A 41,293-nucleotide genomic window follows, 5' to 3' on the forward strand; every position below is an offset into this window, starting at 1 on the left:
AGGCCGTCTGAAATTTTTCAGACGGCCTTTTTTGTTGTCCCAATCTTTATCGTTTCAAAGCCAAAGTCAATACGCCTGCGGTTACCAAGCCTAAGCCTATCCACTCCTGAGTGCTTGGGCGTTCGTCTAAGAAAACGACGGCCATCAGGGCGACCAAGACCAAGCTGAATTTGTCGACGGGCGCGACTTGTGAGGCATTGCCCAGTTGCAGGGCTTTGAAGTAGGCGAGCCAGGATGCGCCGGTAGCGAGGCCGGATAGGATGAGGAATGTCCAGTTGTGGCCGGTAAAGCCGTTCACGCCCTGCCATTTGCCGGTGTAGGTTAAAAACAATACCAAAGCGGCGAGGATGACCAAGGTGCGGATAAAGGTGGCGAAATCTGAATCTATGCCCTGTAAACCCATTTTGGCGAAAATGGCGGTCAATGAGGCGAAGCCTGCCGATGCCAATGCCCAAAACAGCCATGCGTTGCTGCTCATGTTTTATTCCTTTGTTTCAAATTGTTGACAATATGAATCCGCTTGTTGATGAGATATCGAAATTTTCACTGCGGTTTGTCTTTGGAAAACGCTATAATAGAACTAATATTCTTTTTCTTCCAGCCGTCTCTTGAGATTGTTTCAGACGGCCTTCCCTCACTCAATAAAGGAAAATCATGAGCTTCAAAACCGATGCTGAAATTGCCCAGTCTTCCACCATGCTCCCGATTGGTGAAATTGCCGCCAAGCTGGGTTTGAACGTTGACAACATCGAGCCCTATGGCCATTACAAAGCCAAAATCAATCCTGCCGAAGCATTCAAGTTGCCGCAAAAACAAGGCCGTCTGATTTTGGTTACCGCCATTAATCCGACTCCTGCGGGTGAGGGTAAAACCACCGTAACCATCGGTTTGGCGGACGCGTTGCGCCATATCGGCAAAGATTCTGTTATCGCCCTGCGCGAGCCTTCTTTGGGTCCGGTGTTTGGTGTTAAAGGCGGTGCGGCAGGCGGCGGCTATGCCCAAGTTTTGCCGATGGAAGACATCAACCTGCACTTCACCGGTGACTTTCACGCCATCGGTGCGGCGAATAATCTGCTCGCTGCCATGCTCGACAACCACATCTACCAAGGCAATGAGTTGAACATCGATCCGAAACGCGTGCTGTGGCGTCGCGTGGTCGATATGAACGACCGTCAGTTGCGCAACATCATCGACGGCATGGGTAAACCTGTTGACGGCGTGATGCGTCCTGACGGTTTTGACATTACCGTTGCGTCCGAAGTGATGGCGGTATTCTGTCTTGCCAAAGACATCAGCGATTTGAAAGAGCGTTTGGGCAACATCCTTGTCGCCTATGCCAAAGACGGCAGCCCCGTTTACGCCAAAGATTTGAAAGCGAATGGCGCGATGGCGGCATTGCTCAAAGATGCGATTAAGCCTAACTTGGTGCAAACCATCGAAGGCACGCCGGCCTTTGTACACGGCGGCCCGTTCGCCAACATCGCCCACGGCTGCAACTCCGTTACCGCCACCCGACTGGCGAAACACCTTGCCGATTACGCCGTAACCGAAGCAGGCTTCGGCGCGGATTTGGGTGCGGAAAAATTCTGCGACATCAAATGCCGTCTGGCGGATTTGAAACCTGATGCGGCTGTTGTCGTAGCCACTGTCCGTGCTTTGAAATACAACGGCGGCGTGGAACGTGCCAACCTCGGCGAAGAAAACCTCGACGCTTTGGCAAAAGGTCTGCCTAATCTCTTGAAACACATTTCCAACCTGAAAAACGTATTCGGCCTGCCTGTGGTGGTTGCCATCAACCGTTTCGTGTCCGACTCCGATGCCGAGTTGGCCATGATTGAAAAAGCCTGTGCGGAACATGGCGTCGAAGTTTCCCTGACCGAAGTATGGGGCAAAGGCGGCGCGGGCGGCGCGGATTTGGCGCACAAAGTCGTTAACGCCATCGAAAATCAACCGAATAACTTCGGCTTCGCCTACGATGTTGAGTTGAGCATTAAAGACAAAATCCGTGCGATTGCCCAAAAAGTGTACGGCGCGGAAGACGTCGATTTCAGCGCGGAAGCGTCTGCCGAAATCGCTTCACTGGAAAAACTGGGCTTGGACAAAATGCCGATCTGCATGGCGAAAACCCAATACTCTTTGAGCGACAACGCCAAACTGTTGGGCTGCCCCGAAGGCTTCCGCATTACCGTGCGCGGTATTACTGTTTCCGCTGGCGCAGGTTTTATTGTTGCGTTGTGCGGCAATATGATGAAAATGCCGGGTCTGCCGAAAGTTCCGGCTGCCGAGAAAATCGATGTGGATGCAGACGGCGTGATTCACGGCTTGTTCTGATTTAGATTGATCTTGAAATAGACAAAGGCCGTCTGAAACGAGGTTTCAGACGACCTTTTATAATTTAAGTGAATTTCAACCGGCTTTTTAAGAAATTGAAGAAATTGTCTATCATGCCGAACATTGTATTGCGGTCTTCGCCAAACAATGAAATGCTGCGGTCTTTGCTGATTCTGTCATAGGCGGCAAAAATGGTTTTCAGCTCTTCGGTGGTCAAGCGCAGTTGCTTTTCGTACAAGATGCGGCTTAAGAGGGTGACTTCTACTGGGTTCAAATCAGGGAAGAGATGACTGATCCACAACTCCATGGTGTATTGGACGGATCTGCTGATTTTGTCTCTTTTTTTGCTTTCTTGAGTTTGATGTATCCTGTAAAACAACAAAGGTTCGGGCAGATTGGCAAAGGTTTTGCCATGTAGGGCGCATTGCACCCACATATGGAAATCGGGCGCAGTCTCTGTCGCGGTGTAGTTTATCCCGAGGTTTTTAATGCTGTCGTGCCGCCACATGGTGGTGGGGTTGAACATGTTTTGGGCGGCAAAGGAGAGAAAGGCTTTAATGTCTTTGTCGATCAGGGGGAGGTCGCTTAAAACGGGTTCTCTTCCGGTTTGGTCATCAAAAAAGATGGTGGCTTGGCTGCCGACAATATCGATTTCGGGATGGCTGTCTAAGAATTGAATTTGTTTTTCAAAACGATCCAAGGCGCAAATATCGTCCGCGTCCATTCGTGCCACATATTCGACCTCTACATCTTTGAGCATATCCATGGCAAATTGGCAGGCAAACGGCTCGCCCCTGTTTTCCGGAAGGTGGAAAACCTGCAAACGTGAATCTTTGGCTGTGTAAGCCTCGAGGATTTCACCGGTTTTGTCTGTTGAAGCATCGTTGATGGCGATGACGAAAAAGTCGCGGAATGTTTGATTCAATACCGAATCCAAGCATTCGGGCAAATAAGCTTCGGCGCAATAGGCCGGCAAAATAACGGCGAGTTTCATGTTTGCTTTCGATGTGTTTTGATGTGTAGTCGGTGGAAGATTTTACTATAAATTTCCCAAAAGCTAAGGCCGTCTGAAACCTTATTTTCAAGTTTTCAGACGGCCTTAGTGTGAATCCGAGATACGGATTATTTAACGATTTGGTTCAATTCGCCTTTGGCGTATTTGGTTGCCATTTTTTCCAAAGAAATCGGTTTGATTTTGTCGGCTTGGCCTTCGCAACCGAATGCGAGGTAGCGGTCAAGACAGATTTGTTTCATGGCTTCGACGGTTTTGCTCAAGTATTTGCGCGGGTCGAATTCGGATGGGTTTTCTGCCATGAAGCGGCGGATGGCACCGGTAGAGGCGAGGCGCAAGTCGGTGTCGATGTTGACTTTGCGCACGCCGTGTTTGATGCCTTCGACGATTTCTTCAACCGGTACGCCGTAGGTTTCACCGATTTTGCCGCCGTGTTCGTTGATGACTTTCAGCCATTCTTGCGGAACGGAGCTGGAGCCGTGCATCACGATGTGGGTGTTTGGCAGGGCTTGGTGGATTTCTTTGATGCGGTCGATACGCAATACGTCGCCTGTGGGCGGACGGGTGAATTTGTATGCGCCGTGGCTGGTGCCGACGGCAATCGCCAGTGCGTCAACGCCGGTATCTTTAACGAAACGTACGGCATCTTCAACGCTGGTCAGCATTTGGTCGTGGGAAAGTTTGCCCACTGCGCCTACGCCGTCTTCTTCGCCGGCTTCGCCGGTTTCGAGGTTGCCCAATACGCCGATTTCGCCTTCAACGGACACGCCGCAAGCGTGGGAGAAGTTGACCACGGTACGGGTGGCGTTGACGTTGTATTCGTAAGAAGAAGGGGTTTTGCCATCTTCCATCAGCGAGCCGTCCATCATCACGGAGGAGAAGCCCAGTTGAATGGAGCGTTGGCATACATCAGGAGATGCGCCGTGGTCTTGGTGCATTACCACAGGGATGTGCGGGAATTCTTCGACTGCGGCCAAAATCAGATGGCGCAGGAATGGGGCACCTGCGTATTTGCGTGCGCCTGCGGATGCTTGAACGATAACGGGGGCGTTGACTTGGTCGGCCGCCTCCATGATGGCGCGCATCTGTTCGAGGTTGTTAACGTTGAATGCGGGCAGACCGTAGCTGTTTTCGGCAGCATGGTCCAACAGTTGGCGCATGGATACGAGTGCCATGAGAAGCTCCTGAAGTAGTGAAGGGTAAATTTATCCTATAAATTATAATGTTTTTTGCTATGAAAAACTACAAGCTGCTACATTGTTTTTATATATTAACGAACAGGGTCTCGGTTTATAATGGCAGAGTATTGAAAACGGGTGTGCAAAATGGATAGGATTTCGGTGGCCGAGTGTGATAAGCCTTTATTTCAGACGGTCTTGACGGTGCAGGTGGGCGATGTGAACTATGGCGGCCATCTGGCAAACGATGCGGTGTTGCGTTTGTGCCATGAAGTGCGGATGCGTTGGCTGGCGAAGCTGGGTTGGAGCGAAATGGATGCCGGAGGGGCAGGCCTGATTATGGCGGATGCGGCGGTGCAGTATTTGGCGCAAGGTCATCATGGCGATGAGCTGTCGGTAGAAATGGGGGCGGCAGGCGTGGCCGGTGTGGGCTTTTCTTTGTTGTACCGTATCCGTAGGATTTCAGACGGCCTTGTGCTGGCGAAAGTGCAGACAGGCATGGTGTGTTTCGATTATGGCAAGCAGCGTGTCTGCCGTCTGCCTTCGGCATTGAAAACGGCATTGGAGGCCGTCTGAAATGGCGGAATCAAACCATTTTGCACTTCATCTTGAACGCTATCTGAAAACCTTGCTGCAACAAGGCAAGTCGGAGCATACCGTTTCCGCTTATCGGCGCGATTTGAGCGAGTTGATGCGCCTGTTGCCCGATAATCTTGAAAACGGCCTGCCGACGCGCCGTGATTTTGTGGCGGTATTGAAAAAGCTGTCGCAAAAGGGCTTAAGCGAAAGCAGCTTGGCGCGGAAATTGTCGGTATGGCGGCAGTATTGCAGTTGGCTGGTGCAGATAGAAGTCATGGAAAGCGACCCGACATTTAATATGAAAGCGCCGCGCCTGCCCGAACGCCTGCCCAAAGCACTACCGCAAGAACCTTTAAACCATATCCTTGACCATGCGCCGGTTGATGACGAGTTGGACGTGCGCGATAAGGCCATGTTTGAATTGATGTATGGCAGCGGTTTGCGCCTGAGCGAGATACAAGGTTTGAATCTGGACGGTATTGTCTTGGACGAAGGCTGGGTCAGTGTGAAGGGTAAAGGGGGCAAGCAGCGGCAAGTGCCTTTGGTGGGCAAAAGCATTGCGGCATTGCGCGATTATTTGGCAGTGCGTATTGCCAAAGAGGGCGAGCAGGCCTTGTTCACCAATAAGAACGGTGGCAGGCTGGGGCAACGTCAAATCCAAAAACGCCTGCAGGCGTGGGCAGTGCGCGTGGGCAGCGCCAGTCATATCTCGCCGCACATGATGCGCCACAGCTATGCAACCCATCTTTTGCAGGCATCGGGCGATATCCGCGCCGTACAGGAATTGTTGGGTCACAGCAACCTTTCCGCTACGCAAGTTTATACAAAGCTGGACTTTGACCATTTGGCGCGCGTTTATGATGAGGCTCACCCAAGGGCGAAACGGAAAAAATGATTTTGTTTGAATCAGGCCGTCTGAAAGAATGTTTTCAGACGGCCTGATGTTTTATGGATAAAAATACAGATGATTTGAAACTATTTGAATTTTTATCGGTCTGATGAGGTTTCGATATTGGTTTAATGTGCGGATAGCATAAACGCCGGAAGAATAGGCTGTTTTGTCTTACCGCTTATCTTTTAAAACGACCTTTTGTTTGATAATATTAGTAATGAGAGCTAATATCATATTATGATATGCAGCCTTTAAAACAGCAGGTCTATAAACTTTCTCTATAAGCATTAATGCTTATTTTGACTGTAAAACGACTTGCAAACGGGAATTGTTGCTATTAACATAACGGAATTATGGATAAAAAACGAATTTTAACTCCAGCCGTCGTGACTTCCGTTGCGTTGATTCACGTCGGCTTGGTTGCACTTTTATGGCACGCGCACAAACCGCCTCCTGTCGAAATGGCGAATATTGAATTTGTCGATTTAGGCGATTTCGGCGGTGGCGACGGTAGTCCTGAGGGCGAAGGCGCACCTGCCGCCCCCGAGCCTACCCCCGAACAACCTAAACCCAAGCCGAAACCCAAACCTAAGCCTGTCGAGCCGCCCAAACCTGTTATCAAACCTGTGGTAACGAAAAAAGAAAAAGCGGATATCGTACAGCAAAAGGAAAAACCGAAACCTATCGAGAAACCTAAGCCCGAGCCTAAGCCGGAACCCAAACCTGAGCCGAAGCCCGAGCCAAAACCTGAACCAAAACCAGAGCCGAAGGCAGAACCTAAACCGTCTCCCAAAGCATCTGAATACTCAGGCAGCAAAACCGGGCCGAATACTGCTGAAAACGGTAAAGGCAACGGAGAAGGTAAAGCCTTGGGCGGAGAAGGAAAAGGCAACGGCGGCGGTACGAAAGGTACAGGCAGCGGCCGTGGTGAAGGCAGCGGATCTGGCAGCGGCGGCTCGAAAGGTGAACATGGTTCCGGCACCGGCGGTAGCGGAGGTGGTGGCAGCGGTACAGGTGCCGGCAGCAGTAAAGGCAATCCGGCAAAAGGAACCTGCCATATTCCGAGACCTCCGTATCCTTCACTGTCCACTGAAAATGGCGAAGAGGGCTTGGTTGTTTTGAAAGTCTTGGTTGGTCCCGGCGGTAAAGTGGATTCAATTAGTGTGAATAAATCAAGTGGTTATAGTCGTCTGGATAATGCAGCGCGTAAAGCCGTTAAAGATGGTAGCTGTCATGCAAGCGTTTGGACTGAATTTAAAGTACCTGTCAAATTCACGCTCGAATAAGTATCTAGGCCTAAGCAGATTGATTAGAAAATATATGCTGTTGGGAAATGATTTATTTTAAATGACCCGATAGAAATTTTAATTTTATTTTTAACTTGGAAAAATTATGGATTTAAGTTTAGTTTTCAAATCAGGTGATGTGGTACTGATTGGTGTATTTGTCCTGATGTTGTTGATGAGCGTAGTGACTTGGAGCGTCATCGTGATTCGCTGCATCAAATACTGCAAAGCGAAAAAAGGCAATGCTCAGGTAAAAGAGTTGATGCTGAATGCGTTTACGCTGGCTGATGCCGTACAAAAAGCCAAAGCGGTAGAAGCACCAATGAGCAATGTTGCCGATGAGTCTCTGCGCGCATACCAAAACTACCGTCAAACGACAAGCAAATCGCTGATTGACGAATTGCCTTTGAACGAATACTTGGTCGTTCATATCCGTAACAGTTTGGCTCAAACCATGCGCCAGTTTGACTACGGTATGACTGCTTTGGCCTCTATCGGCGCAACTGCTCCTTTTATCGGTCTGTTGGGTACTGTTTGGGGTATTTACCATGCCCTGATCGGCATCAGCGAAAGCGGTCAAATGAGCATTGCTGCGGTAGCCGGTCCGATTGGCGAGGCTTTGGTATCGACTGCTGTCGGCCTGTTTGTGGCGATTCCGGCCGTATTGGCGTACAACTTCCTCAATCGCGGTACAAAAACCATCGCGCAAGATATGGACGCATTTGCACATGACCTGCATGTCCGCCTGCTGAACCAAAAGGATTAAACCATGGCTTTCGGATCAATGAATTCCGGCGATGATGCGCCGATGTCGGATATCAACGTTACACCTTTGGTGGACGTGATGCTGGTGTTGCTGATTGTATTTATGATTACCATGCCGGTGCTGACCCACTCAATTCCTTTGGAGTTGCCGACTGCTTCGGAAAAAGCGGCGAAAGAGGATAAGCAGCAGCCTAAAGATCCTTTGCGTTTGAGCATTGATGCCAGTGGTGCTTATGTCGTTGGCGGCGATTCCGATACCAAAGTGGATTTGGCAACAGTAACTGCCAAGCTGAAAGAAGCCAAAGCGAAAAACGAAGATGTGATTGTGGCGATTGCGGCGGATAAAGCGGTTGAATACGATTATGTTAACCAAGCCCTGCAAGCGGCGCGCGAAGCCGGTATCAGCAAAATCGGTTTTGTAACGGAAACCAAAGCGCAGTAATCTTTTGAACACAGTAAAGGCCGTCTGAAATTTGAGTAAAGTTTCAGACGGCCTTTTGTTGTATTTGGTAACTATATGTCCAGGCTGTATAATTAGCGGATTAAATTGAATAATGACAATACAGGAACCACTATGACAGAAACCATCGAGCGCGACAGTATGCAATACGATGTCGTGATTGTCGGTGCAGGCCCGTCGGGTTTGTCCGCCGCCATCAAACTCAAGCAGCTTGCCGAAAAGAATGGACGCGAAATCAGCGTTTGTGTGGTGGAGAAGGGTTCAGAGGCCGGTGCGCACTCGCTGGCCGGTGCCATCATCGATCCGATTTCTTTGAATGAGCTGATTCCTGATTGGAAAGAAAAAGGCGCGCCGCTGACGCGTACAGTGACGAAGGACAGGGTTTTGTTCCTGACCGAGAAAAAAGCCTTCAACTTGCCGGTTACCCCTAATTTCGACAACCATGCGAACTACATTGCCAGCTTGGGCGAAGTCGTGCGCTGGCTGGCGGAGCAGGCGGAAAATTTAGGCGTGGAAATTTATCCGGGCTTTGCCGCTGCCGAAGTGCTTTATCACGAAGACGGTTCGGCCAAAGGCATTGCGACCGGCAATATGGGCGTGGGCAAAGACGGAGAACCGACCGATTCATTCCAGCCCGGCATGGAGCTTTGGGCTCAGCAAACCATATTTGCCGAAGGCTGTCGCGGCTCGCTTTCCAAGCAAGTCATTGAACAATTCAAGCTCGACCAAAACAGCGAGCCGCAAACTTACGGCTTGGGCATTAAAGAAATTTGGGAAGTACCGTCTGAAAAACATCAGCCCGGTTTGGTCATGCACAGCGCAGGCTGGCCGTTGGACAGCAAAACCTACGGCGGCTCGTTTATTTATCACTTTGACGAAAACAAAGTTGCTGTCGGCTTTGTGGTTGGCTTGGATTATCAAAACCCTTATCTGTCGCCGTTTGAAGAGTTCCAACGTTTCAAAACCCATCCTGAAATCCGCAAAACCTTTGAAGGCGGACGCCGTATCGCTTATGGCGCGCGTTCGCTGATTGAAGGCGGTTTGCAAAGCCTGCCGAAACTCTCGTTCAAAGGCGGCGTTTTGGTCGGCGATGCGGCTGGCTTCCTGAATATGCCGCGCATCAAAGGCATCCATACGGCCATGAAATCCGCCATGCTTGCCGCAGAAGCCGTGTTCCCTTTGTTGGAAAACCTCGAAGAAGTGGAAAGCTTCGACAGCGGCAAAGAAGCGGCCGATTATCAGCAACGCTTTGAACAAAGCTGGCTGTATCAAGAGCTTTACGCCGCGCGCAATGTCCGTCCGTCATTCAAATGGGGCGTTTACCTCGGCTCCGTCTATACCGGTATCGACCAGATGATTTTCAGAGGCAAAGCCCCGTGGACTTTGAAACATCACGGCAAAGACAACGAGCAGCTCAAAAAAGCCGCCGCGTGCAAGCCGATTGACTATCCGAAGCCTGACGGCGTTTTGACCTTCGACCGTTTGAGCAGCGTTTTCCTTGCCAACCTTGCGCACGAAGAAAACCAGCCCGACCATTTGGTGCTGAAAAATCCGCAGGTCATGATAGATGTAAACTACAAAGAATACGCCTCGCCCGAAACCCGCTATTGTCCGGCCGGCGTATATGAAATCGTCGAAGAAAACGGCAATCCGCGCCTGCAAATCAACGCCGCCAACTGTGTTCACTGCAAAACGTGCGACATCAAAGACCCGACGCAAAACATCACTTGGATTTGTCCCGAAGGCGCGAGTGGACCGAATTACGGCGGAATGTAATTTACTGTTTTGAAGTCAAAACCTAAAGACCGTCTGAAAAGTTTCAGACGGCCTCTATCCTATTATTTCATCAATGGAAGCATTATGAACACGCACATTTGGCAGGCAGGCCGATTTGAAATCGCCTTAGACAAACCGAAAATCATGGGCATCGTCAATCTGACCCCCGATTCATTTTCCGATGGCGGCACCTATTCGCAAAATGTCCAAATAGCATTGGCACATGCCGAGCAACTGCTGAAAGACGGTGCGGATATTCTCGATATCGGCGGCGAATCTATGCGCCCGGGTTCGGATGATGTTTCTCTCGGAGAAGAAGAATGGGCCAGGGTACAGCCGGTTTTGGCGGAAGTCGCCAAGTGGAATGTTCCCGTCAGTTTGGACACGCGCCACACGGCAATCATGGAAAAAGCCTTGGCGCAAGGCGGCGTCGATATTATCAACGATGTTGCCGCATTGAGTGATGAAGGCGCAGTCGCATTATTGGCTCAACAGCCGACGACAGGCGTGTGTCTCATGCACATGCAGGGTTTGCCCAAAACCATGCAGCTTAATCCGCAATATCAAGATGTCGTCGAAGAAGTCGCGCGTTATTTAAAAGCACGCGCGGCAGAATGCGTTCAAGCAGGCATTGCCCCTGAACGCATCACGCTCGACCCCGGCTTCTGTTTCGGCAAAAACCTGCAACACAACATTACCCTGATACAACATTTGCCTGAGTTGATGGACGCAACCGGATTCCCCCTTCTGATCGGCATATCGCGCAAAAGTATGATTGGCGAGCTGACAGGCGAACAAGATGCCGCCAAACGCGTACACGGCAGCGTCGCAGCCGCTTTGGCCACTGTCGCCCGAGGCGCGCAAATCATCCGTGTTCACGATGTTAAAGCAACATCGGACGCTTTGAAAGTTTGGGAAGCATTGGGCATATCGGCATAATGCCCGAATAGAAAACCAACAGGCCGTCTGAAACATTTGCCCGGCATCTTGAACAAGCAACAAGTTATGCTATAATCCGCTTCTACTCTTGACGGGTCTGTAGCTCAGGGGTTAGAGCAGGGGACTCATAATCCCTTGGTCGTGGGTTCGAAACCCACCGGACCCACCAAATATTAAAAATGCCCGAGGCTTTTGGCTTCGGGCATTTTTGTATTTATTGGTTTGTGAAGGGTTGGAATATAATGTCGACAATAGCAATTTGGTTATGTCGTCCAATATGTTTTTTAGGGAAAATTCTTTTAAAAAAAGGAGGAGTAGTTTGGTGGAGTTATTTCCTTATTTTCAGTTTTTTTAGCATTTTTGTATTTTATTGCAGTTATCATTAATCTAGTAATGCTATATAAAATATTAAAATCAGAAGGGATGGATATAGGTTTTTTTGAATATCTATTTACTCATAGAAGTATGCAATTAAAATTTTTCAAGATACTGTTTGGAATGCAAAAAGTCTCCAATAAATTTTATCTGAAAATATTAAGAATAAATTTTACGGTTGCTATGATTATTCTTATTTTAGGTTTTTCTGTTGTCTTATATTCGACATATTTAGCATAAAAATTAACCTATCGAATGAAAGTCAGCTATTTAACTGTAGAGTGTTTTGTAAACCAATGCCGTCTGAAAATCTTCATTTCAGACGGCATTTTTAATTATTCAAGTAATACCATTTCAGTATGGCTGGATTGTTTTCAGACGGCCAGAAGATTTAGTCGGCCGTTCCGCGTATTTCGTTGATTGGGATGCGCGGTGTATAAAGTATGTCGTAAGTCGGCTTGTCCAGCAGATCTTGCAGTGAGTATTGATCTAAATGATTGAAGAAGGCTTTGATGGCGCCAGTAATGATACCGGTCAGTCGGCAGGAAGGGGTGATGAGGCACTCGTTGTTGTCGCCCATGCATTCGACGACCTGCATTGGCTCAAGATGGCGTACAACTGCACCGATATTGATGTTTTCAGGATTATCTGCCAAGCGTAAACCGCCGCCTTTGCCGCGCACGCTGACCAGAAAACCGCCTTTGACTAATGAGGTAACCACTTTCATCAAATGGCTTTTGGAAATATTGTAAGTCTCGGCAATGGTGCTGATATTGACGAGGGTGTCATCGTTGATGGCAGTATAAACCAATACGCGCAATCCGTAATCGGTATGTTGGGTCAGATACATGGCTGGCTCTTTAGATATTTTTATTATATGTCAAAAGCGTAGTGCTTGGTGAGGGGCTGTTTGACTTTATGTGGGATTGGGTTTCATAATATCTGAAACATTTGAATTAATCCAGTTTGACAGACTGTTGCCATTATAACGAACTTATGAAGCCCTTGAAACGCCATCCTGCCTTAATAGAACTTTCCCGCGAACATCATGGCTCGCTGTCGTTGTGCGTCCGTCTTCTGCGTACGCCCGATCAAAGCCATCAGGCGGAGCTGGAGCCTCATTTTGTTGAGCTTGAGCCACATTTTTGGGAAGAGGAAACCATGTTTGCGCCGTATTGGGATAAAATTGACCCTGCGTTGCGGCAGCGTTTTGAAGGCGATCATGCCAAATTACGCGCGATGATGGCGCATCCTGAATATATGAATGAATCATGGAATAAGGAGTTTGCTGTCACTTTGCGCGATCATGCGCGCTTTGAGGAGCGCGAGCTTTTCCCTGCGATTGAACCTTTTTTGCCTTTGCCTGAAAATGTGTGACAGGGAAAGGGGTCGATGGCCGTCTGAAAAGTTTCAGACGGCCTCTGTTGCTGTTTTATGATGATATAAAAATTGAAGGAACCACCATGACCGATTTGTTCAAACACCCGGTTTGGGCAATGGCCTTCCGCCCGTTTTATTCGTTGGCGGCTTTGTATGGCGCATTGTCTATACTGCTTTGGGGCTTCGGCTTTCAGGGTACGCCTGAGTTGCTGGGTTTTTATTGGCATGCTCATGAAATGATTTGGGGCTATGCCGGATTGGTTGTCATTGCATTCTTGTTGACGGCCGTGGCGACTTGGACAGGCCAGCCGCCGACACGCGGTAAGGCGTTGGCCGGTTTGACCGCATTTTGGCTGTTGGCCCGCATTTGTATGTTTATTCCTGGTTGGGGGGTAACGGCAAGCGGCATATTCGGTACGATCTTTTTCTGGTATGGCGCGGTATGCATGGCTTTGCCGGTAATCCGTTCTCAAAACAAGCGCAACTATGTTGCCGTGTTCGCCATTTTTGTTTTGGGCGGCACCCATTTTGCCTTCCATCTGAAAGTGCAGCCGTTTGATGCTATTGCGCTGATGACCGGTTTGCAATCCGGTTTGATTATGGTGGCCGGATTTATCGGTTTGATCGGTATGCGGATTATCTCGTTCTTTACGTCCAAGCGTCTGAACGTGCCGCAAATTCCCAGCCCTCAATGGGTGGCGCACGCTTCACTTTGGCTGCCTATGCTGACCGCCATGCTGATGGCGCATAACATATTGCCGGGACTGGCCGCGTTGTTTGCTCTGGCTGCCGGTGTGATTTTTACCGTGCAGGTGTACCGCTGGTGGTATAAAGCCGTACTGAAAGAGCCTATGCTTTGGATTTTGTTTGCCGGCTATCTGTTTACCGGCTTGGGCTTGATTGCTGTCGGTATTTCTTATTGGGTTCCAAGTTTCCTGAATTTGGGCGTACACCTTATCGGCGTTGGCGGTATCGGCGTGCTGACTTTGGGTATGATGGCGCGAACTGCGCTTGGCCATACCGGCAACTCTATTTATCCGCCGCCTAAAGTGGTTCCTGTCGCCTTTTGGCTGATGATAGCTGCAACGGTTGTCCGTGTTTTGGCAACCTTTGTGAGCGGTACGGCATATACGCACAGTATCCGCTGCTCCGCCGCTTTGTTTGCCGCCTCTTTGCTGTTGTACGCATGGAAATATATTCCTTGGTTGATCCGCCCGCGTTCGGATGGTCGTCCGGGTTAACGGTTTGGCAAAATGAGAAGGCCGTCTGAAAAGTTTCAGACGGCCTTTATTATTGATAATAAAAAAAGCCTTTCAGAATATGAAAGGCTTTCATTGAAATTATGGCCTCGCCAACAGGAATCGAACCTGTATTTTACGCTTAGGAGGCATACGTTCTATCCGTTGAACTATGGCGAGGCGGTAAAGGAGGGGATTTTAAACCTTTCCAGCAAAAAAAGACAATAAGCCGGCGGCAATCAAAGGGCCGACCGGAATGCCGCCGACAAAGGCAACGCCGATGACCGTGCCGATTAATAATCCGGTTACCAGAACAGGCTGTTCGCTCATCAATGGAACGCCGCGTCCGGCAAGCCAGGCAACCAAAATGCCGATAAGGACGGCGGCAATCATTTTGAAATTGATAAACTCGGAAACCGGCGGAATTTGGATTTTACCGGAAACCAGCGGGCTCAATACACCGATGGTCAGCAGGATGATGCCCAGATGCAAACCGTGTTTTTCCACCAAGGGAAGATATTGCGACAAGGCCGTCTGCTGCATGAGCAGCAATACCGCTGCCGAAATCGTAATCGAGTTGTTGTTGCTGACGACACCCAAAAAAATCAGCGTAAACAGAAACAAAGGGACAAAGCTGAAATTCATCGGATTAAGATACTCGGGCCAAAGATTCTTTTGCCAGTTGGATCATGGCTTCTTTGACTTCGCTGTCAGGCAACACGTTCAATGAAGCGATGGCTTTGTCGACGGCTTTTTTCGCTTCGGAAATCGAATACGGCAAAGCGTCGGAGTTGACGACATAGTCGTGGATTTTTTCAAAATAGCTGCGGTCGGCATTTTCCAAGGCGTGGCGCACATCGTTTGCTGCCTGCTCGGAGCCGTTTCGCATCAGGTAAATCAATGGCAGGGTAGGTTTGCCTTCTGCCAAATCGTCGCCGACGTTTTTACCGATTTCTTCGGTTTCGCCTGAATAGTCCAATACATCGTCAATGATTTGGAAAGCCGTACCGACGTACATGCCGTAGTCTTTCAAGGCTTGCTCGTGTTCGGGGGAAGCCTTGCCCAAAATTGCGCCGACTTGTGCGGCCGCTTCAAACAGTTTTGCTGTTTTGTATTGGATAACTTGGACGTATTGCTCTTCGGTAATATCCGTATTGCCGATGTTCATCAGCTGCATGACTTCGCCTTCGGCGATGATGTTGGTCGCATCTGCCATCACTTCCAAGATACGCATGCTGCCCGAACCAACCATCAGTTGGAAGGCGCGTGTATAGAGGAAGTCGCCGACCAAAACAGCCGCCGCGTTGCCGAAGAGGTTGTTTGCGGTTTTACGGCCGCGGCGCAAATCGCTTTCATCGACGACATCGTCGTGCAGGAGGGTGGAGGTGTGGATGAATTCCACCATCGCTGCCAGCGAGTACAATTTTTCATCGTCATGCCCGACTGCTTTGCCTGCCAAAATGGTAATAATCGGACGCAGGCGCTTACCGCCCGCGCTGATGATGTATGTGCCGATTTGCGAAATCAGTGCGACATCAGATTGAACAGCTTGGTTGATGACCGCATTAACTTTGGCAAGGTCATCGGGCAGGTGGCGTTGGAAGTAAGGCAGGTTTTCGAGCATAAAACATTCTCTGTTGATAAAACGGAGCGGAGGCTCCAATGAATCTGTTTAAACCCGTACATTCGGTCGGGGTAATAACGTTGCATAAAGATATCAGCAATCCAGCGCGTGATTATATCAGTTAAAAAGCATGCAACATATCTTTCAGACGGCCTTTTCACTTGTAAATAAAATAAATTTTGACAAAACAGGCAAATAGAAATAGAATAGCTCGTTTCGCACATGGTGTGCGGAATGTTAACCTAATTCTCATGGAGTTGAGTATGTACGCGGTCGTAAAAACCGGCGGTAAACAATACAAAGTTTCCGTTGGCGAAAAATTGAAAGTAGAACAGATACCAGCCGAACTCGACAGCCAAATCGAACTGACTGAAGTTTTGATGATTGCTGACGGCGAATCTGTAAAAGTAGGCGCACCTTTTATCGAAGGCGCAAAAGTAACAGCTAAAGTCGTTGCTCATGGTCGTGGCGAGAAAGTACGCATTTTCAAAATGCGTCGTCGCAAACACTACCAAAAACGCCAAGGCCATCGCCAAAATTTCACCCAAATCGAAATCGTGGCAATCGCCTAATTTCAAGTAAGTTCAGGAGTATTACAAATGGCAAGTAAAAAAGCAGGCGGTAGCACCCGCAACGGTCGCGATTCAGAAGCCAAACGCTTGGGCGTTAAAGCCTACGGCAACGAGCTGATTCCGGCAGGCTCTATCATCGTTCGTCAACGTGGTACTAAATTCCACGCAGGTGACAACGTAGGCATGGGCAAAGACCACACTTTGTTTGCTAAAGTCGACGGTTACGTTGAATTCAAAACCAAAGGCGCGCTGAACCGTAAAACTGTCAGCATCCGTCCTTACACCGGTTCTGAAGAATAATCGTTTTACGATTGAAAGCCGCATTCTGAAAAGGAATGCGGCTTTTGTTTGTCAGGCTGTTTTGTCCGTTTGATAAAATCCGTATGTCGTGAAGCTTGATTTATATTAAGGCCAAAGTAAAAACGTGCTTACAATCGATGGCCTTTGTTTTATTCTATCGACTCTTTCTATATAATCTATCAAATGCCTTTGATTTACCCTCATGTAGCTAAACACAGTAAACTTAAGGCCGTCTGAAAAAATCCGTATCAGTTGAATACAAGGAATTCCTCCCATGAGCTTACACAGTGATATTCTCGTCGTCGGCGCAGGCCCTGCCGGATTAAGTTTTGCCGCAGAGTTGGCCGGAAGCGGTTTGAACATAACCCTGATTGAAAGAAGTCCTTTAGAAGTGTTGCAAAATCCGCCGTATGACGGCCGTGAAATCGCACTGACACACTTGTCGCGCGAAATCATGCAGCGATTGGGTATGTGGGATTTGATTCCAAAAGACGAAATTTATCCTTTGCGCGATGCCAAAGTATTGAACGGTCATTCCGATTACCAGCTCCACTTCCCGCAACCGACTCAGGCGCGCGGCGAGCCTGCGGACTGCTTGGGCTATTTGATCTCCAATCACAATATCCGCAAAGCCGCTTATGAAGTCGTGTCCAAATTGGACAACGTGAAAATTCTGACCGGCACTAATGTTAAAGAAGTCAAAACTTCTGATGATGAGGCGCAAGTTATTTTGGAAAGCGGCGAGGTATTGACCGGCCGTTTGTTGTTGGCCGCCGATAGCCGCTTCTCGCAAACGCGCCGTCAATTGGGCATTTCTTCAGATATGCACGATTACAGCCGCACCATGTTTGTGTGCCGCATGAAGCATACCTTGTCCAACCTGCATACCGCATATGAATGCTTCCACTACGGCCGTACCATTGCGTTGCTGCCTTTGGAAGAACACTTGACCAATACAGTGATTACGGTGGACAGCGATAAAGCCGAAACGATTAAAAACATGTCGCCGGAAGAATTGGCAGCCAGTGTGAAAGAGCAACTCAAAGGCCGTTTGGGCGATATGGAATTGGTCAGCACCATTCACAATTATCCTTTGGTTGGTATGATTGCCCAACGTTTCTACGGCAAACGCAGCGCGTTGATTGGTGATGCCGCAGTCGGTATGCATCCGGTTACTGCGCACGGTTTCAACTTGGGTTTGGCAAGTGCTGATCTTTTGGCTAAATTGGTGCTTGAAGCCGAGCAACGCGGTCAGGATATTGGTGCGAAGAGCCTGCTGGAAAAATACAGCACCAAGCATATGCTACACGCCCATCCGATTTACCACGGCACCAATATGCTGCTGAAACTCTTTACCAATGAAACTGCTCCGGCAAAACTGCTGCGCGGTTTGGTATTGCGTGCAAGCAATAACTTCCCACCGCTGAAAAAACTGATTACCAAACAATTAACCGGTTAATTGTTTAAAACATAAAAGGCCGTCTGAACGATTAAAGTTTCAGACGGCCTTTTTTTATCTGCTGTTTATTTGGCTAAAACCGATTCGGGCATTTCTTGACGGACGTTTAAGGAAGTCAGCTTTTTGGTCAAGATGCTTAATACGATGCCGTATGCAGGCAGGAAGAAGAGGGTGCAGATGGTGAGTTTGAATAGATAATCGACAAATGCGATGCCCTGCCAGTTTGCCGCCATAAATTCATCGTTGCTCGCATAAAAGGCAACGGCGAAAAACACCAGCGTGTCCAAAGCATTGCCAACAACGGTGGAAGCAGTAGGGGCAATCCACCATGATTTCAGACGGCGTAATTTGTTGAACACGAAAATATCGAGGATTTGCCCGAGCGCATAGGCGGAAAAGCTGGCCAATGCGATACGGCCGACGAAGGTGTTAAATTCAGTTAAAGATGCCCAGCCTGTCCAGTTGCCGTCATGAAAGAGGACGGAGAAGACGTAAGAGAGCAGCAGGGCGGGGAGCATAACCCAAAAAATAATCCGTCTCGCCAACGGCGCGCCGAAAATGCGCACGGTCAGGTCGGTAGCGAGGAAGATAAAGGGAAAGGAAAATGCGCCCCAAGTGGTAAAGATACCGAAAATTTGAAAGGGGAACTGCACCAGGTAGTTGCTGGCGGCAATAATAAAAATATGGAAAAGCACCAGCCAGAAGAGCGCTTTCTTCTGCTGTGCGGCAGTAAATTCGTACATGGGAATCTTTCGGAAGTTTTTCAGACGGCATGAAGCCTTGCGAGACCGTGCAATAAGTAAAGTCGCGTAATAAAAAGTGCGTTAGGCCGTCTGAACGGGATTATTGTGCATCGTGTTCAAACAGGCGTTTGCGTGCTAAAGCTTCAAACTCTGTGCCTGCTTTGCCGTAGTTGGCAAACGGATGAATGGCGATGCCGCCGCGGGGTGTGAATTCGCCGAATACTTCGATGTATTTCGGATCCATCAGGGCGATGAGGTCTTTCATGATGATGTTGACGCAGTCTTCATGGAAGTCGCCGTGGTTGCGGAAGCTGAAGAGATAGAGTTTCAGTGATTTGCTTTCCACCATTTTGATATGGGGGATGTAGCGGATGTAGATGGTGGCAAAGTCGGGCTGGCCGGTCATCGGGCAGAGGCTGGTGAACTCGGGGCAGACGAATTTGACGAAATAGTCGTTGTCGGGATGTTTGTTGTCGAACGCTTCCAAAATTTCAGGCGCGTACTCGCTCGGGTATTGGGTTTTCTGGTTGCCCAAAAGGGAGATGCCTTGCAGCTCTTCGTTGTTGCGGGACATGAGGTTTCCTTAGTTTTTTAATGTGGGAGGTTTTCGAACCACGGGGTGCGGATTGTAATATAAATTGCATGGCTTGTGCGGATTTTATAGCGATGAATCAGCAGGATAGGTTTCAGACGGCCTGTTTTGTATTTTATGAAACCTGTTTTCCGCTTTACAATAGCAGCCAATCAACAGGCCGTCTGAAAGTATTGTATGTCTTTAGCCCAACCCAAACGTATTCTGATCATCAAATTGCGCCATCATGGTGATGTGCTTTTGAGCACGCCGGTGGTCGATGCGCTGAAAACCCGTTTCCCCGATTGCGAAATCGATATGCTGGTGTATTCCGGTACGGGGCAGCTGATTGCCGATAATCCGCAGATTGCGCAGATTTTTACCATTGATCGAAATTGGAAGAAGCTGGGCGTGTTTAAGCAGTTGGCGTGTGAGAAAAACCTTTTCTCTAAGCTGAAGGCGCGTGATTACGACTGGGCTTTCAATCTGTCCGACCAATGGCGCGCGGCAATAATCGCCAAACTGTGCGCCCGTTGCAGCGTGGGTTTGGACTGCATCAAGCGCGACGGATTTTGGTGGCGTTTCTGTCATGATTTTATCAACCATGAGCTGGATACCAGCCATCATATCGTTGAAAACCAATTGAATATCCTTGCGCCGCTTATCCAGCTAGAAGACGTGGCCGATGCGAAGGTACGCCTTTGGGTGGCACAAGATGCAAGGGAAAGCATGCGACAGAAATTGCGTGAGCAGGGTTGGAGCGGCGAAGATTATGTGTTGATGCACCCGGGTGCGCGTTGGCATTTCAAATGTTGGGAAGACGGCAAAAACGCCGCCATCGTACAGCTTCTGCTCAACAGCGGGCAGAATGTCGTATTGACTGCTTCTCCCGACACTGTCGAACAATACATGCTTCAGGAAATTATAGGCCGTCTGAATATTCCGGAAGGCAGAAAAGTATATGTGTTGTCCGGATGCTTGAGCCTGCGTGAATTGGCGGCGGCCATTGAGGGCGCCAAGCTGTTTGTCGGTGTTGATTCCGCACCGATGCACATCGCCGCTGCTTTGGATAAACCGCAAATCGCTTTGTTTGGAGCGTCATGGGTGGATAAATGGCGTCCGTACTCCGAGCAGGCTGAAGTCATTTATGCCGGCGATTATGCAGAACTGCCCAACCCTGACAGTATCGATACCAACGATCCGACACGTCTGTTGAAAGCGATTCCGTTGCAGGATGTGTGGGATAGAATTTCTGCCAAATTGGAAGCGTTGGAGGCTTAAAACCGCTTACCACGATCCGTTAAACGTTTTAGCTTTGCGCCAAAATGCCCATTTGGAACGGCGGCCGATTTCCAGCGTGCCGCCGTTTTCGCCGTCTGTAGTAATGCAAACGGTTTTCAGACGGCCTGAGGCGAGTGCGTCCCATAAAGGCGCAAACCAACGATTTTCCCAGCTTTCCAAAATATCTTTGTATGCCCAAACATCGCCTGTCTGTAAGGTGGAAACCAAGTCGTCCAAAAAGATAAGGCCGTCTGAAACCGTGTTGCCTGTTTCTTGAACCATCTCAAACCAAGCCTTCAAATCGTATGGTGCATCGAGTTTGGGCGTATCTGAAAAACGCGCCCATACGCTGTCTGAAGCGACAATATCCGCAGACTGTGTACCGTCCGCATCATTCCACAGCCACAAACCGTTGATTTCCGGCAAGCCTTGTTGTTCGCGCGCTTGGTTAATCGGATGCGTGTGGAGAAACATTTGGATTTCCGTCTGCATAGCCAACCAAGACACCGCATCTTCGCCGTGCGCCTGACCGTCCATTTCCGGCTGTCCGCACACATCCAAAACACATTCCGCGCCCCAATCTTCAGTCTTCGGCATACTGAGCAGCCACATGCTTTCGCAAAGCGGCTCGAATTGCCAATCTTTATCTTGATAAAACGCCGACAAATCCGCACATAACTGCTGCGCCTCTTCTTTTTGGATGCCGATAAACTCGCCGCTGATAATGTTGACATGGTGCATGCCCATCTGTTGCCAAACCGGAGAGGCAAAAGCGGCTGCGCGTTTTTGGTTTGTGTGGCGTAAACGTTGCACTTGGGTAATGAGGCTGCCGTTCCACAAATGGCGGCCGTAAAATTCAGACGGCCTGAGTGTTTCTTTGCGTAATATGCCGTAACGCAAAAGACGGTTAAAAGCAGGTAAGGCAAGCGCAGGCACGGATTCGTCGGCAAAACGATTGAGCGAGGGGAGGGCGAGGGTCAGCTTCATAAGCGCAAATAGATAGGAAAACCGTTATTTTACGCGACAAATGATGCGTTTCGGAACCTTGCCCTCACGCCCTGAAAAAGAGCTGTTCGGACGGCCGGTTTGGAAAAAATGGGCTGTCATGCTAGAATATGTGGCGTAAATTTCAGAAAAACAGGGTGTAAATCAACACAATAGCCCTGATAATAACGTCAATCTCAAATACGACCTCATTCATTCCGAATGAAAACCTGATTTTCAGATCGGAAAAAAAGACTCAAAGTCCTTTATCCCCAAAACTGTTTAAACCAGCAGGCGGTCGCGGCAGGCCGGATGTGCCGGCATTCTGCAAACTTTAAAAAAACAGACCGCCCCATTAAGGATAACGCGTGATTAAAAACAAATATTCCACTCGATTCAAAGCAACCCTCTTAGCGTTTCTGCTGCCGGCTTCAGGCATCATGACCGCATACGCCATTACCGACCCTCAACCTGCACAAACCGATTTCAAAGTCGAGCGTATTTCCGAAGAGCTGCCTGCCGTTTATGTGGAAACCAATACCTATCAATCCAGCTATTGGGCGCAAGAAGCCGTCCAAGCCGGCGACTCTTTGGCAGACGTTTTGACGCGCATGGGTGTCAACCAAGAAGACATCAAGCAAATCATGGCGAAAAACAATGCCAACCTCGACATGAAAAACCTGCGGACCAACCAATCCGTCAACATCCGCATCGATTCTTCAGGCCAAGTGACCGACGTTCAATTCTTTACCGATGAAGAATTGGAACGCAACTTGGTGGCTTTGGAAAAAGTCAAAGGTAAATGGCGCATCTCCAATGCCGAAATCGACATGAAAACCATGCCGACCCTGCGCTCCGTGCAAATCCGCACTTCCGCTATCGGCGATATGCTTCGTGCCGAAATTCCTTCCGAAGTGTATATCCAGCTCAAAGAAATCTTTGCCGATTCGTTCAATATGAGCGACTTAGGCGAAGGCGATACCGTGCGTCTTTTGTACAACAGTATGTATTTCCGCGGCCAGCAAATGGCGGTCGGCGATATTTTGGCGGCTGAAGTGGTTAAAGACGGCAAAACCTACCAAGCCTATTATTACAGCCAAGGCAAAGGCGACGAAGAAAGCGGTAGCTACTACGACCAAAACGGTAAGTCCCTGCAACAAAAAGAAGGCTTTAATACCGAGCCTGTTGCATACACGCGCATTTCTTCCCCATTCGGCTACCGTGTCCACCCGGTTCTGCATACCGTCCGTATGCACACCGGTATTGACTATGCCGCGCCGACTGGTACGCCGATTAAGGCCGCTGCCGACGGCGAAGTGATTTTCAAAGGTTGGAAAGGCGGCTACGGTAATACCGTGATGATTCGCCATGCCAACGGTGTGGAAACCCTGTACGGTCACATGAGCGCGTTCAGCCCTGCCGACGGCAGAGTCCGTGCCGGCGAAGTAATTGGTTTTGTGGGTACAACCGGCCGTTCTACCGGTCCGCACCTGCACTACGAAGCACGCGTCAACGGCCAGCCGGTCAACCCGACTACCGTCGCCCTGCCGACGCCGAAGCTGACCCCGACCAATATGGCCGCGTTCCGCAAACAGCAAAAAGATGCCAGCACGATGTTGTCTACCATCCGCTCTTTGCCGGTTTCCGTAGCGCAGCTGGATTAATAAGATAAAGGCCGTCTGAATAAGGTTTCTTTCAGACGGCCTTTCCTATTAAAATCGATACCTCAACGCCCACGTTTACTCAGAGAAAGCTTATGTCTGCTCATCAGCCCATTATCCAATCCCTGCTTGATACCGACCTGTACAAATTCACCATGCTGCAAGTCGTGTTGCACCAATTCCCGCAAACCCACAGCCTTTACGAATTCCGCTGTCGCAACAAAGAGATGGTGTATCCGCTGGCCGATATTCAAGAAGACTTGGAACGCGAACTCGACGCCCTGTGCCAGCTTCGCTTTACCCATGACGAACTCGATTATCTGCGCAGCCTGCGCTTTATCAAAAGCGACTTTGTCGATTACCTCGAACTTTTCCAACTCCAACGCCGCTTCGTCCAAGTCAGTCCCGACGATCAAGGCCGTCTGAATATCCGCATCGAAGGCCCGATGATACAGGCGATGTTCTTCGAGATTTTCATTCTTGCCATCGTCAACGAACTCTATTTCCGCCGCTTGGAAACACCTGCCGTCATCGAAGAAGGCGAGCGTCGTTTGCAGGCCAAAGCGCAACAGCTGAAAGAAATCGCGGCTACACAAAATCCGAATGATCCGCCGTTCCTGATTTCCGATTTCGGCACACGCCGCCGCTACACCCTTGCATGGCAGGAACACGTTATCCGTACCTTATTAGAAGCCGCTCCCGATATCGTGCGCGGTACCAGCAACGTTTATCTGGCCAAAAAACTCGGCATCACACCCATCGGCACCATGGCGCACGAGTTCCTCCAAGCCTTCCAAGCCTTGGACGTACGTTTGCGCAATTTCCAAAAAGCCGCGCTGGAAAGCTGGGTACATGAATACCGCGGCGACCTCGGCATTGCACTGACCGACGTAGTCGGCATGGATGCCTTCTTGCGTGATTTCGATCTTTACTTCGCCAAACTCTTCGACGGCCTACGCCACGACAGCGGTGATCCTTATGTTTGGGGCGACAAAGCCTACGAGCATTACAAAAAACTCAAAATCGACAGCCGCACCAAAATGCTGACCTTTTCAGACGGCCTCGATATTGAGCGTTCATGGGCGTTGCACCAATACTTCAAAGACCGTTTCAAAACCAGTTTCGGTATCGGTACCAACCTGACCAACGACTTGGGGCACACACCTTTGAACATTGTCTTGAAGCTCGTCGAGTGTAACGGCCAATCCGTCGCCAAGCTCTCTGACTCCCCGGGCAAAACCATGACCACCAACAACACCTTCCTCGCTTACCTGCGCCAAGTGTTTGACGTACCGGAGCCGGAAGAGAAAGCCTAAAAACAAAGGCCGTCTGAAATGTTCAGACGGCCTTTTAAATTAATCCATATCGCTTTCGGGCAATTCTGCCGAACCCATACGGCGCAGGATGATATTGGTTTTGTTGTGCATTCGTTTGCTCTTAGGGTGGTCTGCGTAAAACAGCGGAGCCGGAACGCGCGCCGTGAGCTTGGCGGCTTGTTGGCGGGTGAGGGCGGAGGCAGGTTTCTTGTAGAAATACTGGGATGCAGCTTCCGCGCCGAATACGCCGTAGTGCCATTCGATTGAGTTTAAATACAGCTCAAAAATGCGGTCTTTGTCGGTAACAGCTTCCATCATCGCCGTAATCGCCGCTTCTTCGCCTTTGCGGATGTAGCTGCGGCTTTCGTTGAGAAACAGGTTTTTCGCCAGTTGCTGGCTGATGGTCGAGCCGCCGGCTTTGACTTCGCCGCTTTGCTTATTGCGTTTCATGGCGTATTTAATGCCGTTCCAGTCAAAGCCGCTGTGTTCGGCAAAGTTGGCGTCTTCGGAAGCAATCAGGGCTTTTTTGAGGTTGACGGAGATTTGGTCGTAAGGCACCCAGCGGTAATCCAGCTCGACATCGCGGCCTTCTTTTGCAAACTGGCTCATGCGCATGGACATGAAGGCGGTTTTGCTGGGTGCGACGGCGCGGTAGGTAATGATGTTGCCGTACACATAAGCGTTGAAGAAAATGAAGATGCCGATGGGCAGGGCAATCAGCCATTTGATGATGCGGAACATAGTTACAGGGCTTTCATATATTCGATAACGGGGCGGATATCGGGCGTAAATCCGCGCCAAATATGGTAAGAAGCGGCAGCCTGACCGACCAGCATGCCCAGGCCGTCTGAAACTTTGACCGCGCCGTTGCTTTGGGCAAAGTTCAAAAACGCCTGAGCCGCTTCTCCGTAAACCATATCGTAGGCAAGGTGGCAGCCGCGGAAAATTTCAGGGCTGACGGCAGGAAGCTGACCGCTCAAGCCGCCGGACGTGCCGTTGATGATGATATCAAAACCGCCGTTCAAATCCGCCATCGGGACGGCCTCAATGCCGAAAAGCTGCTCCAATTCCTCGGCTTTGGCATGAGTACGGTTGGCAATAACGATACGGGCAGGGCGGTGTTCTTTCAACACCGGAATCACGCCGCGCACCGCGCCGCCTGCGCCCAAAAGCAAAATGGTTTTGCCTTCGATGGCAATGTTTTTAACCTGCGTGATGTCGTTGGCCAAACCGATACCGTCGGTATTGTCGCCGCGTATTCTGCCATCTTCCAACCACACCAGCGTATTGACCGCGCCGGCAGCCAAAGCGCGGTCGGAATGTTCGTCCGCCAGCGCAAAAGCTTCCTGCTTGAACGGAACGGTTACATTCGCACCTTGCCCGCCCTCGGCACGAAACGCCGCAACAGCCTCGGCAAAACCGCCGATTTCGGCACAAATGCGCTCATATTCAATGGTTGCACCTTCCTGTAGCGCAAATTGCTGATGGATTTGCGGCGATTTACTGTGTGCAACGGGATTGCCGAAAACGGCGTAACGCGGGAGGGTAGTCATGGTCGTGTTCCAAAAGACGGGATGGCTATTTTATAACGGCGGCGTACATATGGAAACGATGCTGTCTGAAACGGTTGTCAGGTAGCATTATGGAATATTTGTTTCTTGAAAAAAGTCATTTCTTTTTTACAATTTAACTTTATTTTTTACAATTTAAGGGGCGAACATGAAAAAGATGTTGTGCTTGGCAGTATTTGCATTAGGGTTGGCAACGCCGGCGGTGGCGGCGGATTGGGTGTTGTTGGGTAATGACAGTGACATTACTATATTTGGTGATGCAGACAGCCGTACGGACGATAGAGCATGGTTTAAACATAGGTACGCCAAGCCGCAAACGATTGGCGATGGAAAATTTTTTAATACAACTAAATTGTTGGAAGAAATAGATTGCGGTGGTAAACGTCGTAGGATTTTGACGATAACGGCGTATTCCAAATCGGGAAACTCTATCGGCTCTGAGACACCATCCTATGCCGAATGGCATTATGTTATTCCCGGTACGGTTGGAGAGAGTATGTACAAATTTGTCTGCAACCGCTATCCTCGCTGACCGTTTTCAAACCAAACAACAGATGCCGTCTGAACTGCTTTCAGACGGCATCTGTTTTGTCGGCATTCGGACAAAAGGGCGGGCATTCCGCTTTTGAACAGACAAACTGAAGCATATTGTTGACAATCTTGCCGTCTGAAACTATATTTCATTGCGTAAAAACGGGTGCCCTGATGTATTTCAGACGGCCTTACCGTGGTAGAATAACAACTTAAACTCATTCCCTCAGGAGCTGAAGATGTCCATCAAAGACGCTGTAAAACTGATTGAAGAAAGCGAAGCCCGCTTCGTAGATTTGCGCTTTACCGATACCAAAGGCAAGCAGCACCACTTTACCATCCCCGCCCGCATCGTCCTCGACGATCCCGAAGAATGGTTCGAAAACGGTCAAGCGTTTGACGGTTCGTCCATCGGCGGTTGGAAAGGTATTCAGGCTTCCGATATGCAGTTGCGTCCCGATGCGTCTACGGCCTTTGTTGATCCTTTCTACGATGATACCACCGTTGTCTTTACCTGTGATGTCATTGACCCTGCCGACGGCCAAGGCTATGACCGCGATCCCCGCTCTATCGCACGCCGCGCCGAAGCCTATTTGAAATCTTCCGGTATCGGCGACACCGCCTATTTCGGCCCCGAGCCTGAATTCTTCGTTTTTGACGGCGTAGAATTCGAAACCGACATGCACAAAACCCGTTACGAAATCACTTCCGAAAGCGGCGCATGGTCAAGCGGCCTGCACATGGACGGTCAAAATACCGGCCACCGTCCGACCGTCAAAGGCGGTTACGCACCCGTTGCGCCGATTGACTGCGGCCAAGACCTACGTTCTGCCATGGTCAATGTTTTGGAAGAACTCGGCATCGAAGTGGAAGTCCATCACAGTGAAGTCGGTACCGGCAGCCAAATGGAAATCGGCACCCGTTTCGCCACTTTGGTTAAACGCGCCGACCAAACCCAAGACATGAAATATGTGATTCAAAATGTCGCCCACAACTTCGGCAAAACCGCCACTTTCATGCCCAAACCGATTATGGGCGACAACGGCAGCGGTATGCACGTTCACCAATCCATTTGGAAAGACGGTCAAAATCTGTTCTCAGGCGACGGCTATGCCGGTTTGTCCGATACCGCCCTTTATTACATCGGCGGCATCATCAAACACGCCAAAGCCCTGAACGCGATTACCAATCCGTCCACTAACTCCTACAAACGCCTCGTGCCTCACTTTGAAGCACCGACCAAACTGGCATATTCCGCTAAAAACCGTTCCGCTTCCATCCGCATTCCGTCCGTGAACAGCAGCAAAGCACGCCGCATCGAAGCGCGTTTCCCTGACCCGACCGCCAACCCATACTTGGCGTTTGCCGCTTTGTTGATGGCCGGTTTGGACGGTATTCAAAACAAAATCCATCCGGGCGACCCTGCCGATAAAAACCTGTACGACCTGCCACCGGAAGAAGATGCATTGGTGCCAACCGTTTGCGCTTCTTTGGAAGAAGCACTGGCCGCCCTCAAAGCCGACCACGAATTCCTCCTGCGCGGCGGCGTGTTCAGCAAAGATTGGATCGACAGCTACATTGCCTTTAAAGAGGAAGATGTCCGCCGTATCCGCATGGCACCTCATCCGCTGGAATTTGAAATGTATTACAGCCTGTAAAACAGCTGAGGCATTTTAAATAGAAAATCAAAGGCCGTCTGAAACTGGATTTGAAGTTTCAGACGGCCTTTAGATTTGAATTGGCTAGGGTATTCTGATTTGCCATAATAGCGAGAAGCAATGAGTCATGCCGTTTGAAGGCCTTTATGGAATCGGTGCCTTGTGTTAAATTGTGCTAACGAAATCATTTAATCAAAAAGGTTGGACAAAATGAATAAAATAATTGGTTTGGCCATTGCTGCGGCATTTGGTTTGAGCGCGTGCAGTAATTTAGATCACAAAACCGCGCACGAGGTCATGTCGATTTCCAATGACCGTATTTTAAAAGAAGACCACAGCTTTAACATCACAGGCAGCTCTCAAGTATATATCAGCCCATTGGCTGAAGCTGTATTGGCAGATGAAAAGGTGGAAAAGAAAGCCGAAGCGAAAGCAGAGGATGCCAAAGCCAAAGAGGGGGAGGCGGCAGCCTCTATGGAGGTTGCTCAAGAAGACGACGCTGCTTCGAAGCAGGAGTTTTCTGAACGAGAAGAGGCTGAGTTCCGCAATGCAATGCTTGATGCCTTGCCGGACGGCAATATCGCACAAGTTGCCGTTGATTATCTGGATAAATATCCTGCCATATCCAGTTACATAGAAGGGGTTCATCTGAATTATGAGTCGGCAGTTGATTTGTCAACGCGTCAATTTGAGTTGATTCCTGAATTGACCATCAACAACCACAATGAAAAACTTAGTATCAAACTTCCTATGAAACTGGATGCGGAAAAATGGGAAATTTATATGGATCCGCCTGCCAGTGCTGCTGCCATTATTAGTGTGTACACTGATGAGACAATCGGCAAACGTTTAATCAAAGAACCTTTAAAATTGAGTTTGAAAGAAATCGGTGATTCGAAACGTATGCCTTTTGATCATATTGCAGAGGCGGGAGTACGTGCTTTTTTGAGTGCCAATAAGGCTATGCCTGCCGATGCATATGTATTTAAAGAAATGGATGCCTTTGGTAAGGCAAATCATGCACGCTATCGTGTACGTCATGTCATGAAACCAGAGTATGATTCTATCGTAATGAAGGCAGTGGCTAAGGCTTTTGATGAAGAATTGTCGAAATTACAGAAAACGCCTCAACCAGGGTCAACAGAAGAAGATTATAAAAATGCGCGGGAATTTTTCAGTATGTCTGTCAACATAAGTGATAACCAGCCACTTAGCGTCCAGCGGATATTCGGTAACAATCTTGTTGTCGACTATTATCTCGACCGCAAAGGCCGCATGTTGGCTTCCCGCATGTATATGCAAATCAACGGCACACATAAGGCCATTAATATTATCGGTGACAGTGTGTACAGCAATTACGGCAAACCGGTCTTCAAATTGAATCCGCAAGGTAAGGGCATTACTTGGAAAGAGCTGAAAGAGTTTTTCAGTTCGAATAAAAAAGAAGACGATTAAAGCCTCGGGCTGTCTGAAAGGATATTTTCTGTTTTCAGACGGCATGTTTGATAAGGAAAACCATGTTTGCAAATTTTGATTTAGGCGTATTTCTGCTGGCAGTATTGCCCGTGTTGTTGGCCATTACCGTGCGCGAAGTGGCACGCGGTTATACGGCGCGGTATTGGGGCGACCATACCGGCGAGCAGTTCGGGCGTTTGACCCTCAATCCGCTGCCACACATCGATCCTGTCGGTACAATTGTCGTGCCGCTGGTGTGTCTGATGATAGGCAGTTTTCTATTCGGCTGGGCGCGCCCCATGCCCATCGATTCGCGCAATTTCCGTGATCCGCGCCGCGCGTGGCGTTGGGTGTCGATTTCAGGTCCGATTGCCAATCTGATTTTGGCGTTCTTTTGGGGTTTTGTCGTCGTACTTTCCGCGTATGTGCCTGAGTCTTATCAAGCGCCGTTGGTACAGATGGCCGGTTACGGCGTGATGGTGAACTCGATTTGGGTCGCATTCAGCCTGATTCCGATTTTGCCTTGGGACGGCGGTATTTTTCTCGATACCTTCCTTAACGCCAAGCAGTCCATGCAGTTCCGTAAAATCGAGCCATATGGTACATGGATTATCCTGATCCTGTTGTTTACCGGCCTGCTGGCCAAACTGATTTGGCCGATTATCGCCATGATTCAGGCCGCAGTGCAGATGGTTGTCATGCTGTTTATTTAAATGTTGTGGCTGAAAAGGCCGTCTGAAACTCAGTTTCAGACGGCCTTTTTCATTGTGCAACATGTAAATACGATTGGAAAAGTTGCTTAAAAATTGTACAATCTCAGCCCTTTCAATTTGGCGCACACATCATGCACATCGGCGGCTATTTCATTGACAACCCCATCGCACTTGCCCCCATGGCAGGCATTACGGACAAACCGTTCCGCCGGATTTGCCGCGAGTTTGGCGCAGGGTGGGCGGTATGCGAAATGCTGACCAGCGATCCGAGCTTGCGCCATACCAAAAAAACCTTGCGCCGCAGCGATTTTGAAGGCGAGGGTGGAGTTGTGGCCGTGCAGATTGCCGGCAGCGATCCGCAGCAGATGGCGGAAGCTGCGCGTTACAACGTCGGCTTAGGCGCGCAGGTCATTGATATAAACATGGGCTGCCCGGCCAAAAAAGTATGCAATGTGCAGGCGGGCAGCGCATTGATGCAAAACGAGCCTTTGGTTGCCGAAATCTTGGAAGCCGTTGTCAACGCGGTGGACGTACCCGTTACCCTCAAAACCCGTCTGGGCTGGCATGACGAACATCAAAACTTGCCGACCATTGCCAAAATCGCCGAAGAATCAGGCATCGCAGCCCTTGCCATCCACGGCCGCACCCGTACGCAGATGTACAAAGGTGAAGCGCGTTACGAACTGATTGCCGAAACCAAAGGCCGTTTGAACATCCCCGTCTGGGTCAACGGCGATATTACTTCGCCGCAAAAAGCCGCCGCCGTCCTCAAGCAAACTGCCGCCGACGGCATCATGATAGGGCGCGGCGCACAAGGCAGACCGTGGCTTTTCCGTGATTTAAAACATTATGCCGAACACGGCGTTTTGCCGCCGGCCTTAAGCTTGGCAGAATGCAATACCACCATTTTGAACCACATCCGCGCCATGCATGAATTTTATGGCGAAGTGGCCGGCGTACGCATCGCCCGCAAACACATAGGCTGGTATATCGACGAAATGCCCGACGGCGAACAAACACGCCGGGAAATCAACCGCTTGGACAGTGCCTCAGCACAATACGATACCCTTGCCGCCTATCTTGAGATACTTTCAGAAAAAACCGACCGTTGGGTATGCCATTATCGGGAAGACTAAAGGGTTTCAGACGGCCTTTTTCTTTTTGGGAAGTAAATATGAAATTGACCTCACGGTTCAAACGTTTCGGCATAGCCGCGCTGTTGCTGACAGGATTTGGTATTTATGCTTATGACTACAATCTGATAGCCTGTAAATTAATGGATCGCTATTGGAATGAAGACAAGAGCAGGTGCATGAATCCTGATTGTCGTCAACATGATGCTTGTATGCTGAGTGCAGGGAAGGATAAAGCAACATGCGAAACCATCCGCCCCGGTGACAGTTTGGATAAGGCTTGGTATGTACTGGGCAAACCTTGGTATGAGGAGAATGGGCGTTTCTTTTGGGGTAATAAATATGGAGATAATGTAGCAGAAATCGAACCTGACGGAGAAAAGGTTGGCAAGATTACTTGCTTTGAGGAGTAGGGTGCATGAGGAGATGGTTTCAGGAAGCCCTATGTTTAAGTTGTTAAAATAATTGTTTGTCAAAAAACATCAAGCTGATTCTATGTTTCCGCGCAATCGTTTCGAACATGTGGATTGGGAACAGGAGTTAAAGAAATCTATTTCAAAATAAATCGATAGTTAATCAAAAATAAATATAAATCGGATAGGGTAAATTCAATCAAATCAAATAAACGTCGTCTGAATGTTCAGACGGCTTCATCATTTAAAAACAAATCTAAAGAAAGACAATCACGATGAATCAAACGACGACTGACATTGCGCAATGTATTGAACAAAACTTACGACAATACTTCAAAGACTTGGATGGTACGGAACCTTGCGGCGTGTATGATATGGTATTGCATCAAGTGGAAAAGCCGATGCTTGCCTGCGTGATGGAGCAATGCGGCGGCAACCAGTCTAAAGCGGCGGTCATTTTGGGTTTGAACCGCAATACCCTGCGTAAAAAATTACAACAGCACGGTATGCTGTAATACGGCAGGGCAATCCGTCCTGACGGTCGAAGGAGAAATAACAATGCAAAATCCGAATAAATTAAATATCCATTTCATCTTGCACGAGGCATTTGAAGTGCCGGGAGCATATTTGAAATGGGCGCAATGGCGCGGACATAACATCAGTACAACCAAAGTGTACGAAAGGGAAACCCTACCTGGCAATGTGGACGATATAGATTTTTTGATTGTGATGGGCGGGCCGCAATCGCCTGATGAAGACAGGCAGGCATTCCCGTATTACGACCCCGAATCCGAGCTGCGCCTGATGCGTCAGGGGATGGCGGCGGATAAATATATTGTCGGCGTGTGTTTGGGTGCGCAGCTTTTATCCGTTGCCTACGGCGCGCGCCACACACGCAGCCCTGAGCGTGAAATCGGCATTTATCCGATTGAGCTGACGGCGGAAGGTTTGGCGGATGCCCATGTTTCCCTGTTGGGCAAAACCCTGAATACCGGCCATTGGCACGGCGATATGCCCGGTTTGACGGATGAGGCGGTTGTGTTGGCAACCAGCAAAGGCTGTCCGCGCCAGATTATCCGTTTTGCGCCCAAACATTATGCCTTCCAGGCCCATTTGGAGTTTGACCGTGAAGCCGTCGGGCTGCTGATTGCGGCGGACGGACGCGAAAATGTGGCTGAACAAAGCCAAGCCCAAACTTATGTCCAGCATCCGGATAAAATCGAAGCGGCGGATTTCAGTGAAATGAATGCCAAACTCTTTGACTTTTTGGATTCGCTGACGCAGACAAAATAAAAAAGGCTAACCCTCCAGGCCGTCTGAATAATAAATATAGAGAAGAAACGATTAACCCTTTTTAAAAGGTCGGACCATGTTCTATCAAATACTTGCCCTGCTGATTTGGGGCAGCTCTTTTATCGCTGCCAAGTATTCTTACGAGATGATCGACCCTGCGCTGATGGTTGAGGCACGGTTGTTGATTGCCGCATTGATGGTGATGCCGTCGTGCCGCCGTCATTTGGGTAGGATTCCGCGGAGCGAGTGGAAGCCGTTGTTATGGATTTCCTTTGTCAACTACGTTGTCGTTTTGATGCTTCAGTTTATCGGTTTGAAATACACGTCTGCCGCCAGCGCGGTTACCATGGTAGGGTTGGAGCCTTTGCTGGTGGTTTTTGTCGGTCATTTCTTTTTCAACGACAAAGCGAAAATTTACCACTGGATTTGCGGTGCGGCGGCGTTTGCCGGCGTGGGCATGATGGTAATGGGCGGTGCAGAAGAAGGCGGTACGATTGATTGGTTCGGCTGTTTGCTGATTTTGCTTGCGGGATTGGGTTTTGCAGGCGTGATACGACCGAGCCAGCAGATGATTGCCCGCATCGGTGCGCCTGCATTTACCGCGGCTTCCATGGCTGTGGCGGCGGTGTTGTGTCTGCCGTTTTCGCTGGTGTTGGCAGACAGTTATCAAATCAACTGGTCATGGGGCGGTACGCTGTCGATTTTGTATATGGGCATCGGCTGTAGCTGGCTTGCCTATCTGTTGTGGAACAAAGGCATGAACAAAGTCCCTGCCAACGTCTCCGGCCTACTGATTTCGCTTGAGCCTGTCATCGGCGTTATCATGGCGGTGCTAATTTTGGGCGAACATTTAAGTGCTATGTCTGCGATGGGCATTACCGTCGTTATTGCGTCCACTTTTGTCGCCGGTATGTTGGCGCGTGTCAGCAACAAACACAAAAAGGCCGTCTGAAACGGTTTCAGACGGTCTGAAGTAAGCAGTATCTTTTTTCAATAAAACATTTTGGGAAAATTTCTATGAAACGCATTATCTCTCTACTTTTGCTTGCCTGCCCCGTTTTGGCGTCGGCAGCACCCGATAACGACAAAGCCGCCGTACAGGCCGTCATTGCCAAGTATTACAACCGACCGCTTGCCGCGCACAAATGCCAGCTCGCCAAGCCGCCGAAAGACAGTGAGACAGCATCTGACAATATCATGTATTGCATGAAACCCGTTGCCGATCATACCGTAACGCGCAACGGCAAAGCCGCGCGCTATGTGTTGTACACAGGTTTTGCCTACGATATGGAACAAAAAGTAAAACAGGATGCCCATGCTTCTTCCGGTCTGGCAGAATTGTTTGTTTTGGAGAAAGCAGACGGCAAGTGGGCAATCAAACAGCACGGAAAAGATAAAATCGGCGCATGGGGCGAGCCGCCGGAGAATAAGGCGTGGAAGTTTGTTCAGGTAGGCGCGCAAAACTGGGGCTATGTTGCCGAATCAAGTTATACAGGCCAAGGCGACACGACGACTTCGCAAAACTTCCTGTTTACCGATGATAGCAACCGAATCCGCAACAGTGTCATGATCAGCGGTAACGATAACGGCGCATATTTTGGCGATTGCGATGAATTGAAAAGGCGTGAAAAACGAGACTGCAAAGACAGATATACCAGCCTGGAAGCCAAAATTGCTTTTGACAAAAGCCGTCCTGCCGTATCCGGCGTATGGGTGTTGACTGCAAAACTCAGCGGCGTATCAGGAAAGAAAAATTATAAAAATCAGAAATATATTTTCCCTTATAACGGCCAAACCCACGTCGCCCCCAAAAACTATCCCTTAGGCGGACAATAGTTCCCTCGAAAAACGCTTTGATCAAACCATTACTACCTCAAGTCAAATCCCGTGAAAGAAACGCATAAACTTTGGGCCGCCCTCATCATTACCGGCATTATTGGCGGTATGGTCGGCATTGTATTAACCGAAATCATGCACACAATTCAATATCTCGCCTACGATTACGGTTCAGACGGCCTATACGTTTCTTTCCGCGAGGGCGTATCGCAGGCAAGTTCGGAGCGACGTATCGGCGTGATGGCCTTTTGCGGCGTGGTGGTCGGCTTGGGGTGGTGGTTGCTCAAACGCTACGGCAGACCGCAACCGAGTATCAAAGCAGTGGTTAAAAATCCGCTCGCCGGTTTTCCGTTTTTTGAAACCGTCAGCCATGCCCTGTTGCAAATCATTACTGTCGGGCTGGGCTCGCCGCTCGGTCGTGAAGTTGCGCCGCGTGAAATGACCGCTGCCTTTGCTTCAGTAGGCGTCAACCGTTTCGGGTTAAGCGAAGACGACGCAAGGCTGGTCATCGCTTGCGCCTCGGGTGCAGGTTTGGCGGCTGTGTATAACGTGCCGCTCGCCTCCACACTTTTTATCCTCGAAGCCATGCTGGGCTTGTGGACGCAGCAAGCCGTCGCCGCCGCATTGCTGACTTCAGTCATCGCCACCGCCGTCGCACGCATCGGCTTGGGCGACGTGCAGCAATATCATCCGACCAACCTTTCCATCAACACCTCATTACTTTGGTTTTCCGTCATCATCGGCCCGATACTGGGCGCAACCGCCGTCTTTTTCCAGCGCACAGCCCAAAAGTTCCCCTTCATCAAGCGCGACAACATCAAAATCATTCCCTTGGCCGTCTGTATGTTTGCACTCATTGGCGCGATTTCCGTTTGGTTTCCCGAAATTTTGGGCAACGGCAAAGCAGGCAACCAATTGACTTTTGGCGGATTGACCGACTGGCAACACAGCCTTGAGCTGACCGCCGTCAAATGGCTGGTTGTCTTGATGGCGCTGGCGGCAGGCGCATACGGCGGCCTAATTACCCCGTCCATGATGCTCGGCAGTACCATCGCCTTTGCCGCCGCAGCCGCGTGGAACGGCGTTTTCCCAGAAATGTCCTCCGAAAGAGCGGCCGTTGTCGGAGCCGCCGTTTTCCTTGGCGTTTCCCTCAAAATGCCACTGACGGCCATCGTCTTTGTTTTAGAACTCACCTACGCCCCCGTTGCCTTGCTCATGCCCTTATGTGCAGGCATGGCAGGCGCAGTATGGGTGGCAAAGAAAATGGGATTTAAATAGGCAAAAGCATCAGGCCGTCTGAAACCTCGTTTCAGACGGCCTTTTACAATAAAATTGTCAACAATATCTATAAAAACCTACTGCCAAAAAGGCGAAAATAGCGGATAATACCGCCCTGAAAATTCATCCCATACTGATTAAACCTTCAACAAAGGAAATCCAAATGTCTTCCATCAAACGCGCCCTGATCAGCCTATCCGACAAGACAGGCGCAGTCGAATTTGCCCAAACCCTGACCAAGCTCGGTGTAGAAATCCTCTCTACCGGCGGTACAGCAAAGCTCTTGGCTGATGCAGGCGTTCCTGTTATCGAAGTTGCCGACTATACCGGTTTTCCCGAAATGCTCGACGGCCGCGTGAAAACCCTGCATCCGAAAATCCACGGCGGTATCCTCGGCCGTCGCGATTTGGACGAACACGTCGCTAAGATGGAAGAACACGGCATCGGCAACATCGACCTCGTGTGCGTCAACCTTTACCCCTTCGCCGCCACCATCGCCAAACCAAACTGCACACTGGAAGACGCGATTGAAAACATCGACATCGGTGGCCCGACCATGGTGCGTTCTGCCGCGAAAAACTGGAAACACGTTGCCATCGTTACCGACACAGCCGATTTCCCTGCCATCGCCGCCGAACTCGAAGCCAACAACGGCGCATTGAGTGACAAAACCCGTTTCAACCTCTCACGCAAAGCATTCAGCCATACTGCCCAATACGACGGCATGATTTCCAACTACCTGACCTCGCTTTCAGACGACGTCTTGAGCGGCCAGCCCCAAATCGGCGAATTTCCAAGTCAGTTCAACCAAAGCTGGATTAAAGTGCAAGATATGCGCTACGGCGAAAACCCGCACCAACGCGCCGCGTTCTACCGCGATATTTACCCAGCTGCAGGCAGTCTTTCCGCCTACAAACAGCTGCAAGGCAAAGAATTGTCTTACAACAATATCGCCGATGCCGATGCCGCTTGGGAAGCCGTTAAATCCTTTGACGCGCCAGCCTGCGTGATCGTCAAACACGCCAATCCGTGCGGCGTAGCCATCGCCTCCAATACCTTGGATGCCTATAAACTCGCCTACGCTACCGACACTACCAGCGCATTCGGCGGCATCATCGCCTTCAACCGCGAAGTGGACGGCGAAACCGTCAAACAAATTACCGACAACCAATTTATGGAAGTCCTCATGGCGCCGAAGTTCACCGCCGAAGCACTCGAAATCGCTGCCGCCAAGAAAAACGTGCGCGTATTGGAAGTGCCGCTTGAAGCAGGCGCCAACCGCTTTGAACTCAAACGCGTCGGCGGCGGACTGTTGGTACAAACCCCCGACATTCACCGACTTAACCGCGCCGATTTGAAAGTCGTCTCCAAACGCGAACCGACCGAGCAAGAATGGAACGACCTGATGTTTGTTTGGAACGTCGCAAAATACGTCAAATCCAACGCCATCGTCTTCGGCAAAGGCGGTCAAACCTACGGCATCGGCGCAGGCCAAATGAGCCGCGTGGACAGTACCCGCATCGCTGCCCGCAAAGCGCAAGATGCCAATCTCGACCTCAACGGTGCATGTGCCGCTTCCGATGCCTTCTTCCCATTCCGCGACGGCGTAGATGTCATTGCCGAGCAGGGCATCAAAGCCATCATCCACCCCGCAGGCTCCATGCGCGACCAAGAAGTTTTTGATGCAGCGGACGAACACGGCATCGCCATGGTCGTAACCGGCATCCGCCATTTCCGCCACTGATAAGCTGATATAAAATAAAGGCCGTCTGAAAACAAAGTTTCAATATCATGAAACCCGTTTTCAGACGGCCTTCTTTAATCATCAAACAATTTAGCGGCCTAACTACAAATCAGGACAAAGAAACCAAGCCCCAGCCCGTCCGATTCATGCAGCAACACAACGCCACACAAGCCTAAAACCAACCCACTCAGAGAAAGAAACATGAAACACATTCTCCTCATCCTTGCCCTCGCCACACTCGCCGCCTGCGCCTCCAGCCATACCGGTGGCTACGGCTATGCCGGCAACAACGGCGCTTCCGCAGGCGTAACCCAAACATTCCGTTGGTAAGGCCGTCTGAAAAACAACACAGTTTTCTACAATAGAGAACAAACAACTTCCAAACGTAAAGGCAAGTTTTACACTTGCCTTTTTAACGCCGTCCATCGGCTTAATAGCGCATAAATTCGTATCATTTGCCCGCTGTTTGCTATGTTAGAAAACGTCAAAGGCCGTCTGAAAACAGGCGATACAAACCCTTTACACGTTTCAAATCGATCTTCAATACAAATTTCATTAATTCTCTAAATAAAAGCCCATATTTAAATCTATCACTAAAGAAACTATTCAAATCATATATTATTTAGTAATCATTATTGTTTGAGAATAAAAAAGTAAAATCAAATAGCTAGAAAAACCGTTTAAAAAAAGCAACAAGTAAATTTAACGGGCATGACCGTTGAGACCGAAAAAGTAACACTTTATCGGAAGAGTTGATTTGTAAAACCAAACGCATATAAAATTTGGACAAGGATTCCGAATGCATTGATAGAAGCTGACAAAAAGTGACTTGTTAAGAAACAAGCTGACAAAAAACGGCACATCGTTTCCCAAACTTCACAAGCTTCTGGAAATGTATCAGCATAAAATCCCATAAAACAGGCTTTTAGCTGCTATTCGGCCGAGTGGAGACTTTTGGCACGGGAATTGCATACAAGAGATTACGACGTAAAACCGCATAAAGGGGAGACTCTGAAGTGCGGCATATGTATGGGCAAGCGGTTTATCGCCGAGCAAACGTCCCAAAAGAAATCAAACCCCTTACAGGAAAATCGATATGAATAAAGTCTTTAAAGTCATTTGGAACCACGCGACCCAGACATGGACCGCGGTTTCCGAGATCAGCCATGCACACGGCAAAAAATCCGCTTCTGACAAGCGTAAAGCCGTAGCTGCTGTAGTGGTTGCTGCAGGTGCCTTGATGGCTTCTGGTGCTGCTCAGGCAGGTGTGGATGTGGATAACAGTACAATTACTATTAAGTCTAATGATAAAAATCGGAAGACAATAGAGCTAGGTTTCAACAATATCAATATTGGTACTGATGCAAATACTTATAGAAACGAAGGTAACAATGTAGTCTCTCATGACGCAATTGCTATTGGTACTAATGCAACTGGTACTGGCGATAAAGCAGTAGCTATTGGTAAAGGTGCAAATGCAACTAAAGAAAATGGTGTTGCAATTGGTTTTAGTGCAACTAATCAGTCCATTGACTCTGTTGCGATTGGTAGAGAGGCAACATCTAGCAAAGATATGGATGTAGCTATTGGTAAGCAAGCTCAAGCTACCGGTGGTGAGTCTCTTGCTTTTGGTTCTCAATCAAAAGCATCTGGTCAGGCTACTATTGCTGTAGGTAAAGAATCTAATGCTTCTGGTTCTTCTGCAGTTGCTGCTGGTTATCAGTCTGCAGCAGCTGGTGATAATGCTGTAGCTGTTGGTAAAAATACGACTGCAGGCGCTACCAATGCGATTGCTGTTGGTTTGCGTGCTACTGCTACCGGTACTCGAGCTATTGCAACAGGTGCTGGTTCTAAAGCAACTGGCGAGCAATCTCTCGCAACAGGTTTTACAGCTCAAGCATTGGGTAATAACTCTGTCGCTCATGGTAATGCCGCAGTTGCTAACCAAGCTGCTGACGTTGCTGTAGGTTTTGAAGCAAAAGCTGATGGTACCTCTACTGGTGCTGATGGTGATGGTGTTGTGGGTGCTAATAATGCCGGTTCAGCTATGGCAATCGGTACTAATGCTCAAGCAACCGGTATCGTGGCAACTGCTATCGGTCAACGTTCTCAAGCCCTGGCAAACGGCGCAGTAGCATTGGGTGGCGACGCTAAAGCTAAACAAGGTTCTGCTGTAGCAATCGGTCGCGGTTCTGTAGCCGACGGTATTTCTGCTTCTGCATTCGGTCCTGCTGCTCAAGCAACAGGTAAATACTCAGTAGCTTTGGGCGTACAAAGCCAAGCCACTTCACAACAAGCCATCGCATTGGGCCGTGGTGCTCAAGCCAATGGTGGTGAATATGCAACTGCTCTGGGTAACGGTGCTCAAGCAACAGCTAAAAACACTCTGGCTTTGGGTACTGAAGCTAAATCTACTATCGAAAACAGCGTAGCTCTGGGTAACGGTTCTACAACCAGCAAATTCGTACCTACTAACAGCGCTACTGTTGGTAACTACACTTACAGTGGCTTTGCAGGTGCAACCAGCGGCTTGGGCAACGGCGCAGTATTGTCTATAGGTTCTGCAGGTAAAGAACGTCAAATCCAAAACGTTGCCGCAGGCCGTATCTCTGCAACTTCTACCGATGCAATCAACGGCTCTCAATTGTTTGCCGTAGCCAATCGCATCGAAAATCTGAATCCGTTCGAATTCTATGGCATCAACGGTAGTTCGGCCAATGCTCCTGAAGGTACTTATACCTACAACCCAAATAAAGCCGGCACTACGCTGAAACTGATCGCTGGTGACGGTTTGACAATGACCTCAAACGGCACTAACGAATACACCCTGAGCGTAATTGGTGGTGGTGCTACTGGTGCTAAAGGCGATACAGGTGCAACTGGCGCGACTGGTCCTAAAGGCGATACTGGTGCAGCCGGTGCTAAAGGCGATAAAGGTGACACTGG

General features: G+C 49.4%; 41 protein-coding genes, 2 tRNA genes and 1 riboswitch. Of the genes, 31 read left to right on the forward strand and 12 right to left on the reverse strand.

What is annotated here, in order from left to right; genetic code table 11:
- Window positions 1-46: 46 nt before the first annotated feature.
- A complete protein-coding gene (locus tag HMPREF2608_RS00685) occupies window positions 47-478 on the reverse strand; it encodes an EamA family transporter (protein WP_070825635.1) in 432 nt (143 codons plus the stop codon).
- Between the two features lie 176 nt (window positions 479-654).
- Here HMPREF2608_RS00685 and HMPREF2608_RS00690 point away from each other — a divergent pair, with 176 nt between their 5' ends.
- Window positions 655-2,331, forward strand: a complete 1,677-nt coding sequence (locus tag HMPREF2608_RS00690) for a formate--tetrahydrofolate ligase (RefSeq protein ID WP_070825637.1) — start codon at window positions 655-657, stop codon at window positions 2,329-2,331.
- A 64-nt stretch (window positions 2,332-2,395) separates the two neighbouring features.
- On the opposite strand, the gene HMPREF2608_RS00695 is transcribed toward HMPREF2608_RS00690, so the two are convergent.
- Both HMPREF2608_RS00695 and fba read right to left on the reverse strand, forming a co-directional pair.
- Window positions 2,396-3,325: a glycosyltransferase family 2 protein gene (locus tag HMPREF2608_RS00695; RefSeq protein WP_070825638.1), complete on the reverse strand. Its 930-nt coding sequence runs from the start codon at window positions 3,323-3,325 to the stop codon at window positions 2,396-2,398.
- Window positions 3,326-3,453: 128 nt separating this feature from the next.
- The gene (gene fba, locus HMPREF2608_RS00700; RefSeq protein ID WP_003686828.1) at window positions 3,454-4,518 is read right to left on the reverse strand and encodes a class II fructose-bisphosphate aldolase; all 1,065 of its coding nucleotides are present in this window, start codon (window positions 4,516-4,518) and stop codon (window positions 3,454-3,456) included.
- Between the two features lie 150 nt (window positions 4,519-4,668).
- Between fba and HMPREF2608_RS00705 the strand changes: the two genes are divergently transcribed.
- The 8 genes from HMPREF2608_RS00705 (at window position 4,669) to HMPREF2608_RS00740 (ending at window position 11,387) form a co-directional block, all read left to right on the forward strand.
- Complete coding sequence (locus HMPREF2608_RS00705; protein ID WP_070825639.1) at window positions 4,669-5,097, forward strand: acyl-CoA thioesterase; 429 nt, start codon at window positions 4,669-4,671, stop codon at window positions 5,095-5,097.
- Window position 5,098: 1 nt separating this feature from the next.
- Window positions 5,099-5,995 (forward strand): tyrosine recombinase XerC, encoded by an 897-nt coding sequence (locus HMPREF2608_RS00710; protein WP_070825640.1) that lies wholly within the window; start codon window positions 5,099-5,101, stop codon window positions 5,993-5,995.
- Between the two features lie 350 nt (window positions 5,996-6,345).
- Entirely contained in the window at window positions 6,346-7,278 is a 933-nt protein-coding gene (locus HMPREF2608_RS00715; RefSeq protein WP_070825641.1) for an energy transducer TonB, read from the forward strand.
- A gap of 106 nt (window positions 7,279-7,384) precedes the next feature.
- Entirely contained in the window at window positions 7,385-8,044 is a 660-nt protein-coding gene (locus HMPREF2608_RS00720; RefSeq protein WP_070825642.1) for a MotA/TolQ/ExbB proton channel family protein, read from the forward strand.
- Window positions 8,045-8,047: 3 nt separating this feature from the next.
- A complete protein-coding gene (locus tag HMPREF2608_RS00725; RefSeq protein ID WP_003686804.1) occupies window positions 8,048-8,485 on the forward strand; it encodes an ExbD/TolR family protein in 438 nt (145 codons plus the stop codon).
- 132 nt (window positions 8,486-8,617) lie between these two features.
- Window positions 8,618-10,279, forward strand: a complete 1,662-nt coding sequence (locus HMPREF2608_RS00730; protein WP_070825643.1) for an electron transfer flavoprotein-ubiquinone oxidoreductase — start codon at window positions 8,618-8,620, stop codon at window positions 10,277-10,279.
- An 84-nt stretch (window positions 10,280-10,363) separates the two neighbouring features.
- Entirely contained in the window at window positions 10,364-11,218 is an 855-nt protein-coding gene (gene folP, locus HMPREF2608_RS00735) for a dihydropteroate synthase (RefSeq protein WP_070825644.1), read from the forward strand.
- 93 nt (window positions 11,219-11,311) lie between these two features.
- Window positions 11,312-11,387, forward strand: a tRNA-Ile gene (locus HMPREF2608_RS00740).
- Between the two features lie 597 nt (window positions 11,388-11,984).
- Here HMPREF2608_RS00740 and HMPREF2608_RS00745 read toward each other — a convergent pair.
- Entirely contained in the window at window positions 11,985-12,443 is a 459-nt protein-coding gene (locus HMPREF2608_RS00745; RefSeq protein ID WP_070825645.1) for an RrF2 family transcriptional regulator, read from the reverse strand.
- A gap of 146 nt (window positions 12,444-12,589) precedes the next feature.
- Here HMPREF2608_RS00745 and HMPREF2608_RS00750 point away from each other — a divergent pair, with 146 nt between their 5' ends.
- Complete coding sequence (locus HMPREF2608_RS00750) at window positions 12,590-12,970, forward strand: hemerythrin domain-containing protein (RefSeq protein WP_049344491.1); 381 nt, start codon at window positions 12,590-12,592, stop codon at window positions 12,968-12,970.
- 86 nt (window positions 12,971-13,056) lie between these two features.
- Entirely contained in the window at window positions 13,057-14,214 is a 1,158-nt protein-coding gene (locus HMPREF2608_RS00755; protein ID WP_070504340.1) for an NnrS family protein, read from the forward strand.
- A 102-nt stretch (window positions 14,215-14,316) separates the two neighbouring features.
- On the opposite strand, the gene HMPREF2608_RS00760 is transcribed toward HMPREF2608_RS00755, so the two are convergent.
- The 3 genes from HMPREF2608_RS00760 to ispB all read right to left on the reverse strand — a co-directional run bounded on the left by HMPREF2608_RS00760 (window position 14,317) and on the right by ispB (window position 15,835).
- Window positions 14,317-14,391 (reverse strand) — tRNA-Arg (locus HMPREF2608_RS00760).
- Window positions 14,392-14,409: 18 nt separating this feature from the next.
- Window positions 14,410-14,856 (reverse strand): DUF441 domain-containing protein, encoded by a 447-nt coding sequence (locus HMPREF2608_RS00765; RefSeq protein WP_070825646.1) that lies wholly within the window; start codon window positions 14,854-14,856, stop codon window positions 14,410-14,412.
- A gap of 4 nt (window positions 14,857-14,860) precedes the next feature.
- Window positions 14,861-15,835 (reverse strand): octaprenyl diphosphate synthase, encoded by a 975-nt coding sequence (gene ispB / locus HMPREF2608_RS00770; protein WP_070765665.1) that lies wholly within the window; start codon window positions 15,833-15,835, stop codon window positions 14,861-14,863.
- A gap of 263 nt (window positions 15,836-16,098) precedes the next feature.
- Here ispB and rplU point away from each other — a divergent pair, with 263 nt between their 5' ends.
- From rplU to ubiM, 3 genes are all read left to right on the forward strand, one after another.
- Window positions 16,099-16,407, forward strand: coding sequence for a 50S ribosomal protein L21 (rplU, locus tag HMPREF2608_RS00775; protein WP_002216394.1), 309 nt, complete (start codon window positions 16,099-16,101; stop codon window positions 16,405-16,407).
- Between the two features lie 27 nt (window positions 16,408-16,434).
- Window positions 16,435-16,707, forward strand: coding sequence for a 50S ribosomal protein L27 (gene rpmA / locus HMPREF2608_RS00780; RefSeq protein WP_002212328.1), 273 nt, complete (start codon window positions 16,435-16,437; stop codon window positions 16,705-16,707).
- A 274-nt stretch (window positions 16,708-16,981) separates the two neighbouring features.
- Complete coding sequence (gene ubiM, locus HMPREF2608_RS00785) at window positions 16,982-18,166, forward strand: 5-demethoxyubiquinol-8 5-hydroxylase UbiM (protein ID WP_003680095.1); 1,185 nt, start codon at window positions 16,982-16,984, stop codon at window positions 18,164-18,166.
- A 65-nt stretch (window positions 18,167-18,231) separates the two neighbouring features.
- On the opposite strand, the gene HMPREF2608_RS00790 is transcribed toward ubiM, so the two are convergent.
- On the reverse strand, window positions 18,232-18,909 hold the full coding sequence (locus HMPREF2608_RS00790; RefSeq protein ID WP_070825648.1) for a 7-cyano-7-deazaguanine/7-aminomethyl-7-deazaguanine transporter: 678 nt from the start codon (window positions 18,907-18,909) through the stop codon (window positions 18,232-18,234).
- Window positions 18,910-19,009: 100 nt separating this feature from the next.
- A complete protein-coding gene (gene queF, locus HMPREF2608_RS00795) occupies window positions 19,010-19,483 on the reverse strand; it encodes a preQ(1) synthase (protein WP_003748427.1) in 474 nt (157 codons plus the stop codon).
- 3 nt (window positions 19,484-19,486) lie between these two features.
- A riboswitch (PreQ1 riboswitch) is annotated at window positions 19,487-19,531 on the reverse strand.
- 147 nt (window positions 19,532-19,678) lie between these two features.
- Here queF and rfaQ point away from each other — a divergent pair.
- Complete coding sequence (rfaQ, locus tag HMPREF2608_RS00800) at window positions 19,679-20,761, forward strand: putative lipopolysaccharide heptosyltransferase III (protein ID WP_070825649.1); 1,083 nt, start codon at window positions 19,679-19,681, stop codon at window positions 20,759-20,761.
- Between the two features lie 6 nt (window positions 20,762-20,767).
- Here the strand turns inward: rfaQ and HMPREF2608_RS00805 are convergent, their stop codons facing one another.
- Entirely contained in the window at window positions 20,768-21,748 is a 981-nt protein-coding gene (locus HMPREF2608_RS00805; protein WP_070825650.1) for a hypothetical protein, read from the reverse strand.
- A gap of 365 nt (window positions 21,749-22,113) precedes the next feature.
- Here HMPREF2608_RS00805 and HMPREF2608_RS00810 point away from each other — a divergent pair, with 365 nt between their 5' ends.
- Both HMPREF2608_RS00810 and pncB read left to right on the forward strand, forming a co-directional pair.
- Complete coding sequence (locus tag HMPREF2608_RS00810; RefSeq protein WP_070734840.1) at window positions 22,114-23,409, forward strand: M23 family metallopeptidase; 1,296 nt, start codon at window positions 22,114-22,116, stop codon at window positions 23,407-23,409.
- A 92-nt stretch (window positions 23,410-23,501) separates the two neighbouring features.
- Window positions 23,502-24,722 carry a nicotinate phosphoribosyltransferase gene (gene pncB / locus HMPREF2608_RS00815; RefSeq protein WP_070712162.1) on the forward strand — a complete coding sequence of 407 codons (1,221 nt, stop codon included), beginning with the start codon at window positions 23,502-23,504 and terminating at the stop codon, window positions 24,720-24,722.
- Window positions 24,723-24,761: 39 nt separating this feature from the next.
- Here pncB and mtgA read toward each other — a convergent pair whose 3' ends face one another.
- Window positions 24,762-25,463, reverse strand: coding sequence for a monofunctional biosynthetic peptidoglycan transglycosylase (mtgA, locus tag HMPREF2608_RS00820; RefSeq protein WP_003684244.1), 702 nt, complete (start codon window positions 25,461-25,463; stop codon window positions 24,762-24,764).
- A 2-nt stretch (window positions 25,464-25,465) separates the two neighbouring features.
- On the reverse strand, window positions 25,466-26,275 hold the full coding sequence (gene aroE, locus HMPREF2608_RS00825) for a shikimate dehydrogenase (protein WP_070825651.1): 810 nt from the start codon (window positions 26,273-26,275) through the stop codon (window positions 25,466-25,468).
- A 166-nt stretch (window positions 26,276-26,441) separates the two neighbouring features.
- Between aroE and HMPREF2608_RS00830 the strand changes: the two genes are divergently transcribed.
- The 14 genes from HMPREF2608_RS00830 to HMPREF2608_RS00895 form a co-directional block, all read left to right on the forward strand.
- The gene (locus tag HMPREF2608_RS00830) at window positions 26,442-26,825 is read left to right on the forward strand and encodes a surface-adhesin E family protein (protein ID WP_070825653.1); all 384 of its coding nucleotides are present in this window, start codon (window positions 26,442-26,444) and stop codon (window positions 26,823-26,825) included.
- A 238-nt stretch (window positions 26,826-27,063) separates the two neighbouring features.
- Window positions 27,064-28,482: a type I glutamate--ammonia ligase gene (gene glnA / locus HMPREF2608_RS00835; protein WP_070589404.1), complete on the forward strand. Its 1,419-nt coding sequence runs from the start codon at window positions 27,064-27,066 to the stop codon at window positions 28,480-28,482.
- Window positions 28,483-28,692: 210 nt separating this feature from the next.
- On the forward strand, window positions 28,693-29,937 hold the full coding sequence (locus HMPREF2608_RS00840; protein WP_070825654.1) for a hypothetical protein: 1,245 nt from the start codon (window positions 28,693-28,695) through the stop codon (window positions 29,935-29,937).
- Between the two features lie 62 nt (window positions 29,938-29,999).
- Window positions 30,000-30,650, forward strand: coding sequence for a site-2 protease family protein (locus HMPREF2608_RS00845; RefSeq protein ID WP_070825655.1), 651 nt, complete (start codon window positions 30,000-30,002; stop codon window positions 30,648-30,650).
- A gap of 131 nt (window positions 30,651-30,781) precedes the next feature.
- Window positions 30,782-31,786, forward strand: coding sequence for a tRNA dihydrouridine synthase DusB (gene dusB / locus HMPREF2608_RS00850; protein ID WP_070825656.1), 1,005 nt, complete (start codon window positions 30,782-30,784; stop codon window positions 31,784-31,786).
- Window positions 31,787-31,824: 38 nt separating this feature from the next.
- Window positions 31,825-32,196, forward strand: a complete 372-nt coding sequence (locus HMPREF2608_RS00855; RefSeq protein WP_070825657.1) for a toxin — start codon at window positions 31,825-31,827, stop codon at window positions 32,194-32,196.
- A 275-nt stretch (window positions 32,197-32,471) separates the two neighbouring features.
- The gene (locus HMPREF2608_RS00860; protein WP_003684241.1) at window positions 32,472-32,711 is read left to right on the forward strand and encodes a Fis family transcriptional regulator; all 240 of its coding nucleotides are present in this window, start codon (window positions 32,472-32,474) and stop codon (window positions 32,709-32,711) included.
- 43 nt (window positions 32,712-32,754) lie between these two features.
- The gene (locus HMPREF2608_RS00865; protein ID WP_070825658.1) at window positions 32,755-33,489 is read left to right on the forward strand and encodes a glutamine amidotransferase-related protein; all 735 of its coding nucleotides are present in this window, start codon (window positions 32,755-32,757) and stop codon (window positions 33,487-33,489) included.
- A 76-nt stretch (window positions 33,490-33,565) separates the two neighbouring features.
- Entirely contained in the window at window positions 33,566-34,441 is an 876-nt protein-coding gene (locus HMPREF2608_RS00870) for a DMT family transporter (protein WP_070825659.1), read from the forward strand.
- 65 nt (window positions 34,442-34,506) lie between these two features.
- The gene (locus tag HMPREF2608_RS00875) at window positions 34,507-35,325 is read left to right on the forward strand and encodes a hypothetical protein (protein ID WP_070825660.1); all 819 of its coding nucleotides are present in this window, start codon (window positions 34,507-34,509) and stop codon (window positions 35,323-35,325) included.
- Between the two features lie 108 nt (window positions 35,326-35,433).
- The gene (locus tag HMPREF2608_RS00880; RefSeq protein ID WP_070825663.1) at window positions 35,434-36,603 is read left to right on the forward strand and encodes a chloride channel protein; all 1,170 of its coding nucleotides are present in this window, start codon (window positions 35,434-35,436) and stop codon (window positions 36,601-36,603) included.
- A gap of 163 nt (window positions 36,604-36,766) precedes the next feature.
- Window positions 36,767-38,347, forward strand: a complete 1,581-nt coding sequence (gene purH, locus HMPREF2608_RS00885; RefSeq protein ID WP_070825661.1) for a bifunctional phosphoribosylaminoimidazolecarboxamide formyltransferase/IMP cyclohydrolase — start codon at window positions 36,767-36,769, stop codon at window positions 38,345-38,347.
- Between the two features lie 201 nt (window positions 38,348-38,548).
- On the forward strand, window positions 38,549-38,677 hold the full coding sequence (locus HMPREF2608_RS11585) for a hypothetical protein (RefSeq protein ID WP_283122270.1): 129 nt from the start codon (window positions 38,549-38,551) through the stop codon (window positions 38,675-38,677).
- Between the two features lie 766 nt (window positions 38,678-39,443).
- A partial coding sequence (locus HMPREF2608_RS00895) for an ESPR-type extended signal peptide-containing protein (protein ID WP_283122271.1) occupies window positions 39,444-41,293 on the forward strand: 1,850 nt, incomplete at its 3' end.

Origin of the sequence: Neisseria sp. HMSC064D07 (assembly GCF_001837185.1) — a bacterium.
Taxonomy (GTDB): domain Bacteria; phylum Pseudomonadota; class Gammaproteobacteria; order Burkholderiales; family Neisseriaceae; genus Neisseria; species Neisseria flavescens_C.

What these genes read in the sequence shown, in the direction of transcription:
- glnA (WP_070589404.1), top strand. Translation starts at nt 27,064, where the DNA reads ATGTCCATCAAAGACGCTGTAAAACTGATTGAAGAAAGCGAAGCCCGC.
- HMPREF2608_RS00840 (WP_070825654.1), top strand. Translation starts at nt 28,693, where the DNA reads ATGAATAAAATAATTGGTTTGGCCATTGCTGCGGCATTTGGTTTGAGC.
- HMPREF2608_RS00765 (WP_070825646.1), bottom strand. Translation starts at nt 14,856, where the DNA reads ATGAATTTCAGCTTTGTCCCTTTGTTTCTGTTTACGCTGATTTTTTTG.
- pncB (WP_070712162.1), top strand. Translation starts at nt 23,502, where the DNA reads ATGTCTGCTCATCAGCCCATTATCCAATCCCTGCTTGATACCGACCTG.
- HMPREF2608_RS00880 (WP_070825663.1), top strand. Translation starts at nt 35,434, where the DNA reads ATGGTCGGCATTGTATTAACCGAAATCATGCACACAATTCAATATCTC.
- queF (WP_003748427.1), bottom strand. Translation starts at nt 19,483, where the DNA reads ATGTCCCGCAACAACGAAGAGCTGCAAGGCATCTCCCTTTTGGGCAAC.
- HMPREF2608_RS00725 (WP_003686804.1), top strand. Translation starts at nt 8,048, where the DNA reads ATGGCTTTCGGATCAATGAATTCCGGCGATGATGCGCCGATGTCGGAT.
- fba (WP_003686828.1), bottom strand. Translation starts at nt 4,518, where the DNA reads ATGGCACTCGTATCCATGCGCCAACTGTTGGACCATGCTGCCGAAAAC.
- HMPREF2608_RS00705 (WP_070825639.1), top strand. Translation starts at nt 4,669, where the DNA reads ATGGATAGGATTTCGGTGGCCGAGTGTGATAAGCCTTTATTTCAGACG.
- dusB (WP_070825656.1), top strand. Translation starts at nt 30,782, where the DNA reads ATGCACATCGGCGGCTATTTCATTGACAACCCCATCGCACTTGCCCCC.
- HMPREF2608_RS00695 (WP_070825638.1), bottom strand. Translation starts at nt 3,325, where the DNA reads ATGAAACTCGCCGTTATTTTGCCGGCCTATTGCGCCGAAGCTTATTTG.
- HMPREF2608_RS00745 (WP_070825645.1), bottom strand. Translation starts at nt 12,443, where the DNA reads ATGTATCTGACCCAACATACCGATTACGGATTGCGCGTATTGGTTTAT.
- rfaQ (WP_070825649.1), top strand. Translation starts at nt 19,679, where the DNA reads ATGTCTTTAGCCCAACCCAAACGTATTCTGATCATCAAATTGCGCCAT.
- ubiM (WP_003680095.1), top strand. Translation starts at nt 16,982, where the DNA reads ATGAGCTTACACAGTGATATTCTCGTCGTCGGCGCAGGCCCTGCCGGA.
- HMPREF2608_RS00750 (WP_049344491.1), top strand. Translation starts at nt 12,590, where the DNA reads ATGAAGCCCTTGAAACGCCATCCTGCCTTAATAGAACTTTCCCGCGAA.
- HMPREF2608_RS00715 (WP_070825641.1), top strand. Translation starts at nt 6,346, where the DNA reads ATGGATAAAAAACGAATTTTAACTCCAGCCGTCGTGACTTCCGTTGCG.
- HMPREF2608_RS11585 (WP_283122270.1), top strand. Translation starts at nt 38,549, where the DNA reads ATGAAACACATTCTCCTCATCCTTGCCCTCGCCACACTCGCCGCCTGC.
- HMPREF2608_RS00720 (WP_070825642.1), top strand. Translation starts at nt 7,385, where the DNA reads ATGGATTTAAGTTTAGTTTTCAAATCAGGTGATGTGGTACTGATTGGT.
- HMPREF2608_RS00870 (WP_070825659.1), top strand. Translation starts at nt 33,566, where the DNA reads ATGTTCTATCAAATACTTGCCCTGCTGATTTGGGGCAGCTCTTTTATC.
- HMPREF2608_RS00690 (WP_070825637.1), top strand. Translation starts at nt 655, where the DNA reads ATGAGCTTCAAAACCGATGCTGAAATTGCCCAGTCTTCCACCATGCTC.
- HMPREF2608_RS00855 (WP_070825657.1), top strand. Translation starts at nt 31,825, where the DNA reads ATGAAATTGACCTCACGGTTCAAACGTTTCGGCATAGCCGCGCTGTTG.
- HMPREF2608_RS00865 (WP_070825658.1), top strand. Translation starts at nt 32,755, where the DNA reads ATGCAAAATCCGAATAAATTAAATATCCATTTCATCTTGCACGAGGCA.
- HMPREF2608_RS00790 (WP_070825648.1), bottom strand. Translation starts at nt 18,909, where the DNA reads ATGTACGAATTTACTGCCGCACAGCAGAAGAAAGCGCTCTTCTGGCTG.
- HMPREF2608_RS00845 (WP_070825655.1), top strand. Translation starts at nt 30,000, where the DNA reads ATGTTTGCAAATTTTGATTTAGGCGTATTTCTGCTGGCAGTATTGCCC.
- HMPREF2608_RS00860 (WP_003684241.1), top strand. Translation starts at nt 32,472, where the DNA reads ATGAATCAAACGACGACTGACATTGCGCAATGTATTGAACAAAACTTA.
- HMPREF2608_RS00805 (WP_070825650.1), bottom strand. Translation starts at nt 21,748, where the DNA reads ATGAAGCTGACCCTCGCCCTCCCCTCGCTCAATCGTTTTGCCGACGAA.
- HMPREF2608_RS00710 (WP_070825640.1), top strand. Translation starts at nt 5,099, where the DNA reads ATGGCGGAATCAAACCATTTTGCACTTCATCTTGAACGCTATCTGAAA.
- aroE (WP_070825651.1), bottom strand. Translation starts at nt 26,275, where the DNA reads ATGACTACCCTCCCGCGTTACGCCGTTTTCGGCAATCCCGTTGCACAC.
- HMPREF2608_RS00875 (WP_070825660.1), top strand. Translation starts at nt 34,507, where the DNA reads ATGAAACGCATTATCTCTCTACTTTTGCTTGCCTGCCCCGTTTTGGCG.
- HMPREF2608_RS00730 (WP_070825643.1), top strand. Translation starts at nt 8,618, where the DNA reads ATGACAGAAACCATCGAGCGCGACAGTATGCAATACGATGTCGTGATT.
- ispB (WP_070765665.1), bottom strand. Translation starts at nt 15,835, where the DNA reads ATGCTCGAAAACCTGCCTTACTTCCAACGCCACCTGCCCGATGACCTT.
- HMPREF2608_RS00830 (WP_070825653.1), top strand. Translation starts at nt 26,442, where the DNA reads ATGAAAAAGATGTTGTGCTTGGCAGTATTTGCATTAGGGTTGGCAACG.
- HMPREF2608_RS00685 (WP_070825635.1), bottom strand. Translation starts at nt 478, where the DNA reads ATGAGCAGCAACGCATGGCTGTTTTGGGCATTGGCATCGGCAGGCTTC.
- rplU (WP_002216394.1), top strand. Translation starts at nt 16,099, where the DNA reads ATGTACGCGGTCGTAAAAACCGGCGGTAAACAATACAAAGTTTCCGTT.
- mtgA (WP_003684244.1), bottom strand. Translation starts at nt 25,463, where the DNA reads ATGTTCCGCATCATCAAATGGCTGATTGCCCTGCCCATCGGCATCTTC.
- HMPREF2608_RS00755 (WP_070504340.1), top strand. Translation starts at nt 13,057, where the DNA reads ATGACCGATTTGTTCAAACACCCGGTTTGGGCAATGGCCTTCCGCCCG.
- folP (WP_070825644.1), top strand. Translation starts at nt 10,364, where the DNA reads ATGAACACGCACATTTGGCAGGCAGGCCGATTTGAAATCGCCTTAGAC.
- rpmA (WP_002212328.1), top strand. Translation starts at nt 16,435, where the DNA reads ATGGCAAGTAAAAAAGCAGGCGGTAGCACCCGCAACGGTCGCGATTCA.
- purH (WP_070825661.1), top strand. Translation starts at nt 36,767, where the DNA reads ATGTCTTCCATCAAACGCGCCCTGATCAGCCTATCCGACAAGACAGGC.